General features: G+C 70.7%; 53 protein-coding genes (1 of these 53 cut by a window edge). 34 read left to right on the top strand and 19 right to left on the bottom strand.

All coding sequences use genetic code 11. The features are described from left to right. From LXT12_RS23030 to queA, 3 genes are all read right to left on the bottom strand, one after another. Positions 1-50, bottom strand: the 5' end (the start) of a protein-coding gene (locus LXT12_RS23030; protein WP_233394645.1) for a calcium-binding protein. The gene continues 36,076 nt to the left of window position 1, outside the view; only the first 50 of its 36,126 coding nucleotides appear in the window; the start codon lies at positions 48-50; its stop codon lies off the left edge, out of view. Between the two features lie 216 nt (positions 51-266). Beyond that, entirely contained in the window at positions 267-1,394 is a 1,128-nt protein-coding gene (gene tgt / locus LXT12_RS23025) for a tRNA guanosine(34) transglycosylase Tgt (protein ID WP_233394644.1), read from the bottom strand. After that, positions 1,388-2,455 (bottom strand): tRNA preQ1(34) S-adenosylmethionine ribosyltransferase-isomerase QueA, encoded by a 1,068-nt coding sequence (gene queA / locus LXT12_RS23020; RefSeq protein ID WP_233394643.1) that lies wholly within the window; start codon positions 2,453-2,455, stop codon positions 1,388-1,390. The genes tgt and queA overlap by 7 nt, the downstream gene beginning before the upstream one ends. 122 nt (positions 2,456-2,577) lie before the next feature. Between queA and LXT12_RS23015 the strand changes: the two genes are divergently transcribed. The 3 genes from LXT12_RS23015 to LXT12_RS23005 all read left to right on the top strand — a co-directional run bounded on the left by LXT12_RS23015 (position 2,578) and on the right by LXT12_RS23005 (position 4,244). After that, a complete protein-coding gene (locus LXT12_RS23015) occupies positions 2,578-2,949 on the top strand; it encodes a TraR/DksA family transcriptional regulator (protein WP_233394642.1) in 372 nt (123 codons plus the stop codon). 26 nt (positions 2,950-2,975) lie between these two features. Next, the gene (locus LXT12_RS23010; RefSeq protein WP_233394641.1) at positions 2,976-3,344 is read left to right on the top strand and encodes a hypothetical protein; all 369 of its coding nucleotides are present in this window, start codon (positions 2,976-2,978) and stop codon (positions 3,342-3,344) included. Positions 3,345-3,488: 144 nt separating this feature from the next. Next, positions 3,489-4,244, top strand: coding sequence for a substrate-binding periplasmic protein (locus LXT12_RS23005; protein ID WP_233394640.1), 756 nt, complete (start codon positions 3,489-3,491; stop codon positions 4,242-4,244). Positions 4,245-4,259: 15 nt separating this feature from the next. Here the strand turns inward: LXT12_RS23005 and LXT12_RS23000 are convergent, their stop codons facing one another. Beyond that, positions 4,260-4,625, bottom strand: a complete 366-nt coding sequence (locus tag LXT12_RS23000; protein ID WP_233394639.1) for a COG4315 family predicted lipoprotein — start codon at positions 4,623-4,625, stop codon at positions 4,260-4,262. Positions 4,626-4,711: 86 nt separating this feature from the next. Here LXT12_RS23000 and recG point away from each other — a divergent pair, with 86 nt between their 5' ends. Beyond that, positions 4,712-6,820, top strand: coding sequence for an ATP-dependent DNA helicase RecG (recG, locus tag LXT12_RS22995; protein WP_233394638.1), 2,109 nt, complete (start codon positions 4,712-4,714; stop codon positions 6,818-6,820). Between the two features lie 15 nt (positions 6,821-6,835). On the opposite strand, the gene LXT12_RS22990 is transcribed toward recG, so the two are convergent. The 5 genes from LXT12_RS22990 to panB form a co-directional block, all read right to left on the bottom strand. Next, positions 6,836-7,024, bottom strand: a complete 189-nt coding sequence (locus LXT12_RS22990; protein ID WP_233394637.1) for a hypothetical protein — start codon at positions 7,022-7,024, stop codon at positions 6,836-6,838. 266 nt (positions 7,025-7,290) lie between these two features. Continuing rightward, positions 7,291-8,412: a 6-phosphofructokinase gene (locus tag LXT12_RS22985; protein ID WP_233394636.1), complete on the bottom strand. Its 1,122-nt coding sequence runs from the start codon at positions 8,410-8,412 to the stop codon at positions 7,291-7,293. Between the two features lie 57 nt (positions 8,413-8,469). After that, positions 8,470-9,186, bottom strand: coding sequence for a peptidylprolyl isomerase (locus LXT12_RS22980; RefSeq protein ID WP_233394635.1), 717 nt, complete (start codon positions 9,184-9,186; stop codon positions 8,470-8,472). 88 nt (positions 9,187-9,274) lie between these two features. Further along, positions 9,275-10,111 (bottom strand): pantoate--beta-alanine ligase, encoded by an 837-nt coding sequence (gene panC, locus LXT12_RS22975; RefSeq protein ID WP_233394634.1) that lies wholly within the window; start codon positions 10,109-10,111, stop codon positions 9,275-9,277. 2 nt (positions 10,112-10,113) lie between these two features. Continuing rightward, positions 10,114-10,920 (bottom strand): 3-methyl-2-oxobutanoate hydroxymethyltransferase, encoded by an 807-nt coding sequence (gene panB, locus LXT12_RS22970; protein WP_233394633.1) that lies wholly within the window; start codon positions 10,918-10,920, stop codon positions 10,114-10,116. A 106-nt stretch (positions 10,921-11,026) separates the two neighbouring features. Here panB and LXT12_RS22965 point away from each other — a divergent pair, with 106 nt between their 5' ends. From LXT12_RS22965 to LXT12_RS22945, 6 genes are all read left to right on the top strand, one after another. Continuing rightward, complete coding sequence (locus LXT12_RS22965) at positions 11,027-11,947, top strand: hydrogen peroxide-inducible genes activator (RefSeq protein ID WP_233394632.1); 921 nt, start codon at positions 11,027-11,029, stop codon at positions 11,945-11,947. An 86-nt stretch (positions 11,948-12,033) separates the two neighbouring features. Beyond that, the gene (locus LXT12_RS26815; RefSeq protein ID WP_255763752.1) at positions 12,034-12,156 is read left to right on the top strand and encodes a hypothetical protein; all 123 of its coding nucleotides are present in this window, start codon (positions 12,034-12,036) and stop codon (positions 12,154-12,156) included. Between the two features lie 37 nt (positions 12,157-12,193). After that, complete coding sequence (locus LXT12_RS22960) at positions 12,194-12,688, top strand: Dps family protein (protein ID WP_233394631.1); 495 nt, start codon at positions 12,194-12,196, stop codon at positions 12,686-12,688. Further along, positions 12,685-13,608: a methyltransferase domain-containing protein gene (locus LXT12_RS22955; protein ID WP_233394630.1), complete on the top strand. Its 924-nt coding sequence runs from the start codon at positions 12,685-12,687 to the stop codon at positions 13,606-13,608. Before LXT12_RS22960 ends, LXT12_RS22955 begins: the two co-directional genes overlap by 4 nt. A 58-nt stretch (positions 13,609-13,666) precedes the next feature. Continuing rightward, positions 13,667-15,289 (top strand): peptide chain release factor 3, encoded by a 1,623-nt coding sequence (locus LXT12_RS22950; protein ID WP_233394629.1) that lies wholly within the window; start codon positions 13,667-13,669, stop codon positions 15,287-15,289. Between the two features lie 272 nt (positions 15,290-15,561). Continuing rightward, positions 15,562-16,668 carry a PQQ-dependent sugar dehydrogenase gene (locus tag LXT12_RS22945; RefSeq protein ID WP_233394628.1) on the top strand — a complete coding sequence of 369 codons (1,107 nt, stop codon included), beginning with the start codon at positions 15,562-15,564 and terminating at the stop codon, positions 16,666-16,668. Here the strand turns inward: LXT12_RS22945 and LXT12_RS22940 are convergent. Then, on the bottom strand, positions 16,620-17,609 hold the full coding sequence (locus tag LXT12_RS22940; protein WP_233394627.1) for an AraC family transcriptional regulator: 990 nt from the start codon (positions 17,607-17,609) through the stop codon (positions 16,620-16,622). The two genes, LXT12_RS22945 and LXT12_RS22940, sit on opposite strands and share 49 nt — an antisense overlap. Before the next feature lie 205 nt (positions 17,610-17,814). On the opposite strand from LXT12_RS22940, the gene LXT12_RS22935 reads away from it, so the two are divergent. Further along, entirely contained in the window at positions 17,815-18,561 is a 747-nt protein-coding gene (locus LXT12_RS22935) for an SDR family NAD(P)-dependent oxidoreductase (protein WP_233394626.1), read from the top strand. Positions 18,562-18,613: 52 nt separating this feature from the next. On the opposite strand, the gene LXT12_RS22930 is transcribed toward LXT12_RS22935, so the two are convergent. From LXT12_RS22930 to LXT12_RS22915, 4 genes are all read right to left on the bottom strand, one after another. Continuing rightward, positions 18,614-19,078: a DUF6622 family protein gene (locus LXT12_RS22930; protein ID WP_233394625.1), complete on the bottom strand. Its 465-nt coding sequence runs from the start codon at positions 19,076-19,078 to the stop codon at positions 18,614-18,616. Positions 19,079-19,202: 124 nt separating this feature from the next. Beyond that, entirely contained in the window at positions 19,203-19,982 is a 780-nt protein-coding gene (locus LXT12_RS22925) for a hypothetical protein (protein ID WP_233394669.1), read from the bottom strand. Between the two features lie 3 nt (positions 19,983-19,985). Beyond that, complete coding sequence (locus LXT12_RS22920) at positions 19,986-22,037, bottom strand: hypothetical protein (RefSeq protein WP_233394624.1); 2,052 nt, start codon at positions 22,035-22,037, stop codon at positions 19,986-19,988. Between the two features lie 16 nt (positions 22,038-22,053). Beyond that, positions 22,054-22,692, bottom strand: coding sequence for a PEP-CTERM sorting domain-containing protein (locus LXT12_RS22915; RefSeq protein WP_233394623.1), 639 nt, complete (start codon positions 22,690-22,692; stop codon positions 22,054-22,056). A gap of 233 nt (positions 22,693-22,925) precedes the next feature. Between LXT12_RS22915 and LXT12_RS22910 the strand changes: the two genes are divergently transcribed. Then, positions 22,926-23,459: a YgjV family protein gene (locus LXT12_RS22910; protein WP_233394622.1), complete on the top strand. Its 534-nt coding sequence runs from the start codon at positions 22,926-22,928 to the stop codon at positions 23,457-23,459. Here the strand turns inward: LXT12_RS22910 and LXT12_RS22905 are convergent. Then, a complete protein-coding gene (locus tag LXT12_RS22905) occupies positions 23,437-24,378 on the bottom strand; it encodes an MBL fold metallo-hydrolase (RefSeq protein ID WP_233394621.1) in 942 nt (313 codons plus the stop codon). The two genes, LXT12_RS22910 and LXT12_RS22905, sit on opposite strands and share 23 nt — an antisense overlap. Before the next feature lie 266 nt (positions 24,379-24,644). On the opposite strand from LXT12_RS22905, the gene LXT12_RS22900 reads away from it, so the two are divergent. From LXT12_RS22900 to LXT12_RS22840, 13 genes are all read left to right on the top strand, one after another. Beyond that, the gene (locus tag LXT12_RS22900; protein ID WP_233394620.1) at positions 24,645-26,840 is read left to right on the top strand and encodes a TonB-dependent receptor; all 2,196 of its coding nucleotides are present in this window, start codon (positions 24,645-24,647) and stop codon (positions 26,838-26,840) included. Positions 26,841-27,106: 266 nt separating this feature from the next. Next, positions 27,107-28,621, top strand: coding sequence for a sigma-54 interaction domain-containing protein (locus LXT12_RS22895; RefSeq protein ID WP_233394619.1), 1,515 nt, complete (start codon positions 27,107-27,109; stop codon positions 28,619-28,621). 158 nt (positions 28,622-28,779) lie between these two features. Then, complete coding sequence (locus LXT12_RS22890) at positions 28,780-29,994, top strand: substrate-binding domain-containing protein (RefSeq protein WP_414708870.1); 1,215 nt, start codon at positions 28,780-28,782, stop codon at positions 29,992-29,994. 138 nt (positions 29,995-30,132) lie between these two features. After that, complete coding sequence (locus tag LXT12_RS22885; RefSeq protein ID WP_233394618.1) at positions 30,133-30,876, top strand: ABC transporter ATP-binding protein; 744 nt, start codon at positions 30,133-30,135, stop codon at positions 30,874-30,876. After that, a complete protein-coding gene (locus LXT12_RS22880) occupies positions 30,873-31,607 on the top strand; it encodes an ABC transporter ATP-binding protein (RefSeq protein WP_233394617.1) in 735 nt (244 codons plus the stop codon). The genes LXT12_RS22885 and LXT12_RS22880 overlap by 4 nt, the downstream gene beginning before the upstream one ends. Positions 31,608-32,310: 703 nt before the next feature. Next, positions 32,311-33,285 carry a branched-chain amino acid ABC transporter permease gene (locus LXT12_RS22875; RefSeq protein WP_233394616.1) on the top strand — a complete coding sequence of 325 codons (975 nt, stop codon included), beginning with the start codon at positions 32,311-32,313 and terminating at the stop codon, positions 33,283-33,285. Then, a complete protein-coding gene (locus LXT12_RS22870; protein ID WP_233394615.1) occupies positions 33,282-34,367 on the top strand; it encodes a branched-chain amino acid ABC transporter permease in 1,086 nt (361 codons plus the stop codon). Before LXT12_RS22875 ends, LXT12_RS22870 begins: the two co-directional genes overlap by 4 nt. Next, positions 34,364-35,209, top strand: a complete 846-nt coding sequence (locus tag LXT12_RS22865) for an alpha/beta fold hydrolase (protein WP_233394614.1) — start codon at positions 34,364-34,366, stop codon at positions 35,207-35,209. The genes LXT12_RS22870 and LXT12_RS22865 overlap by 4 nt, the downstream gene beginning before the upstream one ends. Positions 35,210-35,269: 60 nt before the next feature. Continuing rightward, positions 35,270-36,040: an ABC transporter ATP-binding protein gene (locus tag LXT12_RS22860; RefSeq protein WP_233394613.1), complete on the top strand. Its 771-nt coding sequence runs from the start codon at positions 35,270-35,272 to the stop codon at positions 36,038-36,040. A gap of 675 nt (positions 36,041-36,715) precedes the next feature. Then, complete coding sequence (locus tag LXT12_RS22855) at positions 36,716-37,429, top strand: ABC transporter ATP-binding protein (protein ID WP_233394612.1); 714 nt, start codon at positions 36,716-36,718, stop codon at positions 37,427-37,429. A 23-nt stretch (positions 37,430-37,452) separates the two neighbouring features. Further along, positions 37,453-38,658 (top strand): ABC transporter substrate-binding protein, encoded by a 1,206-nt coding sequence (locus LXT12_RS22850; RefSeq protein WP_233394611.1) that lies wholly within the window; start codon positions 37,453-37,455, stop codon positions 38,656-38,658. A gap of 115 nt (positions 38,659-38,773) precedes the next feature. Further along, complete coding sequence (locus LXT12_RS22845; protein ID WP_233394610.1) at positions 38,774-39,661, top strand: branched-chain amino acid ABC transporter permease; 888 nt, start codon at positions 38,774-38,776, stop codon at positions 39,659-39,661. A gap of 119 nt (positions 39,662-39,780) precedes the next feature. After that, the gene (locus tag LXT12_RS22840) at positions 39,781-40,782 is read left to right on the top strand and encodes a branched-chain amino acid ABC transporter permease (RefSeq protein ID WP_233394609.1); all 1,002 of its coding nucleotides are present in this window, start codon (positions 39,781-39,783) and stop codon (positions 40,780-40,782) included. Here the strand turns inward: LXT12_RS22840 and LXT12_RS22835 are convergent. Then, a complete protein-coding gene (locus tag LXT12_RS22835) occupies positions 40,709-41,635 on the bottom strand; it encodes a DMT family transporter (protein ID WP_233394608.1) in 927 nt (308 codons plus the stop codon). The two genes, LXT12_RS22840 and LXT12_RS22835, sit on opposite strands and share 74 nt — an antisense overlap. 101 nt (positions 41,636-41,736) lie before the next feature. Between LXT12_RS22835 and LXT12_RS22830 the strand changes: the two genes are divergently transcribed. The 4 genes from LXT12_RS22830 (at position 41,737) to LXT12_RS22820 (ending at position 48,555) form a co-directional block, all read left to right on the top strand. Further along, entirely contained in the window at positions 41,737-42,639 is a 903-nt protein-coding gene (locus tag LXT12_RS22830) for a helix-turn-helix domain-containing protein (RefSeq protein ID WP_233394607.1), read from the top strand. 81 nt (positions 42,640-42,720) lie between these two features. Next, positions 42,721-42,852 carry a hypothetical protein gene (locus LXT12_RS26810; protein ID WP_255763751.1) on the top strand — a complete coding sequence of 44 codons (132 nt, stop codon included), beginning with the start codon at positions 42,721-42,723 and terminating at the stop codon, positions 42,850-42,852. An 86-nt stretch (positions 42,853-42,938) separates the two neighbouring features. Then, positions 42,939-48,122, top strand: a complete 5,184-nt coding sequence (locus LXT12_RS22825) for an alpha-2-macroglobulin family protein (protein ID WP_233394606.1) — start codon at positions 42,939-42,941, stop codon at positions 48,120-48,122. A 46-nt stretch (positions 48,123-48,168) separates the two neighbouring features. Next, entirely contained in the window at positions 48,169-48,555 is a 387-nt protein-coding gene (locus tag LXT12_RS22820) for a YfeK family protein (protein ID WP_233394605.1), read from the top strand. 19 nt (positions 48,556-48,574) lie between these two features. On the opposite strand, the gene LXT12_RS22815 is transcribed toward LXT12_RS22820, so the two are convergent. Together LXT12_RS22815 and LXT12_RS22810 are read right to left on the bottom strand one after the other, a co-directional pair. Next, positions 48,575-48,994, bottom strand: coding sequence for a type II toxin-antitoxin system VapC family toxin (locus tag LXT12_RS22815; protein ID WP_233394604.1), 420 nt, complete (start codon positions 48,992-48,994; stop codon positions 48,575-48,577). Then, positions 48,991-49,287 carry a type II toxin-antitoxin system Phd/YefM family antitoxin gene (locus tag LXT12_RS22810; protein WP_233394603.1) on the bottom strand — a complete coding sequence of 99 codons (297 nt, stop codon included), beginning with the start codon at positions 49,285-49,287 and terminating at the stop codon, positions 48,991-48,993. The genes LXT12_RS22815 and LXT12_RS22810 overlap by 4 nt, the downstream gene beginning before the upstream one ends. Positions 49,288-49,345: 58 nt before the next feature. Between LXT12_RS22810 and pbpC the strand changes: the two genes are divergently transcribed. Beyond that, complete coding sequence (gene pbpC / locus LXT12_RS22805) at positions 49,346-51,766, top strand: penicillin-binding protein 1C (RefSeq protein ID WP_233394602.1); 2,421 nt, start codon at positions 49,346-49,348, stop codon at positions 51,764-51,766. A 58-nt stretch (positions 51,767-51,824) separates the two neighbouring features. Beyond that, complete coding sequence (locus tag LXT12_RS22800) at positions 51,825-52,967, top strand: response regulator (protein ID WP_233394601.1); 1,143 nt, start codon at positions 51,825-51,827, stop codon at positions 52,965-52,967. A 67-nt stretch (positions 52,968-53,034) separates the two neighbouring features. Here LXT12_RS22800 and LXT12_RS26805 read toward each other — a convergent pair whose 3' ends face one another. Then, a complete protein-coding gene (locus LXT12_RS26805; RefSeq protein ID WP_255763750.1) occupies positions 53,035-53,160 on the bottom strand; it encodes a hypothetical protein in 126 nt (41 codons plus the stop codon). A 6-nt stretch (positions 53,161-53,166) separates the two neighbouring features. Here LXT12_RS26805 and LXT12_RS22795 point away from each other — a divergent pair, with 6 nt between their 5' ends. From LXT12_RS22795 to LXT12_RS22785, 3 genes are all read left to right on the top strand, one after another. Then, the gene (locus LXT12_RS22795) at positions 53,167-53,403 is read left to right on the top strand and encodes a hypothetical protein (protein ID WP_233394600.1); all 237 of its coding nucleotides are present in this window, start codon (positions 53,167-53,169) and stop codon (positions 53,401-53,403) included. A gap of 146 nt (positions 53,404-53,549) precedes the next feature. Continuing rightward, positions 53,550-54,284: a substrate-binding periplasmic protein gene (locus tag LXT12_RS22790; RefSeq protein ID WP_233394599.1), complete on the top strand. Its 735-nt coding sequence runs from the start codon at positions 53,550-53,552 to the stop codon at positions 54,282-54,284. A 77-nt stretch (positions 54,285-54,361) separates the two neighbouring features. Continuing rightward, positions 54,362-55,012 (top strand): phytanoyl-CoA dioxygenase family protein, encoded by a 651-nt coding sequence (locus LXT12_RS22785; RefSeq protein WP_233394598.1) that lies wholly within the window; start codon positions 54,362-54,364, stop codon positions 55,010-55,012. Positions 55,013-55,300 lie beyond the last annotated feature (288 nt).

Below are 55,300 nucleotides of genomic sequence, written 5' to 3'. Positions count from 1 at the left end.
GCACGACGGAGGGCAGCCGCCGCACGGGCGCGCAAGGATTTGATCGACATGTCTGAAACCTCGAAGTTGGCGTGCCAACTCCGCTGTTTCATGCAGTTACAGGTGGCAAACGGCGCGCCTGCCCTGGAGATTGGCCGGGGGATTCTGGGCGCGCCCGTGTGACAGGCTTACGTTTCTTCACCTGCAAACAAGGGGGAGGCGGCCTGCGAAAGCAACGCCATCCCCCTAGGACTTGGGAGGCCCTCCCGGCGGGACAGCGCCGTCCCTCAGACCCCGCGTGCGCGGTCGGCGGCGAAGCGCTGCCGCCAGGCCTCGAAGCGGCCCTCGTCCAGGGCCTCGCGCATCTCGCGCATGAGGTTCAGGTAATAGTGCAGGTTGTGGATGCTGGTCAGCATCGGGCCCAGCATCTCGCCGCAGCGGTCGAGGTGGTGGAGGTAGGCCCGCGAGAAGCCCTGGCAGCATTCGCAACCGCAGGTTTCGTCCACCGGCCTCTCGTCGGTCTTGTAACGGGCGTTGCGCAGCCGCAGGTCGCCGAAGCGGGTGAAGAGGTGGCCGTTGCGGGCGTTGCGCGTGGGCATGACGCAGTCGAACATGTCGATGCCCTGGGCCACGCCTTCGACCAGATCCTCCGGCGTGCCCACGCCCATGAGGTAGCGCGGCTTGTGCGCCGGCAGCTGGTGGGCGGTGTGCTCGAGGATGCGCTGCATCTCGGCCTTGGGCTCGCCCACCGACAGGCCGCCGATGGCATAACCGGGCAGGTCCAGGGCGGCCAGGCCTTCGAGGGAGGCGTCGCGCAGCGGGGTGTACATGCCGCCCTGGACGATGCCGAACAAGGCGTTGGGGTTCTCCAGCCGCTGGAACTCGGCAATGCAGCGCCTGGCCCAGCGCAGCGACATCTCCATGGACTGCTGCGCCTCGCGCTCGGTGGTCAGCTTGCCCTTGCTCTCGTAGGGCGTGCACTCGTCGAACTGCATGACGATGTCGGAGTTCAGCACCGTCTGGATCTGCATGCTGATCTCGGGCGTCAGGAAGAGCTTGTCGCCGTTGACGGGAGAGGCGAACTTGACGCCTTCCTCGCTGATCTTGCGCATGTCGCCCAGGCTCCAGACCTGGAAACCGCCGGAGTCGGTCAGGATGGGCTTGCCCCAGCTCTCGAAGCGGTGCAGGCCGCCGAACTGGCGGATGACGTCCAGGCCCGGCCGCATCCACAGGTGGAAGGTGTTGCCGAGGATGATCTGCGCGCCCATCTCCTGCAGCGAGCGCGGCGTGACGCCCTTGACCGTGCCGTAGGTGCCGACCGGCATGAAGATGGGCGTCTGCACGACGCCGTGGTTCAGGGTCAGCGTGCCGCGGCGGGCGCGGCCCTCGGTCTTGAGCAGGTCGAACTTCAGCATTGGGCGGGGATTGTCTCGCGCTGCAGCAGCATGGCATCGCCATAGCTGAAGAAGCGGTAGCGCTGCGCGATGGCGTGCCGGTAGGCGGCGCGGATGCGGGCGTGGCCGGCGAAGGCGCTGACCAGCATCATCAGCGTGCTGCGGGGCAGGTGGAAATTGGTGACGAGGCGGTCGACGACGCGGAACCGGAAGCCCGGCGTGATGAAGATGTCGGTCTCCCGCGCACCCGCCGCCAGGCTGCCGCCGAGCGCCGCCGACTCCAGCGCCCGCAGCGTGGTGGTGCCGACGGCGACGACCCGGCCGCCGCGCGCGCGACAGGCCGCCACGGCGTCCACCGTGGCCTGCGGCACCTCGAACCACTCGCTGTGCATCTTGTGCTCGTGCAGCTGCTCCACCCGCACCGGCTGGAAGGTGCCCGCGCCGACGTGCAGGGTGACGTGGGCCTGCTCGACGCCGCGCTCGGCCAGCCGCGCCAGCAGCGCCTCGTCAAAATGCAGGGCCGCCGTCGGCGCGGCGACGGCGCCGGGCTCCTTGGCGAATACCGTCTGGTAGCGGCGTTCGTCCTCGGCGCCGTCGGCGTGGGCGATGTAGGGCGGCAGCGGCACGCGGCCGTGGGCCTCCAGCAGCGCGAAGGGGTCGCCCGCCAGGCGCAGGTGGAAGAGGCCGTTGTCGGGCCCGCAGCGACCCAGCACCTCGGCATCGAAGGCGTCGGCGAAGCGGATGCGGCCGCCCGGCTTGGGTGACTTGCTGGCGCGCAGGTGCATCCACACCTCCTGCGTGCCCGGCAGCACCCGTTCGACCAGCGCCTCCACCGAGCCGCCCGTCGACTTGGTGCCGAAGAGCCGGGCCTTGATGACGCGGGTGTTGTTGAAGACGAGGAGGTCGCCCGGCGACAGCAGGCCGGGCAGGTCGCGGAAGACGCGGTCCACGGGCGCGGGGCCGGTGGCGTCCAGCAGCCGCGAGGCGCTGCGCTCGGGCGCCGGGTGCTGGGCGATCAGCTCGGGCGGGAGGTCGAAATCGAAGTCGGCGACCGTGTAGGCCGGCGGGGCGGTCAGGCTCATGGATGCGTTTGAGGGCCGGACGGACCCGTGCCAAAACAGGCGGCATTCTCCCATCGCCTCGCCTTGACCCATCTCAAGGTCGCTGCGCCGGCCCGGTGGGAGCATGGATCCAAGGAGGTTCCATGAGCACCAACCTGACTCCCGGACAACACGCACTGCTGGAAAGCGAATTGCGGCTGGCGCGCCAGCGACTGCAGGCCGCCTTGCAGGCCGAACGCGAAGGCAGTGACCGCCTGGCCCATGCCGCCGCCCTCGTCGAGGCCGACCCGCGCGAGCTGCGCGAGCACGAGGCCGACCGCGAGCTCGACCAGGCCCGCGACGAGCACCTGCTGGCCGAGCTGCAGGAGATCGACGACGCCCTGATGCGGCTGAAGCTGCCCACCTACGGCCGCTGCATCGACTGCGGCGCCGCCATCCCCTTCGACCGCCTGCAGCGCCAGCCCCAGGCCCTGCGCTGCCTCGACTGCCAGACCGCGGCCGAAGCCGCGCGCTGACTCCCCACCCCTACCGGAGAAGCCCTGTGTTCCACGCCGTCGTCCATCTCGACCACCACCACGCCCAGGTGCTGCATTTCGACGCCCACCAGGTGCACGCCGCCCGCATCGAGCCGCATCACCGCCGCCCGCACGGCCATGACGAGCAGGCCGAGCACGCCCTGTTCGAAGCCGTCTGCCAGGCCGTGCAGGATACCGCCGAGGTGCTGGTCACAGGCTCGCATCCCGTCATCGGCCAGTTCAAGCATTACGTCGAAACCCACCGGCCGCAGCTCGCGCCGCGCATCGCCGACTACCGCCCCGCCGCCGAGCTGAGTCAGGGCCAGATGCTGGCGATGGCCCGCCAGTTCTTCACGGCCTACGACCGCATGGCCGGCGTGCCCACGCCCACCTGACCCGGGCCGACCGCCGCACGGGCGTGCGGTTTTGCACACGGGCGGCCTCCTCGGCGTGCCCGTCAGAGGCCGTTCACACGACAGTGATCGGATGCACGGACGTTCCCGTCATCCGCCCTGCCACCCAGCCTCTGCTCCAAGCCCGTGAAGCGCCGCCACTGCCTTGCCCTCATCGGCCTGACCGGCCTGCCGGTGCAGGCCGCGCTGGCCGCGCCGGCTCCGGGGCGTCTGCTGGGCGTCACCGAGAACCTGCCGCCCCTGAACTACCTGGAGGACCAGCGCCCCCAGGGCTTCAGCGTGGAGCTGCTGCGCCTGATGGCGCGTGAGGCGGGCCTGGACCTCGACCTCGAAGTCCTGCCCTGGCAGCGCGCCATGCAGCTGGCCGAGTCGCGCCGTGACAGCATCCTGTTCTCGTTGACGCGCTCGCCGGAGCGCGAGGCCCAGTTCCAGTGGGTGGGGCCCATCGCCCAGCGCCGCATCCTCATCTACAAGCTGGCCAGCCGCACGGACCTGGCCCTGACTCAACTGGCCGAACTGGGTGACGCGCGCATCGGCGTCGTGCGCGACTCGGCCACCGACCGGGCGCTGCAGGCCGCCGGGCTGCGGCCCGGCATCGAGCTGGAGCAGGGCCTGGACGACCCGACCAACGTGCGCAAGCTGCTGGCCGGCCGCATGGAGTACATCACCCTGCTCGACTGGGCCGCCGCCTGGCATCTGCGCCAGCTGCACCTGCCCTACGCCACGCTGCAGGTCGTCATGGAGCACGACGTCGGCAAGTCCTACTGGTACGGCCTGAGGCCCGACGCCGACCCCGCCGTCGTGCGCCGCCTGCAGGCGGCCCTGGACACCCTGCGCCGCGACGGGCGCTACGAGGCCCTCAAGCGGCGCTACTTCCGCTGAGGGCCGGCGCGCCGCTCAGGGCCGGGCGAGCTGCCAGACCTTGTTGAAGCCGTCGCCGGTGCGGTCGCCGGGCTTCTGGTCCTTGGCCCAGTAGTAGACGGGCTTGCCCTTGTAGGCCCACTGCTTGCTGCCGTCATCGCGGGTGATGACGGTCCAGTCGCCCTCGGGCTTGGCGTCGGCCGCGGCGGCCAGCGGGGGCCAGTTGGTGGCGCAGGGGCCGTTGCAGGCGCTCTTGCCACTGCCGGCGGCGTCCTTGTCGAAGGTGTAGAGCGACATGCCGTTGGGGCCGACGAGGGTGCCGTCGGCGGTCTGCGCCGGCGGAGCGGCATGGGCGGCGGCGGCGAAGCCGGCGGCGACGAGGGCGAGCAGAGAAAGGCGCATGGGTCGGTCTCCTGGGTGGTGTGGTGGACGCCACGGTGGACGCGGCGACAGCCTCGTCTATTCCGCCGCGCCGCCACAATCCCTACATGCCCGAGGCCGACGCCCCGACCGCCGCCGCCCCCAAGCCCAGCAAGTCCGCCCCGCAGAAGGCGATGGAGAAGCTCGGCCTGCTGCGCGACATCGACCTCGCCCTGCACCTGCCGCTGCGCTACGAGGACGAGACCCGCCTGACGCCCATCGCCGACCTGCGCGAGGGCGTGGCGGCGCAGGTGGAAGGCGTCGTCGTGGACTGCCAGGTGGAGCTGCGCAGCCGCCGCCAATTGCTCGTGCGCCTCAAGGACGATTCCGGCACGCTGCTGCTGCGCTTCCTGCACTTCTACCCGGCCCAGCAGCGCCAGATGTCGGCGGCGACGCGGCTGCGCGTGCGCGGCGAGGCGCGGGTGGGCTTCTTCGGCCGGGAGATGGTGCACCCGGTGGTCAAGGTGGTCGACGACGACACCCCGCTGGCCCAGGCGCTGACGCCCGTCTACCCCACCTCGGCGCAGCTGCCCCAGGCCTATCTGCGCAAGGCGGTGGCCTCGGGCCTGGCGCGGGCCGACCTGCGCGAGCTGCTGCCGGCCGGCACCGTGCCGCGCCACCTGCCGCCGCTGAAGGAGGCACTGCACTTCCTGCACCACCCGCCGCCCAGCGCCTCGCTCGCGGCCCTGGAGGACCACAGCCACCCCGCCTGGCAGCGGCTCAAGTTCGAGGAGCTGCTGGCCCAGCAGCTGTCACAGCTGCAGGCCCAGCGCGAACGCGCCCTGCTCGCGGCGCCGGCCCTGCGCGCCGGCCCCGGCGGCCTGCACGAGAAGCTGCTCGCCGCCCTGCCCTTCACACTGACCGGCGCCCAGCAGCGCGTGGCCGAGGAGATCGCCCGCGACCTCGCCCGCCCCCAGCCCATGCACCGCCTGCTGCAGGGCGACGTGGGCTCGGGCAAGACCGTCGTCGCGGCGCTGGCGGCGGCAGTGGCCATCGACGCCGGCTGGCAATGCGCGCTGATGGCACCCACCGAGATCCTGGCCGAGCAGCATTTCCGCAAACTGGTCGACTGGCTGGAGCCGCTGGGCCTGAAGATCGCCTGGATCACCGGCAGCGTGAAGGGCAAGGCGCGGCAGAAGATGCTGGACGCGGCGGCCTCGGGCGAAGCCCAGCTCGTCATCGGCACCCATGCCGTCATCGAGGACAAGGTGGGTTTCGCCCGGCTGGGCCTGGCCATCATCGACGAGCAGCACCGCTTCGGCGTCGCCCAGCGGCTCGCGCTGCGGAACAAGCTGAAGGCCGGCGCCACCGAGGGCCACGAGCCGCAGGCGGCGCGGGGGCCGGCAGCCCCGCTCGAGCCCCACATGCTCATGATGAGCGCCACGCCCATCCCGCGCACGCTGGCCATGACCTATTTCGCCGACCTGGACGTGTCCACCATCGACGAGCTGCCCCCCGGGCGCAGCCCCATCGTCACCAAGGTGTTCACCGAGTCCAAGCGCGAGGACGTCATCGACAAGATCCGCGGCGCCGTGGCCGACGGGGCCCAGGTCTACTGGGTCTGCCCGCTGGTGGAGGAGTCGGAAGCGGTGGACCTGCGCAACGCCACCGAGACGCACGCCGAGCTGGGCGCGGCCCTGCCGGGGGCCAGCGTGGGCCTGCTGCACGGGCGCATGTCGCCGGCCGACAAGGCGGCCGTGATGGCCGAGTTCTCAGCCGGCCGCATGAGCGTGCTGGTGGCCACGACCGTCATCGAGGTGGGCGTGGACGTGCCCAATGCCAGCCTGATGGTGATCGAGCATGCCGAGCGCTTCGGCCTGGCGCAGCTGCACCAGCTGCGCGGGCGCGTCGGCCGCGGCGCCAAGGCCAGCGTGTGCGTGCTGATCTACACGCCGCCGCTGTCCGAGACCGGCAAGGCGCGGCTCAAGGCCATGGCCGAGACGACCGACGGCTTCGAGATCGCGCGGCGCGACCTCGACATCCGCGGCCCGGGCGAGTTCATGGGCTCGCGCCAGAGCGGCGCCGAGCTGCTGCGCTTTGCCGACCTGCAGGAGGACGCGCCGTTGCTGGTCGCCGCGCGGCGCCTCGCCCCCGAGCTGCTGGACCGCCACCCGGCCGCCGCGGCGGCCCAGGTCAGGCGCTGGCTGGGGACCAAGGCCGAATACCTCAAGGCCTGAGCGGCCCCGGCCCGCTCACTTGCAGGTGAAGCTCTTGGCGTTCACCTCGCGCACGTTGCCGGCGCCGCAGGTGGCCACGGCCTGCTCGCTCATCTTGGTGACGGCCGCGGCGTCCGTCTGCGTGTTGATGGGCGGGGCGAAGACGCAGCCGCCGAGGAGGGCGGTGGTGGCCGAGACGGCGAGGAGGGTGGCGAGGCGGTTCATGCGGGGTTCGGTCCCTGAAGTCCAAAGAAGGCGCCGAGCCTAACCGGCCGCCCGCTCACCGTCGCGCCGTTGGCGACGAAGCGGCATGCCGCGGGGTCAGGATGCAGCCGGTGGTGATGCCCTGCTCCGCAGTCCTTTCCGCGTTCGCTGCAACCGCGACGCATCAAACGCGGAAATGCAACCACAGAGGCACAGAGCCACAGAGAGGAAAGCTCTGTGTTTTCTCTGTGCCTCAGTGCCTCTGTGGTTGCCTTTAAGTTTTCACCTCACTCGCCCAGGCACACGCCCAGGTCGCGCGCGGTGGCCAGGGTGTCGCCGTCCAGCGGCACGGCCTTCATGCGGCCGGCCACCTCGGCCAGGGGCACGGGCCGCACGTCGCTGCCGTCCAGCGCCACCATCACGCCGCCCTGCCCCGCCTCCAGCGCACGCACGGCCGCGGCGCCGAAGCGCAGGGCGGCGACGCGGTCGAAGGCGGTCGGGCTGCCGCCGCGCAGCAGGTGGCCGAGGACGACGGCGCGGGCGTCCTTGCCCGTCAGCCGTGCCAGCGCCTGGGCCACCTGCTCGCCCATGCCGCCCAGCCGCTCGGCATGCCCGGCCTCGGCCGGTGCGCACAGCGCCCGCTCGCCATCACGGGGGAAGGCGCCCTCGGCGACGACGACGATGGAGTAGGCCAGGCCCTGTGCATCGCGCCGCGCGATCAACTCGGCCACGGGGGCCAGGTCGAACGGCAGCTCCGGCAGCAGGATGGCGTGGGCGCCGCCGGCCAGGCCGGCATGCAGGGCGATCCAGCCGGCATAACGGCCCATCACCTCGACCACCAGTACCCGGTGGTGGCTGGCGGCGGTGGTGTGCAGGCGGTCGATGCATTCGCTGGCGAAGGCGACCGCCGTGTCGAAGCCGAAGGTGGTGACGGTGCGGTCCAGGTCGTTGTCGATGGTCTTGGGCACACCGACGACCTGCAGGCCTCGCTGCGCGAGCCGGTGGGCGATGGCCAGGGAGCCGTCGCCGCCGACGGCCACCAGGGCGTCGATGCCTTCGCGCCGCAGGGCGTCGAGCAGGTCCTGGGAGCGGTCCAGCAGCGCCACGCGGCCGTCCGCCTGGACGCTCGGGTAGGCGAAGGGGTCGCCCTTGTTCGTCGAGCCCAGCAGGGTGCCGCCCTGAGCGGCGATGCCCTCGACGCGCTCGAGGCCGAGCGCCAGGCAGCCGCCCTGCGGATAGCGCTCGGGCCGCAGCAGGCCGTCGTAGCCATCGCGGATGCCGATGCAGTCCCAGCCGCGCTGCAGGGCGGCGCGCGTGACGGCGCAGATGACGGCGTTCAGGCCGGGCGCGTCGCCGCCTCCGGTGGTGATGGCGATGCGGCGGATGGGGCGGCGGTCGGACGATGGCATGGCCCGAAGTCTGCAACAGCTTGCGGGCCTCGGGGCGCACGCAGCCCCCGCCGGCCGCTACTTCAGCCGCTGCATCCAGTAGACCAGCACCTCGGTGCGCGGCTCGATGTCCGTCGAGCTGTAGGTGTAGGTCGGCACGACGTTGATGGCATCCAGCGTGTTCAGGCCCGAGATGATGCGGCCGAACACGGCATAGCCGGGGTTGCTGGCGCTCTGGTAGTCGAGGCTGGTGTTGTCGACCACGTTGAAGAAGAACTGGCTGGTGGCCGAGTCGGCGTCGCTGCGGCGGGCCATCGCGATCGTGCCGCGCAGGTTGGACAGGCCGTTGTTGCTCTCGAGCTTGATGGGGGCGTACAGCGGCGTCTTGGCCACCATGCCGCTGGCATAGCCGCCGCCCTGGATGACGAAGTCGCGGTCGACGCGGTGGATCAGCGTCTGGGTGTAGAAGCCCGCCGACACGTACTTGTAGAAGTTGGCCACCGTCTCCGGGGCATAGGTGTCGTAGAGCTCGACGACGATCTCGCCGCTGCTGGTCAGCATGCAGACCGTGCCCCAGGAACTGGCGGCCGAGGCGGCCAGGCCCGCGGCGCTGCAGGACTGGGTCGGCGGGTTGGGGTTGGGGTTGGGCTGGGGGTAGGGCGTGCCGCCACCACCGCCTCCGCCACCTCCGCCACCGCCGAATTCCACTTCGGCGCCGCCACCGCAGGCGCTGAGCAGGGCGGCCGTGCCGAGGGTCGCGAGGAGGCTGGCGATGCGGAGGAAGGGCGGTCGCATGGACGTCTTTCGAAGGCGGTTGGCTGGCTCAACGCCCGGGCGCGCTACCTGTTGACGGGGCTTACAAGCGCTTACCGCGCCACGGCCTTCACGCAATTTCGAGGTTGTCGATGAGGCGGGTCTTGCCCAGGCGCGCCGCTGCCAGGGCGACGAGAGGCTGGCCGTCGACGGCGGCGCCGAGGTCGTGCTGGCGGCGCAGGGTGACGTAGTCGGGCACCCAGCCGGCGTCGCGCAGGGCCTGCATCGCCTCGGCCTCCATCGCGTCGAGGTCCCGCCCGCCGGCCTGCCAGCGGGCGATCAGGGCCCGCAGCGTGCGCGACAGGCGCAGGGCCTCGGCCTTCTCCGCCTCGCTCAGGTAGCCGTTGCGCGAGGACAGCGCCAGGCCTTCCGGGCTGCGCCGCGTCTCGCCGCCGTGGACGGCGATGGGCAGGGCCATCTGGGCCACCATGCGGCGGATGACCATGAGCTGCTGGTAGTCCTTCTTGCCGAACACGGTCAGCGTCGGCTGCACGATGTTGAAGAGCTTGTGCACGACGGTGCACACGCCGGTGAAGAAGCCCGGCCGGAAATGGCCTTCGAGGATGTCGGCCAGCTCCGTGGGCGGCACCACCTTGTAGCCCTGGGGCTCGGGGTAGAGCTCGGCCTCGGACGGCGCGAAGACGAGGTCGCAGCCGGCGCCCTCGAGCAGCTCGCAGTCGCGCGCCAGCGTGCGGGGGTAGGTGTCGAAGTCCTCGTGGGGCGCGAACTGCAGCCGGTTGACGAAGATGCTGGCGACCACCGCGCCCCCCGGGCCGACCAGTTCGCGGGCCTGCTTCACGAGGGCGAGGTGGCCGTCGTGCAGGTTGCCCATGGTCGGCACGAAGCCGCGCTGGCGGTGGAGGGCGAGCGCGTCGCGCAGTTCGGCAATGGTGTGGATGACTTGCATGTTCAGAACCCGTGCACGGCGTCCACCGGGAAGGTCCCGGCCTTCACCCCGTCCACATAGGCCTTGACCCCCGCGAGGATGGAGCCCTGGCCGGCCATGAAGTCCTTGACGAAGCGCGGCTTGCGGCCGGGGGTGATGTTGAGCATGTCGTGCAGGACCAGCACCTGGCCCGAGCAGCCGACGCCCGCGCCGATGCCGATGACGGGCACCGGCGAGGCGGCCGTGATGTCGGCGGCCAGCACCGCCGGCACCATCTCGTAGAGCAGCATGGCGGCGCCGGCCTCGACCAGCGCCATCGACTCGGCCTTGATGCGAGCCGCACCGGCCTCGTCGCGCCCCTGCACGCGAAAGCCGCCCAGCGACGTGACCGTCTGCGGCGTGAAGCCGAGGTGGCAGCACACCGGGATGCCGCGCTCGGCGATGAAGCGCACGGTCTCGGTCGTCCAGCCGCCGCCTTCGAGCTTGACCATGTGGGCGCCAGCCTTGACCAGGGCGGCGGCACTCTTCCAGGCCTCTTCCTTGCTGACGTGATAACTGTCGAAGGGCAGGTCGGCGACGACCCACGCGTACTTCACGCCGCGGCGCACGCAGGTGGTGTGGTAGAGCATGTCGTCCAGGCTCACCGGGGCCGTGGAGCCGCGGCCCTGCAGCACGTTGCCCAGAGAGTCGCCGATCAGCAGGATGTCGACACCCGCTTCGTCCAGCAGCGACGCGAAGGCCGCGTCGTAGCAGGTCAGCATGGCGATCTTCTCGCCGCTGGCGTGCATCTGTGCCAGGCGCGGCAGGGTCATGGGCTTGCGGTCGGTCATGGTGGCCTCTCACTCAAATTCCGCAGGACAGCCAGGGAAAACCCTGGGGCTACCCCGGGGGCGGGCGCAGTGTAGCGTTCGGCCCTCCCTGGAGTCCCGCCGAGCCATGACCCTGACCGAGCTGCGCTACATCGTCGCCGTCGCCCGCGAGCGCCATTTCGGCCGCGCGGCGGAGGCCTGCTTCGTGTCGCAGCCGACGCTGTCCGTGGCCATCAAGAAGCTCGAGGAGGAGCTGGACGTCAAGATCTTCGAGCGCGGCGGCAGCGAGGTCAGCGTCACGCCGCTGGGCGAGGAGATCGTGCGCCAGGCGCAGTCGGTGCTCGACCAGGCGAGCGCCATCAAGGAAATCGCCAAGCGCGGCAAGGACCCGCTGGACGGCGCCCTGCGCCTGGGCATCATCTACACCATCGGCCCCTACCTGCTGCCGGAGCTGGTCAGGCACACCATCGAGCTCTACCCGCAGATGCCTTTGATGCTGCAGGAGAACTTCACCGTCAAGCTGCTGGAGATGCTGCGCACCGGCGAGCTGGACTGCGCCGTCATGGCCGAGCCCTTCCCGGACGCCGGCCTGGCCACGGCGCCCCTCTACGACGAGCCCTTCGTCGTCGCCGTGCCGGCCACGCATCCCCTGGCCGGGCGCGAGTCGATCTCGGCGGAGGAACTCAAGCGCGAGACCATGCTGCTGCTGGGCACCGGCCACTGCTTCCGCGACCACGTGCTGGAGGTCTGCCCCGAGTTCGCCCGCTTCTCCAGCGACGCCGAGGGCATACGCCGCAGCTTCGAGGGCTCGTCGCTGGAGACCATCAAGCACATGGTCGCCTCGGGCATGGGAGTCACCGTCGTGCCCCAGCTCTCCGTGCCGCTCGAACCGACGCCGCACCTGCGCTTCGTGCCCTTCAGCGATCCCATCCCCACCCGCCGCGTCGTGCTGGCCTGGCGGCGCAGCTTCACCCGCTACGAGGCCATCGCGGCGCTGCGCAATGCCATCTATGCCTGCGAATTGCGCGGCGTCACGCGGCTGAGCTGAAATTTTCGCTATGGGCGGGTTTGACCTATTCAAACCACGGAATCGATAGCAACCCATAAAGTGGCGTCTCGTTCAAGGAGACCGCCATGCACTCTTCATCGCCTTCGGTCGCCCGCCGCATGCAACGCGGACTGGGCCTCCTTGTCTTCGCCAGCGGCAGCATCGCGGCCCTCGCCCTCTTGATGCAGGTTCACCGCCTCGCCCACTGAATCCGTTAGGCTCGACCCAAACAACCGGAGTTTCTCCATGGCCAAGAAGCCCACCGCCCCCTCCATCAGCATCGGCATCGGCGACAAGGACCGTGCCGCCATCGCGGCCGGCCTGTCCAAGCTGCTGGCCGAGACCTACACGCTGTACCTGACGACCCACAACTTCCACTGGAACGTCACCGGGCCGATGTTCAACAGCCTGCACGCGATGTTCATGACCCAGTACACCGAGCTGTGGAACGCCGTCGACCCCATCGCCGAGCGCATCCGCTCCCTGGGCCACCCGGCGCCCGGCAGCTACGCCCAGTTCGCCAAGCTCAGTGGCCTGCCGGATGCCCCTGCCGAGCCACCCAAGGCCATGAAGATGGTCGAGGTGCTGATGCAGGGCCACGAGGCCGTGGCCCGCACCGCGCGCGCCCTCTTCCCGCTGGTGGACAAGGCGGGCGACGAGCCCAGCGCGGACCTGCTGACGCAACGCCTCACCGTGCACGAGCAGACGGCCTGGATGCTGCGCAGCCTGCTGGCGGAGTGAGCGCGGCCGACGTGCCGGGCCAAGCCTTCACCGAGCGGCTCTGGGCCCAGCTCAAGCCCGGCGTCAGCTTCACGGAGGCCATCCGCGGCGCGATGGCGCCCGAGTCCCGCATCCTGGAGATCGGCCCGGGCGCGGCGCCAGTGTTCCGCCGCCGCGACTTTCCCCGGCTCAAGGTCTCGGACTGCTGCGACACCGCCGAACTGCGCCGCCAGCTGCAATCGGCCTACAAGCTCGAGACCCTGCCGCCGGACCTGTTCGACGACATCGACTACGTCTGCGCCGACAGCCGGCTGGCCGAGTGCGTCCCGGCGGGCGAGCGCTTCGAGCTGATCTTCAGCTCCCACAACGTCGAGCACCAGCCCGACCTGCTGGCGCACCTGCGCAGCCTGCAGGCCCTGCTCGACGAGGACGGCGCGGTGGCCCTGGTGGTGCCGCACAAGCAGCGCACCTTCGACGTCTTCCGACCGCCGACCACGACCAGCGACGTGCTGATGACCCACTACGGCCCGCCGGGCTGGAAGGCCACGCAGCTGGCCTTCGATGCCGACAGCCGCAGCGCCATCGCGCCCCCAGGTAGCACCCACCTCTTCGGCGCCTCCGACCCCATGGCGCTCGGCGATCTGGGCCAGGCCTTCGAACGCCTGCAGGCCCGGCTGCGCGGCGAGGCCACCGACCTCGCCTACCTGCACCACCACGTCTTCACGCCGGCCTCGATGCAGGCGCTGCTGATCGAGCTCTACCTGCTGCGCCAGTGCGACCTGCTGCCCTGCCTGTGCTCCGGCGCCGTCAGCAACAGCTTCATGATCGTCCTGCAGGAGGTTCCCTGGCCGGGCGACCCGGCCCAGGCCGCCGTGCTGCGGACACGGCTGGAGGAGCTGCGCATGGAGCACTACCGCAAGATGGCCTTCCAGGGTGGCTGAAGCGGGCCCGGCGGAGCAGGCCCCGATAATCGCGGGTTAGCCCGCTCCAGCCCCCGCAATGTCCGAACCCAGCCGCATCGCGACGGAAGTCCGCCGCCGCCGCACCTTCGCCATCATCAGCCACCCCGACGCCGGCAAGACCACGCTGACGGAGAAGCTGCTGCTGTTCTCTGGCGCCATCCAGATCGCCGGCTCGGTGAAGGCGCGCAAGGCGTCGCGGCACGCCACGTCGGACTGGATGGAGATCGAGAAACAGCGCGGCATCTCGGTGGCCTCGTCGGTGATGCAGATGGAGTACCGCGACTGCGTCATCAACCTGCTCGACACCCCCGGCCACCAGGACTTCTCCGAGGACACCTACCGCGTGCTGACGGCCGTGGATGCTGCGCTGATGGTGATCGACGCGGCCAACGGCGTCGAGCCCCAGACCCGCCGCCTGCTGCAGGTCTGCCGCGCGCGCAACACGCCCATCCTGACCTTCGTCAACAAGATGGACCGCGAGGTGCAGGAGCCGCTGGCGCTGATGGACGAGATCGAGCGCGAGCTGGGCATGACCGTCGTGCCCTTCACCTGGCCGGTCGGCATGGGCAAGCAGTTCCACGGCGTCATGGACCTGCGCCAGCAGCGCATGCGCGTCTTCGCCCCCGGCGAGGACCGCGTCGCCGGCACGGAGGAGGTGCTCGAAGGCCTGGACAACCCGGTCTACGCCGAGCGCTTCGGCCTGCAGTACGAGAACGCCGCCGGCGAGATCGAGCTGGTCAAGGAGGCCGCGCCCGAGTTCAACCACGAAGACTTCCTCGCCGGCCGCCAGACGCCGATGTTCTTCGGCTCGGCGGTCAACAACTTCGGCGTGCAGGAGGTGCTGGACGCCCTCGTCGAGCTGGCCCCCTCGCCCGACGCCCGCGTGGCCATGCAGCGCACGGTGCAGCCGGAGGAGCCCAAGTTCAGCGGCGTGGTGTTCAAGATCCAGGCCAACATGGACCCCGCCCACCGCGACCGCATCGCCTTCGTGCGGGTGGCCTCGGGCCATTTCGAGCGCGGCATGCGGCTCAAGGTCGTGCGCTCGGGCAAGGAGCTGCGGCCCAACACCGTCGTGAGCTTCCTGTCGCAGCGCCGCGAGCTGCTCGACGAGGCCTTCGCCGGCGACATCATCGGCATCCCCAACCACGGCGTGCTGCAGCTCGGCGACACCATCACCGAGGGCGAGGCCCTGCAGTACACCGGCCTGCCCTTCTTCGCGCCGGAGATGTTCCGCGCCGTGGAGGTGGCCGACCCGCTCAAGACCAAGCAGCTCAAGGCCGGCCTGCAGCAGCTCGGCGAGGAGGGCGCCATCCAGGTGTTCCGGCCCATCGCCGGCAGCGTGCTGCTGCTGGGCGCGGTGGGCCAGCTGCAGTTCGAGGTGGTGGCCCACCGGCTGGAGCACGAATACGGCTGCAAGGCGCGCATCATGCCCAGCCGCTTCCAGGTGGCGCGCTGGGTCACCTGCGACGACCCGGCCGAACTCAAGCGCTTCATCGACGCCAACGACCACCGCATGGCCTACGACGCGGTCGACGCGCCGACGGTGCTGGTGGAGTACGCGCCCGAGCTGCGCGCCATCGAGGCCAACTGGCCCAAGATCAGGTTCCACGCACTGCGCGAGCACGCGGGCCTGGTGTTCCAGCAGCGCCTGGACGGCTAGCGCAGCCGCCTGGCGTAGTTGCCACGCACGAACTGGTCGCCGCGGTGCGGCAGAGGGCATGCCTGCCGCGACCGTGAAGTGGACAACTGAAAAGGCAACCACAGAGGCACGGAGGCACAGAGGAAACACGGAGCTTTTCTCTCTGAGGCTCTGTGCCTCTGTGGTTGCATTTCCGCATTCGTTTCACGCGTCACGAATGCCGCGAAAGCGGCATGGATAACTGAGATGATGCGGCCGTCCGTGCCGGCCGGCACGCTGCCGAAAGCCTGACGATGAGCCTCGTCCACCGCGCCCTGCCCGTCTTGTCACTCGCGCTGGCTGCCGTCCTGCCGGCGCAGGCCGCACCCCGGCTGGAGACCGTCATCGAAGGGCTGAAGACCCCCTGGGCCGTTGCCTTCCTGCCCGGCGGCACCCTGCTCGTGACGGAGCGCGACGGCCGGATGCGAACGGCCCAGCCGGGCGGCAAGCCGAGCGCGCCCATCCAGGGGCTGCCGGCCATCGACGTCGGCGGCCAGGGCGGGCTGCTGGACGTGCAGCCCGACAGCGACTTCGCCCGCAACCGCACCCTCTATTTCTGCTTTGCCGAACCCGGCGAGGACGGCAAGACCAACAGCACGGCCCTGGCCCGCGCGCGGCTGAGCGAGGACCTGAAGCGGCTCACCGACGTCAAGGTCATCTTCAGCCAGAAGCCCAAGGTCGAGAGCAAGCTGCATTTCGGCTGCCGCATCGCCGAGGCGCCCGACGGCAAGCTCTTCCTGAGCCTGGGCGAGCGCTTCACCCAGATGGCCCGGGCGCAGACGCTGGACAACCACCTCGGCAAGATCGTTCGCGTCGGCAAGGACGGCAGCGTGCCCGCCGACAACCCCTTCGTGAACACCCCGGGCGCCCTGCCCGAGATCTGGAGCTACGGCCACCGCAATTCGCAGGGCCTCGTCTTCGACGCGCAAGGGCGGCTGTGGCAGCACGAGCACGGCCCGCAGGGCGGCGACGAACTCAATCTCATCCGGCCGAAACTCAACTACGGCTGGCCCGTCATCACCTACGGCGAGAACTATGGCGGCGGCAAGATCGGCGAAGGCATCGCGGCCAAGGCCGGCATGGAGCAGCCCCTCGTCAAGTGGGTGCCCTCGATCGCGCCGTCAGGCCTGGCGCGCCTCAGGAGCGACCGCTACGGCCCGGGCTGGCAGGGCAGCTTCTTCATCGGCTCGCTGAAGTTCGGCTACCTGGAGCGGGTCAGGCTGGACGCCGACAACCGGCCGGTCGAGCAGGAGCGCCTCTTCCCCGACGCCGGCCGCCTGCGCGACGTGCGCGAGGGCCCGGACGGGCTGCTCTACCTGGTGCTCGAAAACGCCGGCCGCGTGGTGCGCGTCGAGCCCTGAGCCGCGCCGTCCGCCGCCCCGGTGGCGCGGCTGCCGAGCCGCAGCTTGTCGCGGCCGGGCGGCGCGCCGAACAGGCGGCTGTACTCCCGGCTGAACTGCGAAGGGCTGTCGTAGCCCACGCTGTAGCCGATGGCGGCCACGTCGCCGGCGTCGGCCAGCAGCCGCGCCCGCGCTTCCTGCAGCCGGATCAGCTTCTGGTACTGAAGCGGGCTCATCGTCGTGGCGCTGCGGAAGTGGCGGTGGAAGGACGACTCGCTCATGGCCACCATGTCGGCGAGCTTGGGAATGGAGATGGGCTCGGCATGGTGGGCGCGGATGAAGCGGATGGCCCGGCCGATCTGCGACAGCCGGCTGTCGGCCAGGCCGATCTGGCGCACCATCGCGCCCTGAGGCCCGTGCAGCAGCCGCCACACCAGCTCGCGCTCCACCAGCGGGCCGAGCACCGCGGCGTCGCGCGGCGAATCCTTCAGCCGCAGCATGCGCACCACGGTTTCCAGCAGCTCCTCGCAGGCGTCGCTCACGGCGATGCCGGCGGGCTCCGTCGGCGCCACGTCGGCCGGGTCCATCTCCAGCAGCAGCGAGGAGATGGTCGCCGCGCGCAGTGTCAGGCCGGCGGACAGATAAGGCAGCTCCGGGCTGGCCTGGGTGACGCAGCCGGCGATGGGCAGGTCCACGCCGACGACGAGGAACTGGCCCTGCCGGTACTCGAACATCTCGTCGCCCAGCATGGCGCGCTTGGCGCCCTGGGCGACGACGACGAAGGTGGGCTCCAGCACATGGTGGACCAGCTCGGTCGGCGCGGACGCTGCCGCTGCCCAGACCTCCGACACACCCTTGCCGCCCGCGCTGGCATGGCGCGTGATCAGCTGCCGCAATTCTTCAAGTGACCCCATGCCGCCACCGTAGCGGTTGCGGCCGGCCGGCTCAAGGGGTCGCTGCACGATCCGGCGCGCAATGGGGGAATCGTGCAAGAGCTTGACGGATTCGGGCTATCGGCGCCCGCGGCAAACGGCAGCGCTTGCCGCGCCCGGGTGCACCACCCGCCACGATGGGCGGATCGTGCAATCACTTGACCGGTTTTGACTGCCCGGAATCCGCGCCAGCCGATTGAATGCGGCCCTCGATTCGGACACCGGGGAGCCGCAGATGAAGATGCAGGGCAACACCATTCTCCTGGCGGTCGGCATGGGCGGCGTCGGGCGCGGCCTGGCCGAGCTGCTGTGCCGCATGGGCAACGAAGTCGTCCTCTTCGGAGCGCCCGGCACGGCCCGGGAGGCCGCCGCCCACGCCCATCCGGGCCTGCGCATCCTGGAGCTGGACCTGGCCGACCCCTGGAGCGTCGCGGCCTTCGCCGACGGGGCCGGCGCGGCCTGCCCCGGCCTCAACTTGCTGGTCAACGTGTCGGTGGCCTTTCCGGCACGCTACCTGCCGGGCATGCAGCTGCTGATGCACGACGACACGCCGCGGCGGCTGGAGGCCCACCGGCTCGGGTTGCGGCACCTGACCGGCTGTCTGCTGCCACAGCTGCGGCGGCAGCCGGGTGGCGGCGTCATCAACGTCTGCGCCGGTCCGGCACTGGCCCCGCCGGCCATGCCGCCGATGCGCGACGCCATGGAGGGCGGCCTGAAGGCCTGCACCGTCTCGGTCAGCAAACGCTGGGCGAGCGCCTGGGTGGAGGCCATCGCCGTCGGGCCGCCGGCACGCGAGCCGGGCTCCGGCATGGCCCTCGCCCCTTTCGCCTCGGGCCTGGCCCAGTTGCTGGCCCAGGGCCTGCACGAAGACGCGGTGCTGGCCAGGTTGCGAACCTTCGGACCCGCGGCATCGGTGGCCGCCGCCCGGCCCGCGCCGGCACGCGCTGAGGACGAGGACGACCTCGTCGCCGAGCCGTCCTGACCCCGGTTGTCCACCCGGCGTTCGCGGCACCCGCGACGCATGGAATTCAACTTCAGGCGGCGAAGCGGCGGACCGCGGCCGCCCGGGCGGCGAAGCCGCCGCTGAGCAAGCCGAGCACCGCGCAGGCCGTCGCGACGAACCACGGCTCGTCCATGACGGCGGCGTGCGTGCCGGTGGCGAAGCCCAGGGCGAACCGGGCCACGAAGATGCCGAGCATCAGGCCCATGGGCACCCAGCTGCCCGGCATGCGCACCGCCTCGCCTTCGCGGGCCAGGCCGCGGGGCGCGAACACCGGCCCGCCAAGCCGGACGCTGGCGGCGAAGCCCGCCGCCCAGGCCAGCACCGGCACCAGGCTGGCCCCGAACGTCGACATGACGCCGTAGAGCGACAGCGCGAGCATGGCCGCGGCCAGCCGGGCCAGTGTGCGGGGCCGGACGAGGCGCTCGCGCGACTGGCGGTAGCCCAGGGCGACGAGAGTGGCGAGGAGGGCGAAGGGCCAGAGCGGAAGGGTGTTCATGGGAGGCGTCCTGCGAGAGTGGCTGCGATGGCCGCACTGTGCGGAGCGCCTGTCCGGCGGGCGAGGCGCTTGCGACGGATCGACAGCGCGGGGCGCGAAATGCCGTGGGCGGGCGCCGGCGGCGTCAGCCGCCCTGGCGCTGCAGCTGGTAGTCGCGCAGCGACCGCAGCAGGGCCTGCTGCCGCGCCCCCGGCTGCAACTGGCGCGCCACCTGCTCGAAGCGCCCCACGTTGCCGGCGTTCAGGAAGGGGCCGATGTTCTCCGCCACGGACTGGGCCGCCTGCCAGCCGCCGGTGTGGACGAGGCCGAGGAACATGTCGTCGTAGCCGGCCGACATCCCGAGCTGCTGCCACTGCCGCAGCACCGGGTAGGCCTGGGCGAGCAGCACCGCGTCATGGCTGCGGCCGAGCGCCTTCACGGCGGCAGCCACCGTCTCGGCCGAAGGCGGCAGCCGCGCGGCCAGGGACAGGGCTGCGGCCTGCACGTGGCCGTCGGGGAAGCCGAGCAGCTCGCGCGCCCAGGCCACCTGCTCGGCCGGGCTGCCCTGGGCCACCAGGCGGTCGAGCTGGCGCAGGACCGCCTCGACGATCTCGAAGTGCTCGTCCAGGCCCTCGTGGCTGGTGACGCGGCAGGTGTTGGCGGCGTGGCATTGCATCAGTGCACGCAAGGCCTGGGCAGGCGGCTGCGTGGGCCGGGCCGCGAGGTCGCCAGCGGCGCCGGCCGACGCGCCCGGGGCCGCGGCCAGCGCTGCGGACGGCAGCGGCGCGCTGGCCGGGACCGGCCGGGCGGGCGGCGGCGCCGCGGATGCCTCCGGGCGGAGTTCGCCCGGTCCGGGCCGCCCCCAGGCCAGCCAGGCGGCCACCGCGGCCGACGCCAGCCCCAGGCTCCAGGCCGCCGCCTTCATCGCTCAGGGCTGCAGGGCGAGGAAGGTCGCCGCCGGCCAGCGGTTGGTGCGGCACCAGGCGGCATTGCCCGAGCGCGCCAGGCAGGCGTTGACGAGGGCCGTGCCGAAGGGGCCGTAGACGTCGGTCTCGGCCGCGCCATTGCGCACCACCGTCTCGGTGCAGTGGAAGCGGTGCGCCATGGATCGCGCCGCACCGCGCGGGCAGTCGCCATTGCCCGTGGCGGCAGCGGCCAGGGCCTTGCTCCAGATCGGCAGGGTCAGCGCCACGCCGTCGACCACGGTGGGCCGGTTGGCGGTGCAGACCGCGCCGCCGCCGCCGTCCACGCAGGCCTGCACCGTGGCGGCCGTGAAGGGGCCGTAGGTCTGGCTGCCGCTCATGCACTGGCGCAGGTGGGCGTCGTAGCGCGTGCCGTTGGGGCAGTGCGCGGGCCTCGCCGCCGAGGGCGCCGTCGTCGGCACCACCCAGTTGGCCAGCGTGGAGACCGGGTAGAGGTTGCCGGCGAAGATCCAGCCATCGCGCAGCACGCCGTCGGTGTGCGTATATTCGATGCGGTAGTAGAGGTTGTTGGCCGAGGCCGTGCCGAACACCTCCTTCACCTGCACCGGCGAGCCGGCCGGGATGGTGACCAGCAGCGTGCCGCCGGGCGTGGCCCGCATGTTGAGGTTGGGCACCACCTTGACCCAGTCGCCGGCGTAGGCGATGGCGCCCGGGCCGGTGGGCGCGGCGCCGACCGCGATGGCGGCGTGGCTGGCGGCGTCGCCCGCGTCGATCCAGCCATCGGTCAGCGTGCCGCCGAGATCGGCGCGGATGCGGTAGAGCCGCTTTTGCTGCTGGGCGCCGCTCACCATGAAGTCCAGCACCTGGTAGCTGGCGGCGGCGGCCTGGCCCAGCACCATGCCGTCGGGCGCCGAGCGCAGCTCCAGGGGCTTGAGCGTCGCAATGGCGCTGCCCAGGGACTGCAGGCCCGGCACCTGGGCGCGGCAGAGCTGGTGGCGGTTGTGGTCGATGCGCGCATAACCGGCCGTCTGGGCGATGTAGACCGGCGTGATGCCGCCGGCTTCGTCGAAGGCCGCGCGGCCCGCCAGGCAAGCGGCGTCGCGCACGTCGTCCACGCATTCCAGCGTGCTGCCGTTGAGGGCGCAGGCCGCGCTGCCCACCTGCAGCAGCTTGCCGGGCTCGACGCTGCCGCCCGCCGGCACGGGGCACTGCGGGCCGTTGTCCATCAGGCAGGCCACGTCGATGGCGGCAGCCTTGGCGGTGTCGGCCACGTCGGTCAGCCACAGGCGGTTGTCGTAGTTGTCGCGGTAGCCGTTGTCCTTGGACGCGTTGGGGTCGGCCGTGTTCTGCCAGCGGCAGACCTTGGTGGGCCCGCCGTTGTAGGCCGACCAGGCCGAGCGGGCCCGCCCGCGCCAGTACTCGTCGACCTGGGCGGCGGTGCCCGTCGGCGAGGTCACGCCACCCAGGCAGGCCGCAGGCGCCGCCTCCCAGGCATCGAAGTAGATGTCCATGGCGTAGGTGAAGTTCTGCATCATGTTCCAGCCCTTGCCCAGCTGGAGCTCGACGAAGTGGTAGCGGTCGTCGACCTGCATCATCCCGTGGCCGTGGCCGCTGTCGCCCCGCATCATCTTGAGGAGATAGGGCTGGCCGGCGGAGAGCTGGGCGTCGCGGTAGTGCGACCAGAAGGTCTCCTGCCGCAGCGTTGCGTAGGTGCCGCGCTGGAAGGCCTCCAGCTCGCGCGCCGACACCGCCGGCTTGCGCGACTTCAGGTAGCGCTCGCTGGCGTCGCGGATGACGGGGTACATGGCCTGCATGTAGCGCTTGCGTTCGTCGACGAGGCTGGCCGCAGCGTCGCTGAAGACGACACCGGCATAGTTGCCGCGCACGAAGCTGTCGGGGCCGAAGGCGGAGGCGTCGCAGCCCGAGGGCGCGCGGCCGTGGGTCCAGCTGCCGCCGACCTTGTTGGTGCAGGCCCAGTCGTTGGGGGTGGGCGTGTAGCCGGCCTGCGCGGCACCGGCAAAGCCCAGGCAAAGGGCCAGCAAGGCGAGTGTTCTCATGGCGGGGCCTTTCGGTTCAGCAGGAACGGCGACGGACGGCGAGGGCCAGCAGGCCGGCCACGGCGAGGGCCAGGCTGGCGGGCTCGGGCACGGCGGCCACGTCGCCCGTGCGCACGGCCCAGGCCTGGGCGAGGGTGTCGGTGGCGAGCTGGTCCTGGGCGCCCATGCCCATGAAGAAGGCCAGGGCCCAGCCGGCGTCGGTGGGCGTGCCGGTCCAGAAGGCGGGCCCGACGGGGTCGGCGGGGTCGGCCAGGCCCGCGAACGGGCCGGTTTGGGCCAGGCCGGCCGCGGTATTGCCCAGGCTCGCGTAGTACAGGTGGCCGAGCTCGGTGTTGAGGCCGGCGTTGTTCATGCCGACGTCGGTGGAGCCGTCGTCGCTGTAGTCGAGCTGCAGGGCCAGGCCGTTGACCGGCGCCACGGTCGGCAGCCGCCAGTCGTCGAAGCCGCCGAAGGCCAGGCCCGCGGCCCACTGCGCGGCGTCAGCCTGGGTGCGCAGGCCGCCCAGGCCCGCATCCAGCAGCCAGGTGAGGTTGGCGCCGGTGTCGTAGACCATGGTGCCGTTGCCGCGGACGAGCAGATCGGCGCGGGCCGGCAAGCCGCTCAACAAGCCCGTCAGGGCCAGGGCGGCGAACAGCGTCTTCTTGAGCGAGGTCATGGCAGGGGCGACGGCGTCGCGGAGCTGAGGCGGGCCGGATGGTCGGCAAACCTCTGTGCACGCGACATCGGGTTAGTCCGCGGCCGCCCTGCCAATTCGAGCGGGCCGCATAACCGCCAGGAATGTGGACAAGGCCCCTGCGCGGGGCGGCTTCCCTGGCGTCGGCCGGACAATCCGGGCCCGACTCCAACGCCCCCTAGTTCTCGGGGGCTGCAGCTTCCGCCGCCCACCCCATGCCCGCTCCCGACTGGTTCTCGCCCGCCCAGATCGTCGGCTACGCCGCCTTCGTGCTCGGCGTCGGCTGCTTCCTGCAGACCGACGACCGGCGCTTCAAGCTCTTCATGACCGGCGAGTGCATCGCCTACGTGCTGCACTTCGCGCTGCTGGGCAATCCCACGGCGGTGGCGAGCTCGCTGCTGTCGACGCTGCGCTCGGTGCTGTCGCTGCGCACGCGTTCGCGCTGGGTGGCGGTGGCGGTCGTCGCGGCCAACGTCGGCTTCGGCCTGGCCATCGCCACGCGGCCGAGCGACTGGCTGCCGCTGGCCGCCTCCTGCCTGGGGACGGTGGCCCTCTTCACGCTGCAGGGCATTCCCATGCGCCTGGTGATGCTGGGCGGCACGGGGCTGTGGATCGCCAACAACCTGATCGCCGGCTCCGTCGGCGGCACGGCGCTGGAGCTGGTGGTGGCCGCGGTGAACCTGGCGACCATCGCGCGCCTGGCGCGCGACGGCCGCCGCGGCGGCGTCAGCGGTTCGCCGAGTAATTGACCGGCAGCCAGTCGTAGCCCTTGCCGTCGGCGCGCAGCCGCCCGATGCCGGGGAAGCTGACGTGGGCGACGCCGACGTAGTAGCCCTCCTTGGCCGCGGCGGCATAGGCCTTCTCGCGGGCCGGGGCGGCGGCCTTGGGGTCGGAGTCGAAGTTGATGGTGACCGAGGGCTTGGGGAACTGCACCGCGGCGACGTGCATCAGGTCGCCCCAGAACATGATCTTCTGGCCCTTGCTCTCGGCCACGTAGTTGCTGTGGCCGGGCGTGTGGCCATAGGCCGGGAAGGCCTTCACGCCAGGCACGATCTCCACGCCCGCCGGGCTGCCCTCGAAGGGTTTGAAGCGGCCGGCGTCGGCATAGGCCTTGACGTTGGCGGCGATGGCCTTGGCGCCGTCGCCGCCCTTGGCGATCTGCTCGGGCGAGAGCCAGAAGTCGGCGTCCTTCTTGTCCAGGCGCAGCGTGGCGTTGGGGAAGTTGGGCTTGCCGTCGGCGGCGGTGCCGCCGATGTGGTCGCCGTGCATGTGGGTGATGACGATCTCGTCGACCTGCTCGGGGCTGTAGCCGGCGGCCTTCAGGTTGGCCAGCAGCTTGCCCAGGGTCGGGCCGAAGAGGCCGGCGGCGCCGGTGTCCACCAGCACGAGCTTGGTGCCGGTGTTGATGAGGAAGGCGTTGACCGAGGTCTCCAGCGGCACGCCGAGGTAGGCATGCTGCAGGGCGCGGACAGTGTCGGGCTTGGGTTGCTGCAGCAGCTGGTCGACGGGCAGGTCCAGGGTGCCGTCGTTCAGGGCCGTGACCTCGAAATCGCCAAGCTGCAGGCGGTACCAGCCCGGCGCCTGGCCCTTGAGCAGCGGGCCGGCCGCAAGGGCCGTCGTGGCGCTGAAGCCAAGGGCGAGGGCAGCGGGAAGCAGGCGTTTGAGCATCGTGGGTCTCCGGGAAGGTGGTGGGATCGGCGCGCAGGATAGCGGCGGCCTTGCACCCTTGCAGCCCCCAGGGCGTTGTCCACGATATGGACAGCCCGCACCGGGGTCGATGACTGGAATCCAGACAGCCGCGGGCTGCCGGACGGCGAAAACGCGGGTCAACCCGCAAGGGTTTGCACGGGACTCGCCCCAGGGTGGCGCGGGCATGCCTCTTGCGCCTTGGCGCCTGGCATTCCACAGACACACACACAACCAGGAGACAAGCCATGCCCCGACGCCATCCGGCGCGTTCGCCGCTGCATTTCGCCATCCTCGCCGCCCTCGGCGCCAGTGCCGCCGCGCCCGGCTGGGCCCAGACCGCGCCCGCGGCCGAGCCGGCGGTGGCGACGCTGGAGACCGTCAAGGTCACGGCCCGCAAGCGCGAGGAGTCGCTGCAGGACGTGCCCGTGGCCGTCACCGCGCTGACGGCCGAGCAGCTCGACAAGCTGGCCATCAAGGACCTGGGTGACCTGCAGGGCCAGGTGCCCAACCTGACCATCTACGCCGCGCGCGGCAGCAACACCACCATCACCACCTTCATCCGCGGCGTCGGCCAGGCCGACCCGCTGTGGGGCGTGGACCCGGGCGTCGGCATCTATTTCGACGACGTCTACATCGCCCGGCCGCAGGGCGCCCTGCTGGACGTCTACGACGTGCAGCGCGTGGAGGTGCTGCGCGGGCCGCAGGGCACGCTCTACGGCAAGAACACCATCGGCGGCGCGGTCAAGTACGTCTCCAAGCCCCTGCCGCAGCGGACCGAGGGCTCGGTGACGCTGGCCGTCGGCAACTACGGCCAGGTGACGGCCAAGGGCGGCGTGGGCACGGCCGTCGACGACGGCCAGGTGCGCTTTCGCCTGGCCGGCGCCAGCCTGAACCGTGACGGCTACGGCCACAACCTGACGGACGGCAGCCCCGTGTCCGACCAGAACACCACCAGTGGCCGCCTGTCGGCCGGCTGGTTCCCGACCGGCTCGACCTTCAATGCCCAGGTCTCGGTGGACCGCACCCGCGACAGCTCGCACATGCGCGGCTTCCAGCGCCTGGCGGTGAGCGCCTTCGACCCGGCCAAGACGCCCCCCGGTACCAACCGCTACGACATCGCCAGCGGCATGCCCAACGCCAACTCCACCAACAGCGAGGGCGAGTCCCTGACGCTGAACTGGGGCGTCAGCGAGGCATGGAGCCTGAAATACATCCTGGCCCACCGCGCCTCCGACACCAACACGGCCATCGACTTCGACGGCCTGCCCAACAAGATCGCCGACGTGCGCGCCGAGTACCACGACAGCTCCCAGAGCCACGAGCTGCAGGCCGCCTACGAGGGCCAGAACAGCTCCGGCGTCGTCGGCCTGTACTACTTCGACGGCCGCGCCGGCGGCACGGTGCGCAACAACTTCTTCAACCTCAGCTTCGGCACGACCAACGGCATGGTCTACACCAAGGGCAAGGCCGTCTTCGGCGACTGGAGCTGGCGCCTGACGCCGCAGTTCAGCGTCAGCACCGGCCTGCGCTACACCAGCGAGGACAAGCGCGCCGTCGTGCTCAACCAGGCCTTCTCCAACGACAGCTTCAGCGGCAACCCCATCGCCGTGCCCGCCAACTTCGACAAGAGCCGCTCGGTGACCAACACCTCGCCGCGCCTGTCGCTGGAATACAAGGCCAGCAACGCCGTCAAGCTCTACACGACGGCCTCGCGCGGCTTCAAGAGCGGCGGCTACAACATCCGCGCCAACACCCTGGCCGTGCCGGCATCGTCCAAGCCCTTCGAGGACGAGAAGCTGGACTCGCTGGAAGTGGGTGCCAAGATGGTGCTGGACGGCGGGCGGCTCGAGCTCAACACCGCCGTCTTCCACAACAAGTACAAGAACGTGCAGCTGTCGGTCTTCACCTCCTACATCGACGCCGCCGGCAAGCCCAACTTCTTCGGCGACTTCACCAACGCCGGCAAGGCCACGATGCAGGGCGCCGAGGTGGAGTTCCTGTGGACGCCGACGACCGCCTGGCGCCTGAGCGGCAACCTGGCCGCACTGCATGCCAAGTACGACGAGTACATCGACCGCGGCGTCAACGTGGCCGACCAGAAGAAGTTCACCAACACGCCCAAGTTCCAGGCCGGCCTCAACATCGAGAACACCGCCCCCATGCCCGTGGGCCTGCTGCGCTCGCGCCTGGGCCTGACCTATCGCACCAAGGTCTATCCGACGACGGACCTGGCCGAGTCCCTGGCCCAGGACGCCTACACCCTCGTCAACGCGGGCCTCATCTGGGAGAAGGACGCGCGCCTGAGCTTCTTCCTGCAAGGCAGCAACCTGACGAACAAGGCCTACAAGACCGATGGCTACAACATCGCCGCCCTCGGTGTGCTGGATGCCTTCTACGGCCCGCCGCGCACGTTCACCATCGGCGGGACCTACAAGTTTTGAGGCCCCTCGCCCAATCGCGCCCCGCTGAACACGGGCGCGACCGGTCGGTCTTGCAGACCGCGCAGCCGACAGAGCGGCTGCCCCTCGGCAGTCACGACAAGTCCACTGGACTTGCCGTGTCCGGCCTCGGCCCCCGGGGGGACGGCGATGCTTGCGGCATCGGGCCGCAAGCACATCGCCCAGGCGGGCCGGCTCGGGAGCGGCCCAGCGCTCGGCCCGAATACCCTGGTCCGGCGGTTCGCTTGGCGCGGTACATTGCGCCGGCCATGCCCCTGTCCGAAAACCAGACACCCGCCCCGAACGACATCCCCCAGGACGTCGACGGGCTGCTGCGGCTGGCCGCGCAGTCGATGTTCGACGTGCTGGCCCGGTCGACGGAAGGGATGATGGTCATCGACCGCGACCACCGCGTCGTCTGGATCAGCGACGGCTACAAGCGCTTCCTGCCCGCCCTGGGCTTCGCCGGCGAACACGAGTTCGTCGGCCGGCCTGTGGAGGACGTCGTCCCCAACACGCAGATGCTGCAGGTGCTGGAAAGCGGCAAGCCGGTGCTGGTGGACCTGCTGACCAACAAGGCCGGCACCTTCCTCGTCAGCCGGCTGCCGCTGCGCAACGACGCCGGCGAGGTCATCGGCGCGCTGGGCCTGGTGCTGCTGGACCACCCCGAGACCACCATGCAGCCGCTGATCCAGAAATTCGCGCGGCTGCAGCAGGAGCTGGAGGACACGCGGCGCCAGCTCGCCGCCCAGCGCCGGCCCAAGTACACCATCGCCAGCTTCATCGGCGCCAGCCCTGCGGCGCTGGAGGTGAAGCGCCAGGCGCGCCGCGTGGCGCAGACCGATTCGACCGTGCTGCTGCTCGGCGAGACCGGCACGGGCAAGGAGCTGCTGGCCCATGCCATCCATTCCGCCTCGCGGCGGGCGCACCGGCCGCTGGTCAGCGTGAACATCGCGGCAGTCCCGGAAACGCTGCTGGAGGCCGAGTTCTTCGGCGTCTCGCCCGGCGCCTACACGGGCGCCGACCGCAAGGGCCGCGACGGCAAGTTCAAGCTGGCCGACGGCGGCACCCTCTTCCTCGACGAGATCGGCGACATGCCGCTGGCCCTGCAGAGCAAGCTGCTGCGCGTGCTGCAGGAGCAGGAGGTGGAGCCGCTGGGCAGCAACACGGTGCTGCGCGTGGACGTGCGCGTGATCGCGGCCACCAGCCGCGACCTCGCCGCCATGGTGGCCGCCGGCAGCTTCCGCGCCGACCTCTACTACCGCCTCAACGTGCTGCCCATCCGCGTGCCCGCCCTGCGCGAGCGGCTGGAAGACATCGAGGCCCTGGCCGAGGCCCTGGGCGAGGACATCGCCCGGCGCAGCGGCATGCCGCAGAAGCTGCTGAGCCCCGACGCCATCGAATGGCTGATGCGCCAGCCCTGGCCGGGCAACATCCGCGAACTGCGCAATACGCTGGAGCAGGTCAGCCTGATGAGCGACGACATGCAGCTGACGGCCCAGCATTTCGAGGGCGGCGCCGGCCTGCCGACGGCCACGACGACGGCCGCGCCGGCCACGCCGGCACCGGCCGCCCCCGCCATCACCCCCGCCCAGGCCGTGGCCCCGCTGCCGGAACTCATCGAAGCCCTGGAGCGCGACGCCATCGCCCGCGCCTTGCAGGCCACCGGCGGCAACCGCATGGCGGCGGCCCGGCTGCTGCAGATCTCGCGTGCCTCCTTGTACGAGCGGCTGGCGCGCTGGCCGGAACTCGAAGCCAAAGTCCAGGTTTCAGGCGGCGCCTGAATTTCGGACACTCTCCAGCGCGGAAGTCACGCAAAACCTCGGGACAACCCGGACGAAAACCGCCTCCGGCGCCACTTCCCGGCCGGGCACGGGCCTTGCGAAAAGGGAAGACACCGTCTGCCGACAGAGCAGACACGACGAATCCAGGAGACAAGCCCATGCGCCCCAACCTGCGCTCCTCGCGCCAACTCACGCGCCGCCTGCTGCTCGCCGCCGCCGCGCTGGCCACCCCGGGCCTGGCCATGGCGGCCAGCAACGAGATCCGCATCGCCCACATCTACAGCAAGACCGGCGCCCTGGAGGCCTACGGCAAGCAGACGGCGGTCGGCTTCATGATGGGCCTGGACTACGCCACCGGCGGCACCATGACGGTGGCCGGCAAGAAGCTCGTCGTCATCGAGAAGGACGACCAGGGCAAGCCCGACGTGGGCAAGAGCCTGCTGGCCGCGGCCTATGGTGACGACAAGGCCGACATCGCCGTGGGGCCGACCTCCTCCGGCGTGGCCCTGGCCATGCTGCCGGTGGCCGAGGAGTACAAGAAGATCCTGCTGGTGGAGCCGGCCGTGGCCGACTCCATCACCGGCGACAAGTGGAACAAGTACATCTTCCGCACCGGCCGCAACTCCAGCCAGGACGCCATCGGCAACGCCGTGGCCTCCGACATCGCCGGCCTGAACATCGGCATCCTGGCCCAGGACTACGCCTTCGGGCGCGACGCCGTGAAGGCCTACAAGGAAGCGCTCAAGAAGGCCCGGATCGTCCACGAGGAGTACCTGCCGACGGCGACGACCGACTTCACCGCCGGCATCCAGCGCCTCGTCGATTCCCTCAAGGACAAGCCCGGTCCCAAGGTCATCGCCGTGGTGTGGGCGGGGGCGACGACACCCTTCCCCGCGCTCGCCGCGCTGGACCTGCAAAAGCGCTACGGCATCGCCGTGGGCTCGGGCGGCAACATCCTGCCGGCCATGACGGCCTACAAGCAGTTCCCCGGCATGGAAGGCGCGACCTACTACTACTTCGGCATCCCCAAGAACCCGGTCAACGAGTGGCTGGTGTCCAACCACTACAAGCAGTTCAAGGCGCCGCCCGACTTCTTCACGGCGGGCGGCATGAGCGCCGCCATCGCGCTGGTGGAGGCGCTGAAGAAGACCGGCGGCGACACGGCGACGAACAAGCTCATCAAGACCATGGAGGGCATGAGCTTCGAGACGCCCAAGGGCAAGATGACCTTCCGCCCGGAGGACCACCAGGCGATGCAGTCGATGTACCACTTCCGCATCAAGGTGGACCCGGCCTTCCCCTGGGGCGTGCCGGAGCTGGTGCGGGAGATCAAGCCGGAAGAGATGGCGGTGCCCATCCGCAACAAGCGCTGACGCCGCTCGACCGCCCAATCGAGACAGCCACAGAGACACAGAGGCACAGAGAGACTGCACAGCTGGCGAGAGAACCCGATTTCTCTGTGCCTCTGTGTCTCTGTGGCTGTGTTCCTGGGCCTCGCCCGACAACGCCCGATGCTCGAAACCAAGAACCTCACCATCCGCTTCGGCGGCCACGTGGCCGTCGACGGCGTGAGCTGCGCCTTCAAGCCCGGCACGCTGACGGCCATCGTCGGCCCCAACGGCGCGGGCAAGACGACCTACTTCAACCTGATCTCCGGCCAGTTGCCCGCGACCAGCGGCGAGGTCTGGCTGGACGGCGAGAACCTCACCGCGCAACCTGCGCCGGTGCGCACGCGACGCGGCCTGGGCCGCGCCTTCCAGCTGACCCAGCTCTTCCCCCACCTGACGGTGCTGGAGAACGTGCGCCTGGCCGTGCAGGCGCGGCGCGGCCTGGGCCTGCGGCTGCTGTCGGTGTGGCTCTCGCACCGCGAGCTGGTGCAGGAGGCCGAGGCCATCCTCCAGCGCGTGCGCCTGGACCACCGCGCCACCGACTTCGCGGCCAGCCTGCCGCATGGAGACCAGCGCAAGCTGGAGGTGGCGATGCTGATCGCCCTCGACCCCAAGGTCTATCTCTTCGACGAGCCGACGGCGGGCATGAGCGTGGACGAGGTGCCGGTGGTGCTGGACCTGATCCGCGCCCTCAAGGCCGAGAAAAAGCACACCCTGCTGCTGGTGGAGCACAAGATGGACGTGGTGCGCGAACTGGCCGACCGCATCATCGTGCTGCACCAGGGCCGGCTGGTGGCCGACGGCGACCCGGCCACCGTCATCGCCTCGCCGGTGGTGCAGGAAGCCTATCTCGGGGTGGCCGCATGAGTGCCTTGCTGACGCTCAAGGGTGTCCACACCCACGTGGGGGCGTACCACATCCTGCACGGCGTGGACCTGGAAGTCCCGGCCGGCCAGGTGACGATGCTGCTGGGCCGCAACGGCGCCGGCAAGACGAGCACCTTGCGCACGTTGATGGGGTTATGGACGGCGAGCGCCGGCAGCGTGAGCTTCAAGGGCGAGGACATCACCAAGCTCGCCACGCCCGACATCGCCGCGCGCGGCATCGCCTACGTGCCCGAGACCATGGGCATCTTCGGCGAGCTGAGCGTGGCCGAGAACCTGCTGCTGGCGGCGCGCTCGGCGCGGCGGCTGGCGGACCTGGACGCCAAGCGGCTGGACTGGCTGTTCGGGCTGTTCCCGGCGCTCAAGACCTTCTGGCAGCACCCGGCGGGCAAGCTGTCGGGTGGGCAGAAGCAGATGGTGGCCATCGCCCGGGCGCTGATCGAGCCGCGGGAGCTGCTGGTCATCGACGAGCCGAGCAAGGGGCTGGCGCCCGCCATCGTGGGCAACCTGATCGAGGCGTTGCGCTCGCTCAAGGGCGGCGACACGACGGTGTTGCTGGTGGAGCAGAACTTCCGGGTGGCTGCGGAGCTGGGCGACTCGGTGGCGGTGATGGATGACGGGCGGGTCGTGCATCGGGGGGCGATGCGGGAGTTGATCGAGGACGCCGGGCTGCAGCAGCGGCTGCTGGGGTTGTCGTTGGGGGCGCATCAGTGAGCGCCGGTTTGTTGTCGTCGGTGGCTTTTGCATCGGGTCGTGCGACTCCGTGCGTTCGGTGGGTCGGGGCGCTTTTGCGTCGAGCCTTTCGACTCGTTGCACCGCCGCGGGAATCCGCCCCGCGAGGGCGGGTAACTTTTCTCTGTCGGCGCCAGAGAAAAGTCACCAAAAGAGAGGCGCTTCAAAGCGATCGCCCTCGTTCGCTGAACGCTCGAACTGGGCTACAGGCGACCCGCTTCGCTCTCGCCGCTGCCCCTCTCCCGACCGCCATCCATCGCGCCGCATGGCCGCCTAACGCGCGGCTGCACGCCGTGCTCACGAGTCGAAATTCAAAAAACCAAGCGTCGCTCGGGCGACGCGTCGTGGCGGGTCGTGCCTTCATTGGTGAGCCCGGCGTGCAGCCGGCGTTAACCGGCGTGAAGGTCCGATCTGTGGTGACCTGGACAGGGACAGCAGCGAGAGCGCAGCGGGTCGCCTCGCGGTGTTTCTTGGCGTTCAACGCATCAAGGCGCCGGATTTGGAGCGCCTCTTCTTTGGTGACTTTCTTCTGGCGCGACAGAAGAAAGTTACCCGCCCTCGCGGGGCGGATTCCCGCGGCGGTGCAACGAGTCGAAAGGCTCGATGAAAAAGCTACCAACAACACAAACCACCGAGTCGAAAGACTCCCCGCAAAAGCAAAAGCAACCCGCAGGACCGACCGCGGATGAAGCTCGACCCCAAACCCCTCGCGCTCCTCGCAGCGCTCATGCTCCTGGCCCTGCCCCTCACCGGCAGCCCCACCACCTGGCTCACGCTGACCCTGGCCGGCGTCGCCATGGGCCTCATCATCTTCGTCATCGCCTCCGGCCTGACCCTGGTCTTCGGCCTGATGGACGTCCTCAACTTCGGCCACGGCGTCTTCATCGCCCTGGGCGCCTTCACCGCCACCACCGTCCTCGCCGCCCTCGCCCCCTGGGCCACCAGCGCCAGCGTCGCCGCCAACCTCGCGGCCCTCGCCGCCGCCTGCACCGCCGGCATGGCCGTCGCCGCCGCCGTGGGCGTGGTCTTCGAGCGCGTGCTGGTGCGGCCCGTCTACGGCCAGCACCTCAAGCAGATCCTCATCACCATGGGCGGCATGATCATCGGCGAGGAGCTGATCCGCGCCGCCTGGGGGCCGGCCCTCATCCCGCTGGAACTGCCCGAGAGCCTGCGCGGCATCTTCCTGCTCGGCGACGTGGCGGTCGAGAAGTTCCGCGCCCTGTCCATGCTCATCGGCCTGGCCGTGCTCGCCGTGCTGCTGTTCGTGCTCAACCGCACCAAGATCGGCCTGCTCATCCGCGCCGGCGTCCAGGACCGCGAGATGGTCGAGGCCCTGGGCTACCGCATCCGGCGGCTCTTCGTCGGCGTCTTCGTCGCCGGCTCGGCCCTCGCCGGCCTGGGCGGCGTGCTCTGGGGCCTGGTGCAGCAGGGCGTGGACTCGCAGATCGGCGCGCGCGTCAACCTGCTGCTCTTCATCGTCATCATCATCGGCGGCCTGGGCTCGACGCTGGGCTGCCTGGTCGGCGCCCTGCTGGTGGGGCTGGTGGCCAACTACGTCGGCTTCCTCGCACCCAAGGCAGCGCTGTTCTCCAACATCGGCCTCATGGTCGCCATCCTGCTGTGGCGCCCCCAGGGCCTCTACCCGGTAGGCGCCAGATGATCCGCGCCCTGCTCTCCCACGACCTGCCGCGCAGCCGCATCCTCGCCGTGCTGCTCGTCGCCTGCTTCCTCGGCCTGCTCGCCGCGCCCTTCGTGTTCCCGGGCACGCAGGCACTCAACGTGGCGGCCAAGATCCTCGTCTTCATCCTGCTCGTGGCCAGCTACGACCTGTTGCTGGGCTACACGGGCATCGTCAGCTTCGCGCACACCATGTTCGTCGGCATCGGCGCCTACGGCATCGCCATCGCCTCGACGCGGCTGGGCCCCGACTGGGGATCGCTGGCCCTCGGCTTCGCGGCGGCGCTGGCGCTGAGTGCCGTGCTGGCGCTGGCGATGGGGCTGGCCAGCCTGCGCGTGAAGGCCATCTTCTTCGCCATGATCACGCTGGCCGTGGCCTCGGCCTTCATGACCCTGGCCTCCCAACTGAGCGAATTCACCGGCGGCGAGGACGGCCTCAACTTCCAGCTGCCCGAGGTACTGCGGCCGTCGACGGAGTTCATGGAAGAGCCGGTCCTCGGCGTCATGCTCGACGGCCGGCTGCTGACCTATTACCTCCTCTTCGCCGCCGTCGCGGTCCTCGTGGTCCTGCTGCTGCGCATCGTCAACTCGCCCTTCGGCCGGGTGCTGCAGGCCATCCGCGAGAACGAGTTCCGCGCCGAGGCCATCGGCTACCGCACCGTCGTCTACCGCACCGGCGCCAACGTCGTCGCGGCGCTGCTGGCCTGCTGCGGCGGCGCCCTGCTGGCGCTGTGGCTGCGCTACACCGGGCCCGAGACCGCCATGAGCATGGAGATCATGCTGGACCTGCTGCTCATCGTCGTCATCGGCGGCATGGGCACGGTCTACGGCGCCGTCATCGGCAGCGTGCTCTTCATCGTCGCCCAGAACTACCTGCAGGCCCTGCTCAAGTGGGCCGGCGCGGCGGTGGAGGGCGTGCCCGTGCTGGCCACCCTGGTGTCACCGGACCGCTGGCTGCTCTGGCTGGGCCTGCTGTTCGTGCTGGCCGTCTACCACTTCCCGGGCGGCATCGTGGGGCGCTTGCGCCTGGCGGCCTGGGCGCGAGGGAGGAGAAGCAACCCATGATGCGCTCGCGCTACGTGACCTGCCTGGGTCGCGAGATCCACTTCACCGAATGGGGCGACGCCGCGGCGCCTGCCGTCGTCGCCTGGCACGGCCTGGCGCGCAGCAGCCGCGACTTCGACGACTTCGCCGAGGCCCTGGCCGGCCGCTGGCACGTGGTTTGCCCCGACACCCCCGGCCGCGGCCTGTCGCAGTGGGCGCCCGACCCGGCGCGGGACTACTGCCTGAGCTTCTACGTCGAGCTGGCCGAGGCCCTGCTCGACCAGCTCGGCCTGCAGAAGGTGCACTGGGTCGGCACGTCGATGGGCGGCGCCATCGGCACGCTGGGCGCCGCCACCCGGCTGCGCGGGCGCATCCGCCGGCTGGTGCTGAACGACAACGGCCCCGAACTGGCGCCCGTGGCGCTGGAGCGCATCAAGACCTATGCCGGCCAGCCACCGAGCTTCACGACGGTGACCGAGCTGGAGGCCTACTTCCGCGAGATCTATGCCAGCTTCGGCAGCCTCAGCGACACGCAGTGGCGCCACCTCACCGAGACCTCGCTGCGCCGCCTGCCCGATGGCCGCGTGACGACGCACTACGACCCCGCCCTGGTCGCGCAGTTCGAGCACCATCCCGACGACTACCTGCTGTGGGACGCCTGGGACCAGCTCGACCTGCCGGTGCTGTGCCTGCGCGGCGAGGACTCGACGCTGCTGACGGCCGAGACCGCCCAGGCCATGCGCGAGCGCGGCCCGCGGGCGGCGGTGGCCCTCATCCCCGGCTGCGGCCACGCGCCGGCCCTGAACACGCCCGAGCAGATCGGCCTCATCGAGCGCTTCCTCTCGGCGGACCCGACCCCGTGAATGCCCGTAACCCACCCCGGCGTGCCAGGGCCTAGAGTCGCGCAGCACCTCCTCAAGCCCATGAGCGAATACATCCTCGAGACCCGGGACCTGACCAAGGAGTTCAAAGGCTTCACCGCCGTGGACGCCGTCAACCTGCGTGTGCAGCGTGGCCACATCCACGCCCTGCTCGGCCCCAACGGTGCCGGCAAGACCACCTGCTTCAACCTGCTGACCAAGTTCCTGACGCCCACGCGCGGGCGCATCGTCTTCGCGGGCACCGACATCACGAACGAGACGTCTGCGCAGATCGCCCGGCGCGGCGTGATCCGCAGCTTCCAGATCTCGGCCGTCTTCCCGCACCTCACGGTGCTGGAGAACGTGCGCATCGGCCTGCAGCGATTTACCGGCACGAGCTTCCATTTCTGGAAGGGCCTGACAGGCCTGAAGACGCTGGACGCCAAGGTGCTGTCGCTGCTGGAGCTGGTGGACCTGCGCGACATGGCGTCGTTGAAGGCGGCGGATCTGCCGTATGGCCGCAAGCGTGCGCTGGAGATCGCCACGACCATGGCCATGGAGCCGCAGCTGATGCTGCTGGACGAGCCGACGCAAGGCATGGGCCACGAGGACGTGGACCGCGTGACGGCCCTCATCAAGCGCGTGGCCGAGGGGCGCACGGTGCTGATGGTGGAGCACAACATGAAGGTGGTCTCCAGCATCGCGGACCGGATCACGGTGCTGGCGCGAGGGGCGGTGCTGGCCGAGGGGGACTACGCGACGGTGTCGAAGCATCCGGCGGTGCTGGAGGCTTACATGGGCACCGAGGCGACTGAGTTGCAGGGGGCGCATTGATGGGGTCCGGTCCGGCGGCTTTCGCAACTCGCGGCGTCGGCTGTCGGGTTGCTTTTGCAGAGAGCCTTTCGACTCTCTGCACCGCCGCGGGAATCCGCCCCGCGAGGGCGGGTAACTTTTCTCTGTCGGCGCCAGAGAAAAGTCACCAAAAGAGAGGCGCTTTAAAGCCGACACCCCGGCGCGCTTACGCTCGGACTCGGCCACAGGCGACCCGCTTCGCTCTCGCCGCTGTCCCTATCCAGAGTGCCATCCATCCACCACCAGCCCGCCTAACGCGCGGCTGCACGCCGTGCTCACGAATTGAAAACCAAGCGCCGCTGGGGCGGCGCGTCGGCGCATGTGGTGCCTTCATTGGTGAGCCCGGCGTGCAGCCGGCGTTAACCGGCGTGAAGGTCCGATGCTTGGTGGTCTGGATAGGGACAGCGGCGAGAGCGAAGCGGGTCGCCTCGGGGCGCTTCTCGCCATTCAACGCATCAAGGCGCTGGGTTTGGAGCGCCTCTTCTTTGGTGACTTTCTTCTGGCGCCGACAGAAGAAAGTTACCCGCCCTCGCGGGGCGGATTCCCGCGGCGGTGCAGAGGGTTGCAAAGGCTCCTTGCAAAAGCAACCAACAACAGCACCAAGCCGCAAAGGCTTCCAGCCAATGCCAAGCCCCCTAACCCCGAGCGCGCACTGACATGGCCACCCCCGCCCTCGAAATCCAGAACCTCCACGCCTGGTACGGCGAAAGCCACATCCTGCACGGCATCAGCCTGAGCGTGCAGCCCGGCCAGGTCATCACCCTGCTCGGCCGCAACGGCGCCGGCCGCACCACCACCCTGCGCGCCATCATGGGCCTGACCGGCGCGCGCAAGGGCTCCATCAAGGTCCACGGCGAAGAGACCGTCGGCCTGTCCACCCACCGCATCGCCCAGCTCGGCATCGGCTACTGCCCCGAGGAACGCGGCATCTTCGCCAGCCTGTCCACCGAAGAGAACCTGCGCCTGCCGCCCCTGCTCAAGAGCCGCCGCGGCGAGGTCATGAGCGAGAGCGAGATCTACGCCATGTTCCCCAACCTCGCCGAGCGCCGCCACAGCCCCGGCACGCGGCTGTCGGGCGGCGAGCAGCAGATGCTGGCCGTCGCGCGCATCCTGCGCACCGGGGCCGACATCCTGCTGCTGGACGAAATCTCCGAAGGCCTGGCCCCCGTCATCGTCCAGGCCCTGGCACGCATGATCCGCGAGCTCAAGAAGCTCGGCTTCACCATCGTCATGGTGGAGCAGAACTTCCGCTTCGCCGCCCCGCTGGCCGACCACTTCATCGTCATCGAGCACGGCGAGGTCGTGCTGTCCTTCCCCGCTGCCGAGCTGCCCGCCAAACAGGCGCAGCTCGACGAGCTGCTCAGCGTTTGAACCGACACCCCAAGGAGACAACCATGAACGCGATCCGCACCACCCTCGCCACCGCCGCCCTCGCGGCCTTTGCCTGCAGCGCCCAGGCCCAGGTCTCGGGCGACGTCATCAAGATCGGCTTCCTGACCGACATGTCCAGCGTCTACGCCGACATCGACGGCGCCGGCGGCGTCGAGGCCATCAAGATGGCCATCGCCGACATGAAGGGCGTGGCCGCCGGCAAGAAGGTCGAGCTGATCTTCGCCGACCACCAGAACAAGGCCGACGTGGCCTCCGCCAAGGCCCGCGAGTGGATGGACACCCAGGGCCTGGACCTGCTCGTCGGCGGCACCAACTCCGGCGCCAACCTCGCCATGGCCACCGTCGCGGCCGAGAAGAAGAAGCCCTTCATCTCCATCGGCGCCGGCAGCTCGGCCCTGACCAACGCCAACTGCACGCCCTACACCATCCACTACGCCTACGACACCGTGGCCCTGGCCAACGGCACGGGCGCGGCCGTCACCAAGGCCGGCGGCAAGACCTGGTTCTTCCTGACGGCCGACTACGCCTTCGGCGCCGCGCTGCAGGCCGACACCACGGCCGTCGTGCAGAAGAGCGGCGGCACGGTCAAGGGCAGCGTCAAGCATCCGCTCAACGCGAGCGACTTCTCCAGCTTCCTGCTGCAGGCCCAGAGCTCCGGCGCGCAGATCCTCGGCCTGGCCAACGCCGGCGGCGACACCATCAACGCCGTCAAGGCCGCCAACGAGTTCGGCATCACCAAGACCATGAAGCTCGCCGGCCTGCTGATGTTCATCAACGACGTGCACAGCCTGGGCCTCAAGACGACCGAAGGCATGTACCTGACGGACTCCTGGTACTGGAACCAATCGCCCGAGGCCCGCGCCTGGAGCCGCCGCTTCTTCGAGAAGATGAAGCGCATGCCCTCGTCGCTGCAGGCCGCCGACTACTCGGCCGTGAGCCACTACCTCAAGGCCGTGGACGCGGCCAAGACCGACGATGCCGACAAGGTCCTCGCCAAGATGAAGGCCACGCCCATCAACGACTTCTACACCAAGGGCACCATCCGCAAGGAAGACGGCCGCGGCGTGCACGACATGTTCCTGCTGCAGGTCAAGTCGGCCAAGGAGTCCACCGAGCCCTGGGACTACTTCAAGGTCGTGACGCGCATCCCGGGCGAGGAGGCGTTCACCAAGCTCGCCGACAGCAAGTGCCCGCTGGTGAAGAAATGAACACAGCCACAGAGGCACAGAGACACAGAGAAGCCCCTTGGGCTCTCCCTGGTGCTCGATCTCTCTGTGCCTCTGTGTCTCTGTGGCGTATTCGCTCTCCTGAGACGCGCGTGACATGACAGAACTGTTCGGCATCCCCCTCCCCGCCCTGCTCGGCCAGCTGCTGCTGGGCCTGGTCAACGGCTCGTTCTACGCGATGCTGTCGCTCGGACTGGCCGTCATCTTCGGCATGCTCAACATCATCAACTTCGCCCACGGGGCGCTGTACATGATGGGGGCCTTCTTCGCCTGGATGGGGCTGGAGTACCTGGGGCTGAACTACTGGTTCATGCTGGCGCTGGCGCCGCTGGCCGTGGGCGTCATCGGCATCGTCATCGAGCGCACCATGCTGCAGTGGCTCTACAAGCTCGACCACCTCTACGGCCTGCTGCTCACCTTCGGCATCACCCTGGTCATCGAGGGCGTGTTCCGCTCGGTCTACGGCGTCTCGGGCCAGCCCTACCAGGTGCCCGACCAGCTCGCCGGCGCCACCAACCTCGGCTTCATGATCCTGCCCAACTACCGCGGCTGGGTGGTCGCGGCCTCGCTGGTGGTGTGCTTCGCCGTGTGGGCCCTGATCGAGAAGACCTCGCTCGGCGCCAAGCTGCGCGCCGGCACCGAGAACCCCAAGCTCGTGCAGGCCTTCGGCATCAACGTGCCGCGCATGGTGACGCTGACCTATGCCGGCGGCGTGGCCCTGGCCGCCTTCGCCGGCGTGCTGGCCGCGCCCATCCTGCAGGTGTCGGCGCTGATGGGGACCAACCTCATCATCGTCGTCTTCGCCGTCGTCGTCATCGGCGGCATGGGCTCCATCCTCGGCTCCATCCTCACCGGCCTGGGGCTGGGCATCGTCGAGGGCCTGACCAAGGTGATCTACCCCGAGGCCTCCAACACGGTCGTGTTCGTCGTCATGGCCATCGTGCTGCTGGTGCGCCCCGCCGGCCTCTTCGGCAAAGAGAAATGACCCCAACACAGCCACAGAGACACAGAGCCACAGAGAGAGCCGAACGATGCGCGATGACGCGCAGCCTCTCTGTGCCTCTGTGTCTCTGTGGCTGTGTTCTTCAGCAATAGCGCTCACCCATGCCCACCTCGACCCGGACCACCCTCGTCGGCTACGCCGCCCTCTTCATCGGCATCGGCCTGCTGCCGCTGCTGGGCGCCTACCCCGTCTTCGTGATGAAGGTGCTGTGCTACGCCCTCTTCGCCTGCGCCTTCAACCTGCTGGTGGGCTTCACCGGCCTGCTGTCCTTCGGGCATGCCGCCTTCCTCGGCACGGCCGGCTACGTGACCGGCCATGCGCTCAAGGTCTGGGGCCTGCCCACGCCGCTGGGCCTGCTGCTGGGCATGGGCGGGGCGGCCGTCGTGGGCCTGGTGTTCGGCCTGCTGGCCATCCGCCGCTCGGGCATCTACTTCTCGATGATCACGCTGGCTCTGGCGCAGATGCTGTACTTCTTCTTCCTGCAGGCGCCCTTCACGGGCGGCGAGGACGGGCTGCAATCGGTGCCGCGCGGCAGCTTCCTGGGCTTGAACCTGGAGAGCGACCTGGCCCTCTTCTACGTGGTGCTGGGCATCTTCATCGCCGCCTTCTGGCTGATCTACCGCATCGTCCACTCGCCCTTCGGCCAGGTGCTGACCTCCATCCGCGAGAACGAGGCCCGCGCCACCTCGCTCGGCTACGACACCGGCCACTTCAAGCTGCTGGCCTTCGTGCTCTCTGCGGCGCTGGCCGGCCTGGCCGGCGCCACCAAGACCCTGGTGCTGGGCTTCGCGACGCTGACCGACGCCATCTGGACCACCTCCGGCCTCGTCATCCTGATGACGCTGGTGGGCGGCATGGGCACCCTCGTCGGCCCGATGGTGGGCGCCCTGGTCATCATCGCGCTCGAGAACAAGATCGGCGACCTGGGCAACCTGCTGGCCGACCTGACCGGCATCGGCTGGTTCAACAGCCTGGGCGAGTCGGTCAGCCTCGTCACCGGCCTGATCTTCATCGTCTGCGTGCTGGCCTTCAGGCGAGGCCTCGTGGGCGAGGCGATGGCGCTGTGGGAGAAGCGGGCGGCAAAGCCGCGCGCCGCCGCCTGAACACCAGCACATTGCCCGCCATCACCAGCACCAGGCCGACCAGCGCCGGTGCCGTCCAGCGGTAGCCCTCGGCCCAGGCAGAGACATTCAGGGCCACCACGGGGAACAGCACCGTGCTGTAGGCCGCCCGCTCCGGGCCCAGCCGCCCCACCAGCGTGAGATAGGCCGTGAAGCCGATCACCGAGCCGGGGATGGCCAGGTAGAGCAGGGCGCCGACATACCTCGGGCCAGGGTCGAAGGCCAGGGGCTGGCCGGCCAGCAGCGCATAGCCGAGCAGGATGGCCGTGCCCACGGCCATGCCCCAGGCATTGGTCTGCACCGGCTTCAGGCCCTCGGCCTGCAACGCGGCCGACAGCAGGTTGCCGGTGGAGAAGCACAGCGTGCCGCCCAGGGCCCAGGCCAGCCCTGCCAGCGTGGACGTGCCCGCATGCTGGCTCGCGATCTCGGGCCAGAACAGCAGCACCAGCCCCATCAGGCCGAGGGCACCACCACCCAGCACCTGCGGCGCCACGGCGCGGCCGTGCACCAGCCGCGCCAGCAGCGCATTCCACAGCGCTGCGCTGGAGAACACCACCGCCACCAGGCCGCTGGCCACGCTGCGGCTGGCGTTGAGGAAGCAGACGAAGTTCAGGCAGAACAGGCACAGCCCCTGCGCCAGCACCCACAGCCGCGCCCGCCCGCGCGGCACCACCAGCTGGCGCCGCCACAGCAGCCAGGCGAACAGCAGCAACGCCGCCAGGCCGAAGCGGTAGGCGATGGACAGCGCGATGGGCACGGGCCCGAGCTGCCACTTCAGGGCGATCCAGGTCGTCCCCCAGATCAGCACGACGAGCACATAGAGAAAGGCGTTCATGCCGCCAGCATGCGGCGCCGGCTGGCCAGGCGATTGCACATTCCTGCGCATCGACGGCCCTGCGCCGGCAGGGGCAAGCCGCCCGGCCCTAGCATGGCGGCATGCCTGACCTGACCGCCGGCCACACCGCCCACCAGCCCGTCTTCGACGTGCTCGGCCGCTCGCGCGCGCGCCGAGAGCGCGAAGTCGACCTGGCCGACGGCCTGCGCCTGGCGCAGTGGTTCAACGACGGCGGACGCATGGACTATGAGAAGCCCGGCCACCACACGCTGTCGGTCTATCTCCAGGGCGGGCGGCGCACTCACCTCGTCGAAACGCCGGGCGAGACCGGTTCCCCAGGTTGTCATTGCATCCTGCCCGCCGAGCACGAGTCGCACTGGAACGTGGCCGGGCCGCTGCGCTTCGTCCACCTCTACCTGTCCGACACCGCCTGGGCGGACCGCATCGTGCGCCTGCTGGACGCCGAGCCGCGCGCCATCACGCTGGAGCAGCGCATCTTCGGCGCCGACGCCCGGCTGGCGGCCTGGGCCCAGGCGGTCGCCGCCCGCGACTGGCAGGACCCGGCCGAGCGCCTGCGCGTCGACTCGCTCAGCCAGGCCGCGCTGGACCACCTCGTGCTGCAGGCGGCCCGCCCCCGGCAGAGGCAGCGGGCCGAACGGGCCGCGGGCGGCCTGTCGGGCCCGGCGCGGCGGCGGGTGCTGGACTTCGTCGACGCCCACCTCGACGGCGGCGACCTCGGCCTGACTCGGCTGGCCGCCGAGGCCCACCTCTCGGAATTCCACTTCGCGCGCATGTTCCGCGTATCCATGGGCTGCACGGTGCACGACTGGGTCGCCGCCCGCCGGCTGGACCGGGCGCGCGCCCTGCTGCGCGAGACGGCCCTGCCGCTGGCCGACGTGGCCGCCGCCTGCGGCTATGCCGGCGCCAGCCACCTGAGCCGCCACGTCAAGGCCGCCACGGGCGCCACGCCCGGCCAGTTGCGCCGCGCCCTGGCCGGCCGTTGAAGGCCTGCTGCCAGGACGTCGTCAGCATTCACTGCAAAGTTAGGGGGCGCGCCGCCGGGGCTTGTGGCTCAGCATGGATGCATGCCCCGCTCGTCCCGCTTCAAGTTCACCGTGCCCGTCATCGCGGCACTGCTGGGCTTCGTGTTGACCTTGATCGCACCGGAGGAGGCCGACATCGGCCGGGCACCGGCTCAGGTGCTGCCGCGCCGCTGAGCGGCCCGGGAATGTTCCCTGCCCGCTGAGGCTTTTCCGCATCGCCCGCCTGCCTACACTGCGGCCCACTCCAGGGAGGACGCAGGATGGCATCCAGGATCGTGAAGGCCGCGCTGGCGGCCGTGGTGGTGGCGGGCGCGGCGGCGGCCGGCTGGTGGGGCTGGCAGCGCAGCCAGCAGCCAAGCCAGCCGAGCAGCGCCGAGATCGGCGCCGAGGAGGCGGCCTTCGCCTTCAGCGAGTGCAAGGCCCGCCTCTTCGACGGCTCGCCGGCCATCGCGCTCATGTTCACCCAGGCCCTGGACCGCAAGCAGGACTTCAACGCCCTGCTCACCGCCGCCGAGGGCACGCCCGGCCCCAAGGCCGACCCGAACGACCCCGCCAGCAAGGCCGGCCCGCCGGACCCGGCCAGCTTCAAGCCCGTCGCCGGCCGCTGGGTGCTGGGCGACAACCCGCGCGTGCTCTACCTGCCCTACGTCACGCCGGACCGCGCCTACCGCATCGCCATGAAGGCCGAGCTGGCCTCGCACGCCGGCAACAAGCTGGCCACGGCCCAGACCTGCGACGCCGCCAGCGAGGCCATGCCGCCGAGCTTCTACTTCGCCAGCCGCGGCCTGGTGCTGCCGGCCGGCCAGAACGGCGGCCTGCCGGTCGTCAGCATCAACACGCCCGAGGTGGACGTGCAGTTCCTGCGCGTCAAGCCCGAATCCCTGCCCGCCTTCCTGGAACAGGTGGGCGGCCGGCGCGAGCGCGAGAACCGCGGCAGCGCCGACGAAGAGGGCGACTACTACGACGGCGGCTATGGCGGCTACGGCGACAACCAGCGCCGCCTCAAGGGCACCGTCGGCGGCTGGGTGCTGGACGAACTCCGCGCCATGACCGACAGCGTCTACATCACCCGCTTCAAGACCGACGAGCGGCCCAACCGCCGCAACGTCAGCTTCCTGCCGGTCGAGAAGATCCAGGCCCTGCAGGAGCCGGGCATCTACGTCGCCGTCATGAGCCAGCCCGGCCGCTTCGGCTGGGACTACCAGGTCACCCACTACTACGTCACCGACATCGGCCTGCACCTGCGCCGCCACGCCGCGCAGATCGACGTGTTCACCACCTCGCTCAAGTCCGGCAAGGCGCAAGGCGGCATCGAGCTCAGCCTCATCGACGAGGCCGGCAAGGCCCTGGCCCAGGTGCAGACCGATGGCGACGGCCATGCCGTCTTCACCGGCCGCAGCGACAAGGCCCGCGCCGTCATCGCCCGCAAGGGCAGCGAGATGTCGGTGCTCTCCCTGCGCGACGCCGCCCTGGACCTCTCCGAGTTCGACGCCACCGGGCACCCCTCGCGCTCCAGCAAGCTCTTCGTCTACGCCGGCCGCGACCTCTACCGGCCCGGCGAGAGCTTCAACGTCTCGGTGCTGTCCCGCGACGTCGACGGCCGCCTGCCGGCCAAGCTGCTGCCGGTCACCCTCACCGTCAAGAAGCCCGATGGCAGCAAGCTCGTCGAGCAGCTGGTGCAGCCCGCCCAAGGAGCGACGGGCCGCCCCGAGCTCCTTGAGCCCCCGCGGGGGGCGGGCCAGGCCAAGCCTGGCCCTGGGGGCCAACATGCCCTTGGTCAAGGCTACTTCCAGCAGTCCATCGCCCTGCCGGCCGATGCCCCCACCGGCGGCTGGACCGTCCAGGCCCGCGTCGACCCCGCGGCCAAGCAGCCCGATGCCCAATGGGCCTTCAAGGTCGAAGAGTTCCTGCCCGAGCGCATGAAGCTCACGCTGACGGCGCCCGAGGCGCCGCTCACCGGCGAGGTCAGCCTGCCCGTGCAGGTGCAAGGCGACTACCTCTACGGTGCGCCGGCCGCCGGCAACCGCCTGCAGGCCACCGTCACCACCGAGCGCCTGGCCAACCCGCTGGCGCAGAAGCTGCCCGGCTTCCTCTTCGGCGACTTCGCCGACGACAAGGCCCGCTCGCGCCAGGACGTGGCCGACGTCGAGCTGGATGCCGAAGGCAAGGCCGAGGTCGCCCTGACCGCCAACCTCGCCGAACGCAGCTCGCCCATGCGCGTGCGCGGCGCCTTCAGCCTGCTGGAGTCCGGTGGCCGGCCGGTGGTGCGCAGCCTGGAGCGCACCTGGTGGCCGGCTGCCGCCCTCGTCGGCGTGCGGCCCCTGTTCGACCGCAACGTCGCGCCCGAAGGCGGCCTGGCCGGCTTCGAGGTCGTCCGCGTCGACCCGACCGGCGCCTTCAAGCCCGCCAAGGACCTGAAGCTCACCCTCACCTACGAGGAACGCCAGTGGTATTGGCGTTATGACGACGGCCGCGGCTGGCATTCGGGCTTCAACACGACGGACGAACTCGTCGAGGCGCGCAGCCTCAAGCTCGCCGCCAAGACCACCGTCAACCTGCCCGTGCGCTGGGGACGCTACCGCCTGGAGATCGAAGACCCCGAGACCCAGGAGACCCTGCGCTACGCCTTCTACGCCGGCTACGGCGCCCAGGACGCCGACGACATCGGCAACCGCCCCGACCGCGTGCAGCTGCAGCTCAAGGGCGCGCCGTTCAAGGGCGGCGACACCGCCCATCTCACCATCAAGCCGCCGCACGACGGCGAGGCCGTCGTCACGGTGGAGGGCGACCGCGTGCTGTGGTCCAGGCGCATCGGCGTGAAGGCCTCGGGCACGGACCTCGACATCCCCGTCAGCGCCGACCCGGCCTGGCAGCGCCAGGACCTCTACGTCACCGTCGCCGCCTTCCGCCCCGGCAGCGAGGGCGACCGCGTGACACCGGCCCGTGCCCTGGGCCTGGTGCACCTGCCGCTCAACCGCGAGGACCGCAAGCTGAAAGTGGCGCTGGAGGCCCCGGCCAAGACCCAGCCTTCCACCACCCTGCCCATCAGGGTCAAGGTGCCGCAGCTCGCGGGCAAGGCGGCCATCGTCACCGTCTCGGCGGTGGACGTGGGCATCCTCAACATCACCAACTACAAGACGCCCGACCCGGCCGATTTCTTCTTCGGCAAGCACCGCTACGGCGCCGACATCCTCGACCTCTACGGCCGCCTCATCGAGAAGATGGAGGGCAACACGGCCCAGCAGCGCTTCGGCGGCGACGCCGGCAAGCGCGACACCCAGTCGATGCCGCGAAAGGTGCTGCTGGTCGACCTGTTCAGCGGCCCCGTCGCGCTGGACGCCAAGGGCGAAGCGTCCATCAGCCTCAAGCTGCCCGACTTCAACGGCACCCTGCGCCTGATGGCCGTGGTCAGCAGCGCTGACAGTTATGGCTCGACGCAGGCCGACACCGTCGTCGCCGCGCCGCTGGTGGCCGAGCTCTCCATGCCGCGCTTCATCGCGCCTGGCGACAAGGCCACCATCGCCCTGGACGTGACCAACCTCAGCGGCGCGCCCCAGGATGTGAAGGTGGCGCTGAGCGCGAGCGGCCCCGTGCGCATCAGCGGCGCGGCCGATGCCGTGCGGTTGAACGACAAGCAGCGCCAGATCCTGCGCTTCCAGGCCGAGGCCCTGGACGCCTACGGCCTGGCGCCGATCAAGCTCACCGTCAGCGCCGGGCCGCTCAGCCTGGTGCGCGAGGCGGCGCTGCAGGTCCAGCCCGTCACGCCGCTGACCCGCGAGAGCCGCCGCATCCGCCTGGAGCCGGGCGCCACCCAGGCCGTCGACAAGGCCCTGCTCGACGCCTATTGGGCCGGCTCGGCGGCGCTCTCCCTGAGCGTCTCCAACACGCCGCCCATCGACATCCGCGAGCAGGTGCGCGGCCTGCTGATGTACCCCTACGGCTGCCTGGAGCAGACGACCTCCAGCGCCTACCCCCTCGTCTTCATCGACGACGAGGCCGCCAAACGCTGGGGCCTCACGCCCGTGCCGCGCGAGGAGCGCGCCAAGCGGCTGGAAGGCGCCTTCGCCCGCCTGGCCGGCATGCAGCAGGCCCGCGGCGGCTACGGCCTGTGGGCGGCCAGCAGCCCCTACGAGGCCTGGCTGTCGGCCTACGTCACCGGCTTCCTGCAGGACGCCCGCGACGCCGGCTTCGCGGTGCCCGAGGTCCAGCTGAAGAAGTCGCTCGACAACCTGACCGAGCAGTTCCAGCGCAGCCCCGGCCAGCAGATGACGCCGCCCAAGGAACCGCGCCGCAACGACAAGGGCCAGCTCGCCGACTACCACGACGCCGAGGCCCTGCGCATGGCCCACCAGCGCTTCGCCGAGGCGGCCCACATGGGCTACATCCTGGCGCGCGAGCAGAAGGCGCCGCTGGCCACGCTGCGCACCCTGCACGACCAGCACCGTGGCAACGCCCTGTCGCCCCTGCCCCTGGTGCACCTCAGCCTGGCGCTCAAGCTGATGGGCGACGAAGCCCGCGCCAAGGTCGCCCTGGACGACGCCATGAAGCGCGGCTACGGCTACCAGCAGCCCGACCCGAACAACTATTGGTGGGGCGAATGGCTGGGCGACTACGGTTCGCGCGTGCGCGACCGTGCCCTGGCCTATGCGCTGCTGCTGCGCCACAAGGTCGTGCACGAGCGCCGCGAGAACCTGCTCTTCGACCTCGCCGACGACTTCAGCCGCCGCAACTACTACTCCACGCAGGAGCGCCTGGCCCTCTTCCTCGCCATGCAGGCCGCCACCAACGGCGCCGGCAAGGACGACGCCTGGAAGACCACGCTGGCCATCGGCGCGAAGAGCGATGCCTGGAACGGCAGCGGCACCGGCCAGCAGAGCCTGGACCTGGCCCAGCTCAAGGCCGGCGTGACGCTGAAGAACGAGGGCACGGCGCCGCTCTATCTCGACGTCACGGCCCAGGGCTATCCCGTCAAGCCGTTGCCGCCCAGCAGCGAACGCATCGCCGTCGAGCGCGCCATGTTCACGACCGAGGGCAAGCCCGTGTCGGCGCGGCAGTTCACCACCGGCGAGATGTTCATCGTGCGCCTGCGCGTGAAGGCCACGCAGTTGGTCAAGGACGGTCTGGTGGTGGACCGCATCCCGGCCGGCTTCGAGATCGAGAACCTCAACCTCAGCCAGGGCCCGCAGGCCGGCGAGTTCACGGTGGAGGGGGTCAACGTCGCCCAGGCCAACGCCAACGAGCGCATCGTCCACACCGAGTACCGCGACGACCGCTTCGTCGCCGCGGCCCAGCTCGGCTCGCAGCTCGACCTGTTCTACCTGGTGCGCGTGGTGACGCCGGGCCGCTTCGTCGTGCCGGCCACCTTCGCCGAGGACATGTACCGGCCCGAGATCCGCGGTGTGGGCAGGGCGGAAGGGGAAATCACGGTGGTGGACAAGAAGTGAAGCCGCGCGGCCGGCCATGAACCGACACGCACACTCGAACTTCGCCATGCGCCTCCCTCTGCTCACCACCCTCCTGGTCGCCCTGACCGCCCAGGCCGCGCCGCTGCCGCCCACCGCCCGCACGGAGGTCGACGCCCTGCTGACCCGCCTGCAGTCCTCGGGCTGCGAGTTCAACCGCAACGGCAGCTGGTATGCCGGCGCCGAAGCCAAGGCCCACCTGCTGAAGAAGCTCGACTATCTGGAAGGCAAGGGCATGGTGAGCACCGCCGAGCAGTTCATCGAGCGCGGCGCCTCTGCCAGCAGCATGAGCGGCAAGCCCTACCTCGTGCGTTGCGCCGGCAAGGCGCCGGTGGAAAGCGCGCAGTGGCTGAAGGCGGAGCTGCTGCAGGTGAGGGCGGCTCGGGCGGCGTCGGCGCCTCGTCAGCCCGGTTGATTTGGCGCGGCCACCGCCATCACCACGGGTTCAGAACCGGCACCTTGGCGTGCTCGAACTCCGACACGTCCCGCGTCACCACGGTCAGCCCGTGATGGGCGGCGGTGGCTGCAATGATGAGGTCGGGCTGCGAGAAGGTATGCCCGGCCTTGCGCCCGGCATCCACGAGCAGCCGCCAGACCAGCATCACGTCTTCCGACACCGGCAGGACGCGTTGCTCGAACAGGGGCCTCACCTCGTGGGTGAGCCAGGCCGTCAGTTCAGCGCGGCGCCCGGCGTCCGGGAGACGTTCGATGCCGTAGCGGATCTCCGCCAGCGTCACCGTGCTGATGTGCAGGCTCTCCAGCGATTGCGCGGCCACGAATTTCAGAACACGCGGTTCGGGGCGGGGCTTGCGCAGCTCGGAGATGACGTTGGTGTCCAGCAGATAGCCCGTCACAGCTCCACGTCCCTCACCGGCATGGGCGACCGGCTCACGTCGAGTTCGGCGTCGCGCCACGGGGAAGCCTGCATGGCCTCGATCAAGTCGCGCCCCGTCCGCTCGCCCTTGAGGCGGCGAAAGTCGTCCAGCGTGATCACCACCACTTCGTCCCGGCCATGCACGGTGACATGCTGGGGTCCCTCGCTGTGCACGCGCCGCACCAGTTCGCTAAAGCGCGCCTTGGCGTCCTGCAGCACCCAATGCCCGGGGCGCCCCGGGCGGGTCGATCGGTCTCGTTTTGCCGTGCTCATCACCGCTCCATCTGGTCAGACTGACTAGAATACCCCGGCCGTCGATAAGACTCAATCCATGCGCCTGCCCGCCTCCCGCCTGCGCCGCTTCGAGCTCACGCTCGCCGCCCTGCTGCTGGCCGTCCTCGCGCTGGACTTCGCCTTCCCCCTGCCCACGCCCGCGGCCGATTCGCCGACGCTGACGGTGCTCGCCGCCGACGGCACGCCGCTGCGCAGCTGGGCCGGCGACGACGGCGCGCAGCGCCAGCCCACGACGCCCGAGGCCGTGTCGCCGCGCTACCTCGAAGCCCTGCTGCACTACGAGGACCGCTGGTTCCGCTGGCATCCGGGCGTCAACCCCGTGGCGCTGGCGCGCGCGGCCTGGCAGTGGGCGCGGCATGGGCGCATCGTCTCCGGCGGCTCCACGCTGACGATGCAGGTTGCCCGCCTGGTGGACGACAGGGCCGCCGGCCGCAGCGTGCCCGCCAAGCTGCGCCAGATCGCCCGCGCCCTGCAGCTGGAGCTGCATTGCAGCAAGCACGAGATCCTGTCCCTCTACCTCAACCTCGCACCCATGGGCGGGCCGCTGGAAGGCGTGGAGACGGCCAGCCGCGCCTACCTCGGCAAGGGCGCGGCCGAGCTCTCGCAGGCCGAGGCGGCCCTGCTCGTCGCCCTGCCCCAGTCGCCCACGCGGCTGCGGCCCGACCGCGCCGTGGCCGCGGCCCAGGCGGCCCGCGACAAGGTGCTCACACGCATGCAGACCCTGGGCGTCTGGAGCGCCGCCGACGTCGCCGACGCCAAGCTGGAGCGCGTCTTCGCCCCGCCGCTGCGCGCCCGCTGGCTGGCCCCGCTGGCCGCCGAGCGGCTGCGCAAGCAGGCGCGCCGCGCCGGCCGCTCCGAGGCGGTCATCCAGACGACGCTGGACGCCGGCCTGCAGGCGCGGCTGGAGCAACTGCTGGCCGACCGGCTCAACACCCTGCCCGACGCCGCCTCCATGGCCGCGCTCGTCGTCGACAACCGAACCCTTGAAGTGCGCGGTTATGCCGGTTCGGCCGACTTCAACGACGCCCGCCGCGGCGCCCACGTCGACATGGTGCAGGCCCACCGCTCGCCCGGCTCCACGCTCAAGCCCTTCCTCTACGCCATGGCGCTGGACGAAGGCCTGATCCACTCCGAGAGCCTGCTCATCGACGCGCCGCAGAACTTCGGCGGCTATGCGCCCGGCAACTTCCAGGCCGATTTCTCCGGCCCCGTCAGCGTGGCCGAGGCCCTGCAGCGCTCTCTCAACGTGCCCGCCGTCGACCTGCTGGACCGCCTCGGCCCCGAGCGCTTCGCCGGCCGGCTGCGCAATGCCGGGCTGAGGCTGCGCATGCCGGCCAACGCGGCGCCCAACCTCAGCCTCATCCTCGGCGGCGGCAGCACCTCGCTGGAGGAGCTGGTCGGCGCCTACACGGCCCTGGCGCGCGGCGGGCTGGCGGGTCGGCCGCGGCTTACGCCGGCCGAGCCCGCCACCGAGGCGCGGCTGATGAGCGAGGGCGCCGCCTTCATCGTGCGCGAGATCCTGGAGAGCGGCGGCCGGCCGGGCAACCCTTTTCGCGAGAGCAGCCAGCGCGTGGCCTGGAAGACCGGCACCAGCTTCGGCTTCCGCGACGCCTGGGCCCTGGGCGTGACCGACCGCTACACCTTCGGCGTCTGGATCGGCCGGCCCGACGGCACGCCCAACCCCGGCCACTTCGGCGCCAACTCCGCGGCACCGCTGCTGCGCGACCTCGCGGCTGCCCTCGGCCCCAGCGACGCACGCCAACAGCTCGGCCCGCGCCACCAGCCCGCCAGCGTGAGCGCCGTGCCCATCTGCTGGCCGCTGGGCGGCGCCGAGGCCGCCACGCCCCCCGGCCAGTGCCTGAAGCGGCGCACCGCCTGGACGCTGGACGGCGCCGTGCCCCCCACGCTGCCCGACCGGCTCCGGCCGACCGGGCTCGTGGAGGCGGCCTGGACCCACGGCAGCGCCGGCCGCGAGCGCGTGCGGCCCGACTGCGACGACCAGGCCGTGCGCCACGACGTCGCCCGCTGGCCGACGCTGCTGCAGCCCTTCCTCGACACCGCCGAGCGCGACCCCGTCGAGCTGCTGCCCTGGCGCCCCGGCTGCGTGCCGTCGACGCCGGCCGCCGCGGGCCTGCGCATCGTCGGCCTGGAGCCCGGCAGCGTGCTGCGGCCCACCCCCGGCCAGGCGAGCATCAGCCTGCGCCTGCAGGCGGTGGGCGCCAGCCAGGGCGTCACCTGGCTGCTGGACGGCCAGTTCATCGGCAGCAGCGAACAGCCCGGCGCGAGCCAGCTGCTCACGCTGACCCGCGAGGGCTCCCATGCCCTCACCGCCATGGACGGGCGTGGCCGCTGGGTGCGCCTGCCCTTCGAGGTGCAGGCCCTGCCCGCGCCGAGGCGCCCCGCCGCGGCGGGCGGGATGGCCCGGAACGGGACTTCCGGCACGCTTCAAGCCCTCTGAGGCGCGAAGACACTGCCGTCTTCGCTAAGCTGACACCGCCGCGCGTGATGATGCGCGATTGCCGCGTGCCGCGCGGCCCTACACGACGATGAACGAGCCCTTGACCTGGATCCTGGCCGGCGCCCTCACCGTGGGCGTGGTCGTCCTTCTGCTGTGGCTGGGCCGCCGCCGCCAGCAGCGCGCCCGCGACGCCGCTGCGCGCCGCGAAGCCCAGCGCATGGCCCTGGAGCAGGCCGAGCATGCCTCGCGCGCCCAGCGCGTGGCCACCGAACTGGAGCGCCAGACGGCCCGGGCCGAGGCCGAGCACATGCGCGAGATCGAGACCGGCCTGGCCCAGCGCCTGGCCGAGCAGCGCGCCGCCGAAACCGCCCTGGAAGCCGAGCGCGCCCGCGCCGAGCAGGAAGAAGCCCTCCAGCGCGAAGCCCGGGCCGAAGCCCAACGCCAGCAGGCCGTGGCCGACGAGGCGCGCCGGCTGGCCGAGGAACGCGCCGAGGCTGAACGGCGGGAAGCCGAACGCCTGGACGCCGAACGCCGGGCCCGAGAGGAAGCCGAGCAGGCCGAGCGGGAAGCCCAGGCCGCCCGGCAGGCGGCCGAAGCCGCCGAGGCCCGCCTCGCCCAGGAACGCGCCGATGCCGAGCGCCGCGCCCGCGAGGCCGCCGAAGCCGCCGCGCGCGCCGAACGTGAGCGCCAGGCCGCTGAACAAGCCGCCCGGGAAGCCGCTGCACGGGAGGCCGCGGCCCGCGAAGCCGAGGCGGCGGCCGAGGCCGAACGCCAGGCCGCCGAAGCCCGTGCCCGCGCCGCCGCCACCCGCGAGCTGCGCGCCGACGAGACCCTGGTGCTGGTCGCCGACGACTCCAAGATCGTCCGCGTCAAGATCAGCCGCCTGCTGGCCGGCCAGGGCTACCGCGTCGCCCTGGCGGACAGCGGCGAGCAGGCCCTGGAGCTGATGGCGGCCGAGCGTCCGCACGTACTCATCACCGACGTCGAGATGCCCGGCATCGACGGCTTCGAGCTGACCCGCCAGGTGCGGGCCGCCGCCGCGACGGCCGAGCTGCCCGTGCTGATGATCACCTCCTCCGACGACAAGCAGGACGAGGCCCGCGCTGCCGGCGTCACCCAGCTGCTGGGCAAGCCCTATTCCGAAGAGGCGCTGATCGCCGCCATCGAAGCCGCCCGCCTGGCCGTGCGCGTGCCGGCCTGAGGGCGCGCCTGGCTGGCCGTTCGAGCGCATTTCAACGCCGCGGCGCTGACGGGGATCACGCCGCCGCTCAGAAGGCGTAGCGCGCCACCAGGTCGAGCCGCCCCAGGGTTCCCCGCGGGCCCGAGCAGGCCACGCGACGCCCCCAGATCAACTCGGTGCCGAGTTCGACGTTCTTGACCGGCACATAAATCAAGCCGGCGTGCAGCTGCTGCAGGTGCTTGCTGGCATCGCCCAGGGCGAGGAACTCGGCGCTGACGTCCGCGCGATTCCGCCCGCAGGCCAGGTTCACGCGCAACCCGAGGCCTGGGCCAAGGCGCCGCTGATCGCCTTCGACCGGGCGGGCGACCTCGCGCTGCGGCTGATGCGCGCTGCTCGCGAAAGCCGCCGCTCCCGCCGACGCACCGGCGCCCGGCGCTGCCTGCACAAGCCGCGCTGACACGCCCGCCGGCAGCCTCCACTGGACCGTCGAGGAAGGTGCGCCGCGGCACCGCAGCCGATACCATCCGCGCCAGTTCCACAGCCGGAACCCCGTCGATGGTCAAGCTCTCGCGCCGTTCCGCCTGCCATGCCTGCATCGCATGGATGGGCGCCCCCCTGGCAGCGCGAGCCGGCGGCGACCTGCTGCGCGTCAGCTACAACGACGACTACGCCCCGTACTCCTACACCGAGGCGCCCGAAGGCGCGGTGCTGGGCGTGCTGCCCCAGGTGCTGCAGCTGGCCTTCGGGCTGGCATTGCCCGGGCTGCGGCTGGAGCACACGGCGCGGCCGTGGCGGCGGGCCCAGTCGCGGGTCGAATCGGGCCAGGCCGACGCGCTGTGCACCTTCGCCTCCGACGACCGCCGGCGCTACGCCCTCTTCAACCGCGTGCCGGTGGTGACGCTGGAGCCGCACCTCTTCTTCAGCGCCGCCCACCCGCGGCGCCGAGAGCTGGAGCAGCTCACCTCACGGGACGCCCTCAAGGCATTCCGCCTCGTCGACCAGCGCGGCAACCAATGGGCCGAACAGCAGTTCGCGGACTTCCCCAACGTGGAGTGGGTGACCAGCCACGACGCCTCCTACCGCATGGTGCTGAGCGGCCATGTCGACGTGCACGTGGTGCTCTCGCCCCTGGTGACCCTGTGGCGGCTGCGCAAGCTCAACCTGCACCAGGCCATCGTCTCTGCGCCGGCGCCCTTCGTGGCGCCAGCCGTGCCCTTCCACCTCGGCATCCGCAAGGCACTGCCCCAGGCCCAGCCCTGGCTGGACGCGCTGGACGGCCAGCTCCAGCAGCCCAGGGTGCGCGAGCGCGTGCAGGCCATCGAGCGCGGCTTCATGTGAAGGGCGGGCCCGCGGGCCACCCGGACGGAGGCGGCCGCTCGCTATGCTCCAGGCATGCCGATGCCCAGGGCCTGGAAATGACGCTCGCCGCCGACGGTTTCGTTCTCGTTCCGAAGCTGCTGAGCGACGCGGAGTGCGGCCAGGTCGCGCAAGCCCTCGACGCCTGCGCGGCGCCGGGCGTCGGTTCGAGGCGCCTGCTGCAGGAGGACTGGTGCGCAGCGCTGGCACGCAGGGTCATGGTTCACCCGGAAATCGGCAAGGCGCTGCCGGCTCGCGCACGGGCCATCCAATGCACCTTCTTCGAGAAATCCGCCGCCAGGAACTGGCTGGTGCCCATCCACCAGGACCTCAGCATCCCCGTCGCAGGCCGCGTCGACCACCCGGCCCTTTCGGGCTGGAGCGAGAAGGAAGGCGCCTGGTTCGTCCAGCCTCCCGACGCCGTGCTCGCGCAACTGCTCGCGGTCCGCATCCACGTCGACCCCTGCTCGCCAGAGGACGGCCCGCTGCGGATCGTCCCCGCGTCACACCGGCTGGGCCGGGTCGACCCCGAGCGGGCGGTGCAATTGGGGAGGGCGCAAGGCGTCACCGTGCCAGCCCGGCGCGGCGACGCCCTGCTCATGCGTCCCCTGGCCCTGCACGCCTCCTCCAAGGCTTGCGGCACCAGCCGGCGCAGGGTGCTGCATTTCGTGTTCGGGCCGGCACAGCTGCCGCATGGGCTGGTGTGGTGAGGGTCGAGCCGGTCCGAGGCAGGTTGTCGAAGCGCTCGACAGGGCAGCGCGGATTCCACGGGAGCAACAGATGACATTCCTGCATCTGCTCCGCAGAGACGTCATCCGATTCATTCGACTTTGGGTGTGCTGCGTCTAGCCAAGGCGCCGACGAAGGGCGGCAATCGTTTAGGTTTGTTCGACACCTGCCCGCGCGACATGCCGGTGGTGCGAACGACACCCAGTAGAGGGCAGGTGTTGAACAAGCCTCGAGGGAGGAAACCGCGGCGCACGTGGCGGTGCCGCTCG

This window comes from Pelomonas caseinilytica, from assembly GCF_021353235.1.
GTDB classification, from domain to species: domain Bacteria; phylum Pseudomonadota; class Gammaproteobacteria; order Burkholderiales; family Burkholderiaceae_C; genus Pelomonas; species Pelomonas caseinilytica.
The sequence above is the reverse complement of the archived record's forward strand: the minus strand, read 5'-3'. Positions and strand labels throughout refer to the sequence as shown.

What these genes read in the sequence shown, in the direction of transcription:
- LXT12_RS22890 (WP_414708870.1), top strand. Translation starts at nt 28,780, where the DNA reads ATGCGCCCCAACCTGCGCTCCTCGCGCCAACTCACGCGCCGCCTGCTG.
- LXT12_RS22835 (WP_233394608.1), bottom strand. Translation starts at nt 41,635, where the DNA reads ATGAACGCCTTTCTCTATGTGCTCGTCGTGCTGATCTGGGGGACGACC.
- LXT12_RS22880 (WP_233394617.1), top strand. Translation starts at nt 30,873, where the DNA reads ATGAGTGCCTTGCTGACGCTCAAGGGTGTCCACACCCACGTGGGGGCG.
- tgt (WP_233394644.1), bottom strand. Translation starts at nt 1,394, where the DNA reads ATGCTGAAGTTCGACCTGCTCAAGACCGAGGGCCGCGCCCGCCGCGGC.
- LXT12_RS22895 (WP_233394619.1), top strand. Translation starts at nt 27,107, where the DNA reads ATGCCCCTGTCCGAAAACCAGACACCCGCCCCGAACGACATCCCCCAG.
- LXT12_RS22920 (WP_233394624.1), bottom strand. Translation starts at nt 22,037, where the DNA reads ATGAGAACACTCGCCTTGCTGGCCCTTTGCCTGGGCTTTGCCGGTGCC.
- LXT12_RS23015 (WP_233394642.1), top strand. Translation starts at nt 2,578, where the DNA reads ATGAGCACCAACCTGACTCCCGGACAACACGCACTGCTGGAAAGCGAA.
- LXT12_RS22825 (WP_233394606.1), top strand. Translation starts at nt 42,939, where the DNA reads ATGGCATCCAGGATCGTGAAGGCCGCGCTGGCGGCCGTGGTGGTGGCG.
- LXT12_RS22950 (WP_233394629.1), top strand. Translation starts at nt 13,667, where the DNA reads ATGTCCGAACCCAGCCGCATCGCGACGGAAGTCCGCCGCCGCCGCACC.
- LXT12_RS22860 (WP_233394613.1), top strand. Translation starts at nt 35,270, where the DNA reads ATGAGCGAATACATCCTCGAGACCCGGGACCTGACCAAGGAGTTCAAA.
- LXT12_RS22990 (WP_233394637.1), bottom strand. Translation starts at nt 7,024, where the DNA reads ATGAACCGCCTCGCCACCCTCCTCGCCGTCTCGGCCACCACCGCCCTC.
- pbpC (WP_233394602.1), top strand. Translation starts at nt 49,346, where the DNA reads ATGCGCCTGCCCGCCTCCCGCCTGCGCCGCTTCGAGCTCACGCTCGCC.
- LXT12_RS22875 (WP_233394616.1), top strand. Translation starts at nt 32,311, where the DNA reads ATGAAGCTCGACCCCAAACCCCTCGCGCTCCTCGCAGCGCTCATGCTC.
- LXT12_RS23000 (WP_233394639.1), bottom strand. Translation starts at nt 4,625, where the DNA reads ATGCGCCTTTCTCTGCTCGCCCTCGTCGCCGCCGGCTTCGCCGCCGCC.
- LXT12_RS22785 (WP_233394598.1), top strand. Translation starts at nt 54,362, where the DNA reads ATGACGCTCGCCGCCGACGGTTTCGTTCTCGTTCCGAAGCTGCTGAGC.
- LXT12_RS22965 (WP_233394632.1), top strand. Translation starts at nt 11,027, where the DNA reads ATGACCCTGACCGAGCTGCGCTACATCGTCGCCGTCGCCCGCGAGCGC.
- panC (WP_233394634.1), bottom strand. Translation starts at nt 10,111, where the DNA reads ATGCAAGTCATCCACACCATTGCCGAACTGCGCGACGCGCTCGCCCTC.
- LXT12_RS22900 (WP_233394620.1), top strand. Translation starts at nt 24,645, where the DNA reads ATGCCCCGACGCCATCCGGCGCGTTCGCCGCTGCATTTCGCCATCCTC.
- LXT12_RS22855 (WP_233394612.1), top strand. Translation starts at nt 36,716, where the DNA reads ATGGCCACCCCCGCCCTCGAAATCCAGAACCTCCACGCCTGGTACGGC.
- LXT12_RS26810 (WP_255763751.1), top strand. Translation starts at nt 42,721, where the DNA reads ATGCCCCGCTCGTCCCGCTTCAAGTTCACCGTGCCCGTCATCGCGGCA.
- LXT12_RS22830 (WP_233394607.1), top strand. Translation starts at nt 41,737, where the DNA reads ATGCCTGACCTGACCGCCGGCCACACCGCCCACCAGCCCGTCTTCGAC.
- LXT12_RS22865 (WP_233394614.1), top strand. Translation starts at nt 34,364, where the DNA reads ATGATGCGCTCGCGCTACGTGACCTGCCTGGGTCGCGAGATCCACTTC.
- LXT12_RS22960 (WP_233394631.1), top strand. Translation starts at nt 12,194, where the DNA reads ATGGCCAAGAAGCCCACCGCCCCCTCCATCAGCATCGGCATCGGCGAC.
- recG (WP_233394638.1), top strand. Translation starts at nt 4,712, where the DNA reads ATGCCCGAGGCCGACGCCCCGACCGCCGCCGCCCCCAAGCCCAGCAAG.
- LXT12_RS22985 (WP_233394636.1), bottom strand. Translation starts at nt 8,412, where the DNA reads ATGCCATCGTCCGACCGCCGCCCCATCCGCCGCATCGCCATCACCACC.
- queA (WP_233394643.1), bottom strand. Translation starts at nt 2,455, where the DNA reads ATGAGCCTGACCGCCCCGCCGGCCTACACGGTCGCCGACTTCGATTTC.
- LXT12_RS22980 (WP_233394635.1), bottom strand. Translation starts at nt 9,186, where the DNA reads ATGCGACCGCCCTTCCTCCGCATCGCCAGCCTCCTCGCGACCCTCGGC.
- LXT12_RS22850 (WP_233394611.1), top strand. Translation starts at nt 37,453, where the DNA reads ATGAACGCGATCCGCACCACCCTCGCCACCGCCGCCCTCGCGGCCTTT.
- LXT12_RS22910 (WP_233394622.1), top strand. Translation starts at nt 22,926, where the DNA reads ATGCCCGCTCCCGACTGGTTCTCGCCCGCCCAGATCGTCGGCTACGCC.
- LXT12_RS22915 (WP_233394623.1), bottom strand. Translation starts at nt 22,692, where the DNA reads ATGACCTCGCTCAAGAAGACGCTGTTCGCCGCCCTGGCCCTGACGGGC.
- LXT12_RS22935 (WP_233394626.1), top strand. Translation starts at nt 17,815, where the DNA reads ATGAAGATGCAGGGCAACACCATTCTCCTGGCGGTCGGCATGGGCGGC.
- LXT12_RS22810 (WP_233394603.1), bottom strand. Translation starts at nt 49,287, where the DNA reads ATGAGCACGGCAAAACGAGACCGATCGACCCGCCCGGGGCGCCCCGGG.
- panB (WP_233394633.1), bottom strand. Translation starts at nt 10,920, where the DNA reads ATGACCGACCGCAAGCCCATGACCCTGCCGCGCCTGGCACAGATGCAC.
- LXT12_RS22845 (WP_233394610.1), top strand. Translation starts at nt 38,774, where the DNA reads ATGACAGAACTGTTCGGCATCCCCCTCCCCGCCCTGCTCGGCCAGCTG.
- LXT12_RS22885 (WP_233394618.1), top strand. Translation starts at nt 30,133, where the DNA reads ATGCTCGAAACCAAGAACCTCACCATCCGCTTCGGCGGCCACGTGGCC.
- LXT12_RS22930 (WP_233394625.1), bottom strand. Translation starts at nt 19,078, where the DNA reads ATGAACACCCTTCCGCTCTGGCCCTTCGCCCTCCTCGCCACTCTCGTC.
- LXT12_RS22840 (WP_233394609.1), top strand. Translation starts at nt 39,781, where the DNA reads ATGCCCACCTCGACCCGGACCACCCTCGTCGGCTACGCCGCCCTCTTC.
- LXT12_RS22870 (WP_233394615.1), top strand. Translation starts at nt 33,282, where the DNA reads ATGATCCGCGCCCTGCTCTCCCACGACCTGCCGCGCAGCCGCATCCTC.
- LXT12_RS26815 (WP_255763752.1), top strand. Translation starts at nt 12,034, where the DNA reads ATGCACTCTTCATCGCCTTCGGTCGCCCGCCGCATGCAACGCGGACTG.
- LXT12_RS22905 (WP_233394621.1), bottom strand. Translation starts at nt 24,378, where the DNA reads ATGCTCAAACGCCTGCTTCCCGCTGCCCTCGCCCTTGGCTTCAGCGCC.
- LXT12_RS22925 (WP_233394669.1), bottom strand. Translation starts at nt 19,982, where the DNA reads ATGAAGGCGGCGGCCTGGAGCCTGGGGCTGGCGTCGGCCGCGGTGGCC.
- LXT12_RS22790 (WP_233394599.1), top strand. Translation starts at nt 53,550, where the DNA reads ATGGGCGCCCCCCTGGCAGCGCGAGCCGGCGGCGACCTGCTGCGCGTC.
- LXT12_RS22820 (WP_233394605.1), top strand. Translation starts at nt 48,169, where the DNA reads ATGCGCCTCCCTCTGCTCACCACCCTCCTGGTCGCCCTGACCGCCCAG.
- LXT12_RS22945 (WP_233394628.1), top strand. Translation starts at nt 15,562, where the DNA reads ATGAGCCTCGTCCACCGCGCCCTGCCCGTCTTGTCACTCGCGCTGGCT.